Here is a 57,671-nt window from a genome sequence, read left to right as displayed (position 1 = left end):
CTTCAGAAATATACGTCTCACCGGTCCCTATTACGCGAAGGTGGTCACCGCCAACAAATCCTTTCCCTACTCTTTCCGGATTGGGATGCGAATATCTAATTCCCTGCATATCGGCAACAACAATAAACTCTATATTGTCTACCGATTCTAATAATGCGTTAATATAAGGCTCAATTGTGTTGGTTGGTTCCTTCTTCATCAATGCTTCCCTAATATGAGGAGTTCGGGCCACTATTTGGGCGATATTCATGATATTTGTCTCTACCTTGTTTTGAACGTTCTTTGTAATCCAATTAGTAATGAAAAGTAGAATAATGGATATGGAAATGAAAACAACTATTACAAGTAGTATAGTAATCTTAGTTTGCAACGAAAATATATACTTTTTCACGTTTTCTCCTTCTTCTTTATATTCCGTGAAACTTTAATATCGCTTGATCTTATTACGTATTTTGAATCCTTCGAAAGCTACAATGTATATATTTATTATACCAATGATATATCTTTTTACAATACTAAAAAACTTATAAACACTATTTTGCTACAAGAAATTTGTACAGGTTATTTTTAAAAGAATAAAGGACGCTCTTTTTTTATGAGTGTCCTTTAGATTTTTTATGGATATATAACTTTATTTGTAAGCGCGGAGTTATTTGTATGCTACATAAATAGTCTCAATAATGCTGTTGCCAAAATAAGAATAAAGGCACCGCCAACACGTGAAGAAATTTGTGCAAAAGGCATTAATTCCATGCGTTTTGCGGCTGATAGCACAGCTACATCTCCTGTCCCTCCCATATTCGCCATACATAATCCTGCAGTAATGGCTGATTCGATTGGATAGAATCCCAATAGAGCACCAACAAATCCGGACCCTACAATTGCACCAATGACAGTACAAGCAACTAACAATAGGTATTGAGGTGTTAGTGAAGCAATCACTTGCGGAAGGTCTGTATACGCTACACCGATTCCTACAAGCAAGGTTGGTGTCAGATTAATCATTACAAACCGGAACCATTGGAATGCTCCTAATTCATATTTTCTAGGAATAATACCTATCGCCTTAAATACAGCCACACTTATAATCATAAGCGCATATGAATGTATTGGTATAAATTTCTCTAATATTCGACCCCAACTAAAAAATGTAACGGCTACTAATAATCCTATGCCCATTAGTTTATAATCCACCGGATTGCTTTCCTCTTTTTTACCTTCCTCTTGCCCATCCAGTTTAGCCTCTTTATTCTTTAATAACTGACCGTTACCAGAAAAGAACGGTCTATTCTTACCGAATTTATCTAGCAGCCCTGCTGCAACAATTGATAGTGCATTTCCCAATGCAAGTGCCGGGATCATTACAGACAGCATCTCAGTAGCATCTTTATTTAACGCTTCACTAAATATTTTGGATAACGGCACTGCACCGGCTCCCATACCACCGCCCATAATAGGGATGCCAATGTATAATATTGCCTCTTTTGCACCGAATCCTATCAAGGCGCCAATCAAGCCAACCAGAGCCATTGCAGTGATCACCCCGCCTAATATTGCAGGTAAATATCTGATTGCCGCTTTAATTAACAATTTTCTATTCATTCCTAAAATACTACCGCAGATAAGCGCTGCAATATAAAAATCTAAAAATCCTTCACCCTTCATAAAATTTATCATAATCTCCCCGGATTTTTCCGGTAAAATACCATATGTTACAAGCGCAGCCGCACCAAAAATAATAACAATAGGGCCACCACCCAAATAGTCTTTAATAATAGGCGTCCGATTCCCTATTTCATTAAATACAGCACCGATTACCATCATAAGCGGAAAAGCACCAATCATCCCTTTCGGAAGTACTCCCATATAAGTTGCTGCCAAAACAATCACGCTGATTAGTGCAAATATCGGTAAAGAGATCTCCATAATCTTATACCCCGGTTTTTCTTGCAGTACATTATTTTCCAATACAACATTACTCATTCTTTTTCCTCCTCTTTATAATCTATACACCAGTTTACAAGTTTATTAAGCAACATCATCTAAGCCCAGGAAGGTATTAACAGCATTTTTAACAGCAAAATAAATTTTGTGGTTTTCGAGTCGTTTGACGAAACTCTCAAAAATTAATTCCTGCGTTAGTTGGTCGATAACAGCGTGTTTTACTACTTGGGGACTTTGGAATTTATATTCATGGAACCGCGAATGAAAAAATGGTAATACCTGCATAAAAGCAAAGGCAATAGCAAGCAAATTCACATACCGTTCTATCGCTTTTTGGTTCCGTACCATATAGTTACCAAAAGACCAAAAGAATTTATGCTGATAAAATATGACCTCAATGTTCCAACGAATGCTGTAGCAAAAATACGGTAAGTGTTGATAGTGCTGAAGTTCATAATCAATGCCTTCCACTTTATGTTCCTTGAAGATATTAATATCGTTGGCTGCTATTGTGCTTATTAAAACTCTTACAGAGTCAAAACACTCTATGTCTTTGACAGTAACCGTAATAATAACAGGTAGTCTTTCAAATAAATTGGTAAGCACCTTTTTATTTGAAACATAGTATTCACCCAATTTTTCATAGCTTAAGTTTTTGATATCTATTTTATCGCCATAGGCTCTAGGTCTTCCCCTTTTACCTGTAGGGGCTGGGGGAAGGTCGTAAAGTACTGTGTCGCAACGAACCGCTGCAATAAGTTCCAGGTTATCGTACTTTTTAACTGTCTCTATAATGATACCTTTACTGTACCAACTATCACATAAAAGAATAACTTGGTATTCAGTTAGTAGTGGCATTACGGTATCAATCATTGAGGACGCTATTTCAAGCTTAGTTTTAAGCTTGTCATAAAGCCGATACCCTACAGGGATACTTAAATACTTTGTTCCACCGTTCCAAAACAGCGGTATATTAATAGCTAGTGATACAAAGCAGTGACCATTTAGATAATTACTGCCATTCTTGCTGGTATGGTCAAAGAGTTTGGAATAACAGTCAAATTTATTCCCGAACTTTTCTTGTAGCGTATCATCAGTACTTAAAAATATAGTAACGTATGGCTTTAAATCATCCGGTATCAAGGATAGCGCAATCTTCACTGTAATGACCAACAAAAGGTCACAGGAAAAATTGGCATAGGATAAAAAATAATAAAAACAATTGAGGGCCTTGCTGCAATACTTCTTGATAAAATTATCATATAAAAACTTAATGCTGCGAACTTCTTCATTACAAATAATTGCTGTAATAAGCCAACTAAACACTAAAAAGCTTCGCTTCTTAAAAGCCGGACGATAGTGCATTAAATATTGATTCAATGTTTGTTTAACTGAATTATTGGCAATACTAATCATGAGTGGGTCAGGTACCTCCTACATTTATTATTTTTCATGATTAGTATTTGTAGGATTAAGGTATCTGACTTTGTTATTTTTAGGCATTTACCAACCTAACTGGCAATTTACTATTTCAAAACTTGTAAAGTGGTGTAATCTATATAATCGGAACAGAAATTATTTAGCAACGCCGGTTTCTACAGCCGCTTTTGCAACAGCTTCGGCTACCTTTTCAGCCACCTCTTTATTAAGAGCATTCGGAATAACATAGTCTTCGCACAATTCATCTACACTTACCATTGATGCTATCGCATAAGCAGCTGCAATCTTCATCTCATCATTGATATTTGCAGCTCTGGCATCTAACGCACCTCTAAAGATTCCGGGAAAAGCAAGTACGTTATTTACTTGGTTGGGAAAATCTGAACGTCCGGTTCCTACAACTCTTGCTCCTGCCGCTTTAGCATCTTCAGGATATATTTCCGGAATGGGATTGGACATCGCAAAGATGATTGCATCCTCATTCATTGATTGCACCATTTCTTTTGTAACAACATTAGGAGCTGAGACGCCTATAAACACATCGGTTTTGACCATTACCTCCGCCAAGCTGCCCTTTTTATACTCCCGGTTGGTTACCTTAGCAATACTTTCTTTTTCAGGATTCAAACCGTCTCTGCCTTCATAAATCGCACCTTTTGTATCACATAGCACTACATTCTTCAGACCCATCTTCATCAACAGCTTGGTGATTGCTATGCCGGCTGCCCCTGAACCATTGACCACAACCGATATATCTTCGATTTTTTTATTCACTATTTTAAGTCCGTTAATCATCCCTGCAAGTGTTACCACTGCAGTACCATGCTGATCATCATGAAAAACAGGGATATCAAGTTCTTTTTTTAGTCTTCTTTCAATTTCAAAACAACGTGGTGCTGAAATGTCCTCTAAATTAATTCCCCCAAAGGTAGGTGCGATGTTCTTTACTGTCCGGATGATTTCCTCCGTATCTTTAGTATTAAGACAAACAGGAAATGCGTCTACATTTGCAAAGGCCTTAAATAAAATCGCTTTCCCTTCCATGACCGGCATACTGGCTTCCGGTCCGATATCTCCAAGCCCCAAAACAGCCGTACCATCCGATACCACTGCAACCAGATTCCCTTTTGCCGTATACTTGTACGCATTTTCTATATTCTTGTTAATCTCCTTGCATGGTTCAGCCACCCCCGGCGTATAAGCAATACTCAGGTCGTCTTTATTCTCCAGACTTACTTTGGATATGACTTCAATCTTACCGCGTTTTTCCTGATGCATGATTAATGCTTGTTCGGAATAATTCATGGTTATCAGCCTCCATCTATTAAATTTGATAAAATTATATTGCATCTGCAATAAATAGAAAACATTTAAAAATTATTCTAAATGTTTAATAATTAAAAGTATTTTTGACATTTTTATATCAATCTAAGATGCCATTGACAATTTATAAACATATTTATATAATGTTTATAAATAAACAATATATTTAAGGATGTGTTTGCAAATGAATACTGCTGATTTGTTTTTGAATGCTTCGCAAGAAGAACTCAAGAATGGTTATATGGAAAAAGATGATCATTATCTCTGCCTTCTATGCGGTAAACAAGTTGAAAAAGGGATTATTTACCCTATTGAAGGTATTTTATACGAAGCCAAAAGATATATACGTATCCATATTGAGCAAGCCCATGGATCAGTGTTTGAGTTTTTGATCCATCTGGATAAAAGGTTTACAGGGTTAACCGAGCATCAAAATAATCTGCTTAATCTTTTTTACCAAGGAAAAAATGATGAAGAAATCAAGCAAGAAATGGACATTGGCAGTACCGCTACTGTCCGCAACCATCGTTTTGTATTAAAGGAAAAAGAGCGTCAAGCTAAGATCTTTTTGACCATGATGGAACTGTTAAAAGAAAAGGATAAGCACGCCTCCGCCTTTTTGAGTCTGCATAAGGCAGCAAAAACCGCTGATAACCGCTATAATGCTGATCATGAAGAGAGCGAAAAAGTATTAAAGAAATATTTTCCTAAAGGACCTCAAGGATCCTTAAAGACCCTTACTATGAAGAAAAAAAGCAGATTCATTGTCCTTAGCGAAATCGCAAATCGCTTTAAGGATGGACAAATTTATGATGAAAAGGAAGTAAATGAGGTTTTAAAATCCGTTTATGAAGAGGATTATGTTACCTTGAGAAGATATCTGATTGAATACGGTTTTTTGGAACGCACCTCGGATGGAAGCCAATATTGGTTAAAAAATGATACTACAAGAAATGAGGACAGGAAAATGGATAGAAAATCGGAGCTTAAACAATTATATAAAGAGATGAAAACAGATGCAGGTATTTACCAGATCAAAAACACTAAAAACGGCAAGATCTTAATTGAAAGTACTAAGAACCTCAAAACCATCAACGGCAGACGGATTGAGCTTGAAAGAGGAACACATAGAAATAGACTGCTTCAGCAAGAAATAAAAGAATTTGGCCCCGAAGCCTTTACTTTTGAAATATTGGAAGTATTAGAAAAGAAGGAAGATAAATTTTTTGATGTGAAGGATGGTTTGAAAAAACTGGAAGGAAAATGGATGGAAAAGCTTCAACCATATGGTGAACGCGGGTATCATTGCTTGAATACCAAAAAAGAAATTAAATCATAATCTCGGCAAAGAAGTGCGCAATCCCAAGAACAGGATTGCGCACTTCTTTATCTTATTAACCATTTCTTTCAATGCTAGGTATATATCTTTACTCTGTCATCATTAAACAGAAAGAAACTTTTATTCCTATTGTAAAATCTATGTAAAAAAGCTTAAATTTTTATTTTTTTATTTTTAGAATCTTTTTTGAGGGTATTAATATTGTAATTATTATTTTAATGATAAAAAGATTTAACAAATCTATTATAAATACAAATGAAAAAGGAAGGGGATCGTATGATGCTAAGATTTTTTAAAAAAGCTCCTTGCAGTGAGGCTACCTGTATTCTGAAATATGTGGAGGAAAAACTTGAAGGGAATGAGCTACAAGAACCAAATGTTCAATATCCGATACACATAACCTTTTTAGAATATTTCAGAAGGCTCTTTAAGAACGAAAAGAAGATGGCTGACTCCACCAAAAAGCTGATAGGTATCACGGCATCTTTAAGCGACTTTGATGTCCGAATGTCTCATATGTCTTATGAGTTGATTGATTTTGCAAAAGAAATGGCTACGCTAAGCGAATCCAACCTGGCAATCGTGCAGCAAACCACTGCCAGCATGAACCAAGTCAACGAGACCATTAGCGATACCTCCGAAGCCCTGGAACAGTTATCGGCAACATCAGAGTTTTTAGTCAAAAGCAATAACGAAAGCCTGATTCAGCTCAAAGAGATCAACGATCTGAAAGAGAATGTCATGCATGATGCGAATATCATGAGTGATCAAATCGGAAAACTTGTTGACATGGCCAGCAAGGTAAATGATATCGTAAATGGGGTGAGTGCTATCGCAGAACAAACTAACCTTCTGGCGCTCAATGCTTCCATTGAAGCCGCAAGGGCCGGAGAACACGGACGTGGCTTTGCCGTGGTAGCTGAGGAAATCCGAAAACTTGCCGATGGCACCAAACAAAGCCTTGAGGGAATGAAAACCTTCGTCACCAGTATTCAAAATGCTGCTACAGACGGAAAACATAGTATGGATAACACCATGAATTCAACTGAAACAATGAGCAAAAAAATAGATGTAGTAAATGAAACCATGCATCACAATGTGGATATGCTTCAAAAAACCATTGATAATATCCTATTAATCAATCAATCCATCAGCGGCATCAGCGTTTCTGCGAATGAAATCAATCAAGCCATGGATGCTTCAAGCCAAGATGCGGAAAAACTTACCTATATGACACAAATGATTCATCAAAATGCCTCAAGAAGTGCCGAACAGGCAAAAGAGATCTCCCATGTCGATGATGCTCTTTCGGATATTGTCAAAGATATGATGCATGCATTGCACGGCAGTACCAATGCAATAGACAATCAGGAATTATTAGAAAACCTCTCCAAAGCCAAAGTTGCACATGGGAAATGGCTTGAAAGCTTGAAGAAAATGGTGGATGAAATGAGGACATATCCATTGCAGACAAATGGATCAAAATGCGCATTTGGTCATTTTTATCATGCTATGAACGTAGTCCATCCGGCTATTGAATCGGATTGGAAGGCACTGGGCAGTATCCACGATCAACTACATACCATAGGAGATCAGGTGATGCATGCTGTGAAAAACGGCGACTCACTCAAGGCACATGAATCCTTTTCTTCTGCTGAAAAGTGTTCAAAAGCGATATTTAAATATTTGGATCAGATTGCTGCAAGTATAGATATACAAACAAAGCAAGGGGTAAATATTTTCCAGAGCAAAGATGAAAAAATCGCCAGTTGAGGATACGAAACATAGCTGTGCAGGTGGACGGATGTAGAGCACTACCTCCGCCCTTTTCTATAGATAAAAAACTTTAGAGTTGTAATATTATAATGCTACAGCAACTGATATTACAACTCTTCCACACATAACTACTCCTCGATATATGGACCATATCTTATACTTTGTGCTGCATATTATATAATGGAAAATACCGCTTTACCGGTATATCTTCATATTGAGCCGCCAAACTATAGACCAATGCCGAGGAACCGATAAAGAGTATGCCTACCTGGGGATTCATAATTGTAAAATCCAAGAATCCCTGCCCCAACACCGCTGCCTGTACTGCCGCAAGCAAAGGCACCAACTGACACCGGCATGTACTAAGCCTCTTTATTTTTGCAAACAAGTCAAACTGCATATAAGTGAAGATACCCAACCCAACTATCCCTACAGTAGCTGCCATTGTAATCCAAATATTATGCGCATGAAAATTTCTGAAATAATGGTAGATACGAGGGTCTGCATAATAAATTCCTAATAAGCCCCACCCAGTAACAGGTTTAACCTTAAACAATCTCAAACAATTGACCCAGATACTTCTCCGATCCCTCAATGATTCAAAAAAATCATGTCCTCTAGGGAAATGCTCAGGGAAGGCAAACATCAATATTGTCCCTAGCGTTAAAATGCCCATTACGATGCACATCTTTTTCTTATGCCCCATGAAATAAGCATATATGATCAATCCCAACAGCAAACCGATGACCGCTCCGCGTGAACCTGTTAACAATAAAACACCGCCAAACAATCCTCCTGCCAGTGCATATAATATCTTTAAATATCCGTTAGATCTATTAAAGAAATAATAGCATACAAAAATCATCACCACATACCAGATTGCAGCGACATTCGGATTACCAAAAGTACCTGAAATTCTATATTTTTCTCTAAAAGCTACCAAAGGATAGATCCCAAACAAATGCTTCCACCATGAAGGTTGATACTGGATGCTTGTATATCCTTCAACAACGCCTATAAGAGCTGAAATCACCGATACCAGTAAAAAAACTTTTAAAAGCTGCTCAATCTTTTGTTCATCCGTATAATGATTTTGTAAATATAAACTAAGAAGAAAATACAGCAGTACCGCGAAAGATACTGTTGCAGAAACTATACTTGTGTTTAATAGTCCTACCAGGAAAGACCACACAAACAAAAAAAACAATCCGATATTCCATGTATTATAAATAAGAAACTGGCTTCTTAGCACCATGCATAAACCAATAAAAGCAATAGGAATGAGTGCCAAATAAGGTGAAAACACAATCACAAAAGCACTCATGATCATACCATACATTCTTCTACCCCCAATCTACATTTTTTGCTGTTTATCTCTCTGTAAATATATGCCTTATATATTATTACTTATTCCTAAAAAATTGTAAAGCATTTCTTTTCAAGATAATTAGTCCCCTGAGGACAATTGGTGTAGATTGGTGTAGATTGATGTACTTTATTGTACGAAAGCTTTTTCTTTCATCTAAAAAGGAGAGCTTACGCTCTCCTTCATACCTATGGCAATCTTACATTTGTTGCCTGTGGGCCACGCTGTCCTTGTTCTATATCGAACTCAACTCTTTGACCTTCTTCGAGTGATTTATAGCCTTCTGCCATGATTGCGGAGAAATGTACAAACACATCTTCTCCACCTTCTCTTTCAATAAAGCCAAAACCTTTCTCTGCATTAAACCATTTCACTGTACCAACCATTCGGTACTGCACCTCCTCAAATGCCTTATAATATACGCATACAATTAATTTTGATGCATCTAAATCTATTATGTTGATATCAGGCCTCCGTTATTCATCTTATTTCGCAAGATTTATATATATGTGCAAAAAATCCTTATATTTTCTTAAGATTTATTTAATATTTGTTTCAGGTTTATTTAAGGTTTGAAAATTATACTAAATAATAGCAAAATTCCTTCACCTTAATATACAGCACTGGAAGATTCTGTGCCTTATTTATTAAAATTTTAAAAATATCTTTACAAAAATTTGAAAAGGGGTTGATGTACATATGAACATTTTTTTAAAACTCAAAACCAAAACAAAACTTATCATTTTTATTATCTTTATGGTGATTGGTATAAACATCGTAGGCTTTAATGGCGGATACAACATGAATAAACTATCTGATCAATTGGAAATAATGTATGACGAACATTTAGTTCCGATTCATTTGCTAGCCGATGTGGAAAATCAAACTTTAGCCATACAATCCAATTTGTTTGAACTATTAGTCACAACAGAATCTTCTCATAAAGAAAGAATTAAAGAGGATATTAGCGTTAGAGAAAATGCGGTTAATGAGGACATCACCAACTACGGCCAAAGTCTTCTTGCTGAATATGAATCGGAACAATATGCTCTTTTGAAAGAGAGTATTACGGCCGTACAAGATTTTACACATAAATTTATTAAGGCAATCGAATCCGGAGAGCCTGATGAAGCCTATGCCTTATTTCAAACAGGTGGAAATAAAGAGCTTGAAAGCTTAAAAAGTATTATTGATGAAATAACAAATCACAATATCACGAATGCCCATGAAGCTAATATTCAAAATGATGCAACCGCTGATAAAATAAGTATGATCAATATTATCATTACTTTTATTATGACCTTTATTTCTTTGATCTTCGGAATTCTTATAACAACGTCCATATCCAAACCACTTTCAAAAGTGGTAAAAGTATTAAATAAAACTGCGGAGTTTGATTTAACTTATGATTCGTCTTTGGAAAATATGCTCCAATATAAAAATGAAATAGGCATCATGGTTAGAGCCCTTACGGACATGAGAAGCTCATTAGGAAATCTTGTAAAGGGGGTTAGCAGTATCTCAAGAAACCTTGCTACCCATTCAGAAGAACTGTCCGCTTCAACAGATGAGAATACTAAGGTTATTGTCCAAGTAGTGGATTCAATTAATAAAATTGCAGATGGAAACAGCAGTCAAGCAGAAATGATCAGCGGAACAAACCAGACAATTTCCGATGTTGTCAGAACTATTTCCAATATCAACCAATCTACATTGGACAATGCAGAAAGTGCTGCAAAATCGCTGTATATGGTAGAGTTAGGTGAAAAAGCCGTAAATTTAACAATCGAAAGAATGCACGAGAACTTTGATATTACCCAGGAAGTCGGCAACTCTGTCAGCGAATTAGCGGAAATGGTTTCAAAAGTCGAAAGTATTATCAGTGTCATTACTTCCATCGCAGACCAGACCGGTCTCCTGTCATTTAATGCTGCTATTGAAGCAGCTAGAGCGGGAGAAGCAGGCGCAGGTTTCTCAGTAGTATCGGAAGAAATAAGAAAACTTGCTGAAGGCACATCGGAGGCAGCAAAGGAAATAACCGCTATTATCAAAGATACGACAGAAAAAAGCAAAAAGGCATCAAAAAATATGGCATCAACCAAACTTACTTTGGATACTCAAATTGAAGCTGCAAATAATACAAAAGATGTATTTGATAAGATTAAATTATCGGTAGCAGATATAGTAAATAAATCCAAACAAATGGCCCATATGCTTAATAAAGTAGATTTAAAATCAAAAGAAATTGTTGAAAAGACCGATAAAATGGCTGCAGTAGCCGAAGGATCGGCAGCCGCATCACAAGAAATATCTACTTCCGGCGAGGAACAGTTAGCGTCGGTTGAAATGATCGCCCATTCAGCAAATGACTTATCAAAAATGGCAGAGGAGTTAAATAACGAAGTAAGAAAATTTAAATTATAGTTATATCAAGCTTCAACGTATAAATGGAACCCTATTGAGATAGGGTTCCATTTATTATTTCATCAACCGCGTTTCTTATAATAATATTTTTATATGAGAACCACACTCCGGACATGCAGGCCGGCTAACCAACACTTTTGATGAAAAACCATTCCTCTCTATAATCAGTTCTCCGCATTGGGGACAATAAGTAGAATTATCTACATCGGCTATATTGCCTAAATACACGTAATTCAAATATTTTTCGGCAACATCCTTTGCCCTCAGCATTACATCTATTTCTGTAGGTGGGCGGTCCATCTTATATGTTGGAAAATACCTTGATAAATGCAAAGGAATATCTTTATCCAGATTCCCTAAATAAGAAGCGATCTTTTCTACTTCTTTTTCAGAATCATTAAGGCCGTTTACCAATAGTGTGGTAATTTCCATATGGCATCTCCTATATGACTGTTGAATTGTATCCAGTACGGCTTTAAAGTTTCCACTGCATATCTTTTTATAATAGTCCGGTTCAAAAGATTTCAGGTCTATGTTCATAGCATCTACATAAGGCAAAAGCTTTAATAGCGGTTCCGTCTCGATATATCCATTGGTAACAAGTACGACATTTAAATCAGTATATCCTTCTTTCAGCTTCTTTGATGTTTCATATACATACTCATACCATATGGAAGGTTCATTATAAGTAAAAGCTATACCCGTATTATTTGTTAAATTCACGCATTTTTCTATCAGTTGATCACAAGATACGTATTCACTTTCAGATCTATAATGAGCGATTGAGTAATTCTGGCAAAATCCGCAGGAAAAATTACACCCGAAACTTCCTACCGATAGTATATTTTTGGTGGGCTTAAAATGATAAAGAGGCTTTTTCTCTATAGGGTCCACTGCGATGGCTGTGATTTCTCCATAGTTTATGGTTTTAAGAACACCCTCTTTATTTGTCCTGACAGAACATAAGCCAAATTGCTCATTGGCGATAACACAGTGATGAGGACATAAAAAACACATTATTTTATCATTATATTTTTCAGCAAAAAATCCGTCATGCAACATAAAAATCACCTATACTTTCATAGTGCTATCCTGTTATCTATGTCTTATCACTTTAAATTTTTCAATGGTATATTTCCCATTAGGGGATATCCCTGCTTTTTGGAGCGCAATATTCAGTTGGTCATCTACCGTATCCACACCCTCTAAATCCGGAAGCAATAACCCTGATTTGTGTCCGCTTTTCACAATCACTCCGTATTTCTTAGGATTCAGTTCTTCCTTTGAAGCCTTTTGCGGCGCTGTGAGAACATCTACCGAAAAGTCCAAACTGCCCAATTCGCCTTCATCTACCGCAGGAAATCTAGGATCATGTTGTCCTGCCTCTACAGCATTTCTTATGATCTCTTTTGCAACATTCTCTGTGGTAGGTAAAATAGTGCCTATGCAGCCTCTCAATTGGCCTTCTTTTTTTATGGATACAAAAACGCCTGTTCTGCTCTTTGCCATCTCATCGGTTACATAAGCAGGGATCTGCATGTACTCCCCTTTTATCAAATAATGTGTTAAACTCTCACGCGCTAGCTTTACATAGGGGTCTTCGTTTTTTATTTTTTGCGTGAATCTTTTCTCCCGCTCTTGTATTAATTGAGTATAGGTATCTTGATCGCTCACTTTAGTAGAAAACCTCATTACCGCGTAACCAACTCCAAAGGTGCCTTGATAAGCGAGGAGATCACCCTTTATCTCATATCCGTTCATAGCACCCGCCATGATATAATAAGACCGTAGTCCACATTCACCGGCATTTTCCACTGTGGTGCAATCCATATTGAATATTCCTGAAACATCTCCATTTTTAAGAAGCGCAATCATTTCTTTGTCAAATTTCTCACCATAGGGACTATATTCATAGGGTCCGTCATTCGAAAGCCTGTGCGACAAATCACCACTTGCGATAAATACTGCGTTGATTTGGCTGTCATCTACAGCTTTTTTGATGCACATTCCGAATTTGTAAAGCTGTAGTTTCGGCAGCATGCCATAAGTAATATGAATTATGTTATAGTCTGAAAACTTTTTGTTAATGAAATATAGCGGCACCATGGTACCATGATCCAGTTCATATTTTATTCCGTATTTCTCTGCAGTATCTTCTGTTATTTCCGCAGTAAAGATATTTTCTTTTTCTGCATAAGCAATTATTTTTTCTGCTAACGGTATATTGATATCTACATTAAAAACCACTTGAGAAGCAGAGAATTTTCCAAAGTCTCCTTTTATGCGGTCTCCACACGATAAAGCAACCGCATCACTAAACAGCGGACCGTGTGGTGTTACTATTATAATGGTATCCGGCTGTGTCATTGCAACCTCTTCAGCTACCTGATAACACGCGTCGGAGGTCTCTTTTATTTTACCTTCTTCTCCCCGACCCACTTCAGGAATAATAATGGGCGGATGCGGCATTGTGTAAAAAGCAGATATTTTCCCCATATTATCACCTCTTCATATACTTTTTTATAATAATTTTTATTCTATCACTTTTAAATAGAATTAGATAGGCTGGAAAGTCTCTGATGATATAATATTTGTAAGACCTAATTTTCCCTTACACTTTCGTATTTATTCATTATTCATCTGGAGTTTTTAATATATCCAGCTCTTCACAAGCCTTGTAATTAATCTCCTGCTTTATATAGGAAATTAATAAAAACAACCTCATTCGAAATCAAATCTATATAGGTTTTTTGTGGCATCTACTAACTCTTTTCTTCTATATTATTGGACTTGGCAAAATCTTTTATAATATATAGATATAATTGCTGAACACTAGAATATTCATTCTGGTTAACTTTCACTTTCTCTAACATCAATTATTCTCCCTTTTTGAATTGTTACACTGCTGTAACATTAAATATTTGCTTATTTGCTCATCAAGTTCTTGACTGACTTTTAGAATATTATTGTTTACTGCTCCGTTATACTCATCACTCATAAGTTGATCCAGCTTGTTTTTCAATAAATTAATTGTAATCTTTAATTGGTCTAATTTCACGGTTGTAGAAACCATATCTTCAATAGCGTTATACTTATAGATATCTTTTTTCGTACTATTAACAAATGCACTTTTCCTTTGCATAAAATCCTCCAATATGCTATGTAGATTCTATTTCACTGTATCAGTATGTTACTCCAAACGTATAAATTGATTTATTCTGAGGAAATGTCCTTTTAAATATAATGTTATATAAGTTCCTACTACTTGTCAATAATATATAGAAGATTCTGCTACTTTTATTGTTTATGTTTCTTGAACATATATAATCTGAGTTATGGAATATTCTAAGATTTATAAGGAGTTGGATCTAAATGATTGGTGAACGCTTATATGAGTTACGGAAGGATGCAGGCTTAACACAAGAAGAATTAGCTAAAGTACTATCCTTATCAAAGTATACTATTTCTTCATATGAGAAAGAAAAAAGTACCCCAAATGATGATATAAAAATTTTAATTGCAAAGTATTTTAATGTTTCTGTAGATTATTTGCTCGGACTAATTGATGAACCTTTGCCACATAAAAATGAGAATGAAACAGTCATACGTATCCCAGCGGCACTGCCTATAGAAGCTCGAAAAGAATTAAATGAGTTTTTAGCATATTTGAAGCATAAATATGCGATATGAATACTTTGTATTTGAAAGATTTCTATTATAGACATGAATAAATTAAACTCTATGTACCTTTTAAAGAATAGATATCACATATACGGCCTTTTGTTTGTAACATAAATTTGTTTATATCATAAAAGTGTTGGCTTTTTTCATTTCATAAACTTTATATACTTCGCCTATATAATAAGAATATTTTTTCACTTAAGCCGGTTCATTATTTTATGTTTGAATATCATATCTTGTACAAGCATGATCATCCTCTCCCTTGACATCAAGACTATTGCCAGAGGAGATATTATCCAAACCTCACTCGAACACTATAAAGGCAAGCCAATTTCTTGGTAAGCGTCAAACACAGCCGGACCCTTCTGTTAAATTATGTCAGGTTTCTTCTTGCCTAGCCATTCATTAAGAGCGTTGGCGATTTCAACCCTAAACTCTTCATCCGCGGCGATTTCATATAAAGATCAATCCACATTTCAATACATCCTATGTATCGGTTCTACGTCTTTTCTTCTATAGCTTCAATTCCTGCCCCACAAATTTCAATACATCCTATGTATCGGTTCTACTAAGGATTTGAAAACTATAGGTGTAAAGTTTTTGGTATTTCAATACATCCTATGTATCGGTTCTACGCAGTTATGCCATCCGGTTCAACTGTTATTCCTGCATTTCAATACATCCTATGTATCGGTTCTACTATTAGATTGTTCAGTTAATACTGTGACAAAAGCAAATTTCAATACATCCTATGTATCGGTTCTACAGTGGACGGGAACGATCAAGTAAGAACTAAGATAATATTTCAATACATCCTATGTATCGGTTCTACTCCACAATATGAACGTTTTCAGTTTGCCCGATACGAATTTCAATACATCCTATGTATCGGTTCTACGGTGGCTTGGATGATTAGGCGTTAAATAAGGTTTTAAATTTCAATACATCCTATGTATCGGTTCTACCTGGGAATGGATCCTGAAACGTCGGGAGTATCTCATATTTCAATACATCCTATGTATCGGTTCTACTAAAATTGGACTGTGATAAAGTTTTAGAGAAAGCTAATTTCAATACATCCTATGTATCGGTTCTACCTGTTAATTTTGATAGCTCAAAGCGGCAATTAACTATATTTCAATACATCCTATGTATCGGTTCTACTTACTGTCTACCACAGTTGCCGGAAACGGAGTTTTTATTTCAATACATCCTATGTATCGGTTCTACTGAACAAATATCATCTTTATTGAATATTGATATAAGATTTCAATACATCCTATGTATCGGTTCTACCTTTTGTAACTGCAACCACTGTGGGAGCATCACCAACATTTCAATACATCCTATGTATCGGTTCTACCCAGTAACCAATTCCAGCGTACGTCAGATGCTTCAAAATTTCAATACATCCTATGTATCGGTTCTACTGGACGTATACGCCATCACAAGCAGGTAATATCTACTATTTCAATACATCCTATGTATCGGTTCTACGACTAACTAACGAAACATATCAAACTTTGGTAGACTATTTCAATACATCCTATGTATCGGTTCTACTTGGCGGTGTATGCGGTGTTATTATAGGGCTTTTGAAATTTCAATACATCCTATGTATCGGTTCTACTGAAGAATGGTCAACTGAAAAGTACCCACTAACTGTATTTCAATACATCCTATGTATCGGTTCTACGCTTAATTTTACTAAACAATCAAATATCCTTGTGCATTTCAATACATCCTATGTATCGGTTCTACTACGGTAAGCATCGTCGTTTGCTCCATCCCTAGCTATTTCAATACATCCTATGTATCGGTTCTACGTCTCCGCTAGATATATAATAGGCTATATTTTCTAATTTCAATACATCCTATGTATCGGTTCTACGATGATTCAGTAAGTGCTAAGTCTGATCAAATGCTCATATTTCAATACATCCTATGTATCGGTTCTACGGTACATTTACCAGTGGCGGCCGCTCTATTGTTGTTATTTCAATACATCCTATGTATCGGTTCTACTTATCGGGCAATATGAGCTTCTCGATGGCAAATTAAAATTTCAATACATCCTATGTATCGGTTCTACCAAGATAAAATGCCACTTTTAAACTTTCCTTATAGTATGCAAATAGCCTTACTCATAAGATTCTAGGCATTTGTTCCAAGTATTCTTAATAAACTCTGTCCTATCTTTCTAAAAAAACAGCTATTCCGCATGTCGCAATATTTTTAGTAACATACTACATCTTAATTTTAAACTTGAGGTTGGAAAAAGTCAAATGAATAGAGATTCTGATTGTTTTATATCTATCCCTAGTGTTTCTTCTTCAAAATCGGATGTACTGACTAACTTAATAATGCTGATGTAATCTTCATCTTTATGAATAATTTTATTAAGTTCCCCTTTTAACTTTATCAAATTTGCGGGAGTAATATGTCCTCGAAACACAGACTTTTGATGGTGCTTAAAATACTTTTTGCATATTTTGAATACTTTCTGAACGCGTTTTTCCCCAATATCATAGAATACAAAAGCATAATTATAGTTTTTGTGGATACTCATAAATTATCCTCCGCATCAAATGGTTTAAATGTTCTATCTTCCATGATAAATTTTATTAGTTTATATGCATCCAACCTTATTGCCTGCTTGTATGTAACTCTCCTTTTTAAAACCGGATGTTCAAATGTTTGATTGATTCGTGTTTCAAAAGCATCAATAAATATCTTCTTTCCTGCTTCATTAAGCATTGCATAATTAAGCTTTTTATCAAAATGTTTGGCAGCAGATATCCTTCTATTGTTTACGCATTCAAATATAGTCTTAAATACGATAATCGGTTTGAATACTTCGCATAAATCCAAACTTAATGAGAATCTTCTCTCTGTGGGCTCATGCAGATAAGCAATGGTTTGATTAAGATGAGTATGATAAATTTGTGATACCGTTTTGCTGTATAATAACGAATTCCCAAATGACACTAGCGCATTAATCGGATTATCCGGAGGACGCTTTACTCTCTTATTCATCATAAATTCCTCAGGCAAAATGAATTTGAAGCTTGCATAAAATCTTGCCCATATTTCACCTTCAAGTGAAAGCAATTGTTTAATATTTTTTGCTGCACCTGCCAGCCTGACAACATCATTTTTGAGCCAATCCAGATAGGGCTTAAAGTCCTTTTTTCCATGCCGGTAATAGTGATATAGTGTAAAATGAATATTCTTTGCTATACCGCAGACAATTGCATTTGCAATTTCCATCCTTCTATCTACATATGCCTGTGCTTGTGCAACAGTTAGCTTCCCACTCATGAGATAATTTTTAGGATAAAATGTGCCAATATAATTTTCATAGTATCCAAAAAAGTGTACAATAATTCCTGCTTTAGACAGCAACTCCAATAGCTTTGTGCTAAGCGTAATCTCATTAAAACAATACAGTTCTTTTGTATCCTTTATTGGCAAATCATACGCGTTAAGCTAAGCCATGTTATGGTAAACCAATAATTACATTTGCAAAAAAGAAAAAAACATGAGAACCTCAAAGTAATAGAGAAATGAAAGGTGAGGTTCCCATGTTTCAAGTTCCCATATCACTAATTATAAGCTTTATTTGCTTTTTAGGAAAGACAAAAATACTGGAAATTTCTAAGGACACAGGGTTTACGGTGCGCCGCTCTAAGCTGCTGCCAGATACTATAGTAAAAGTATTTACATTCGGCTTATGGGACACCCCTAATCCATCCTTACGTCAAACTGCTTCTAAATGCGAAAATATTCAACGCGGACTTAGTATAACACGCGAAGGACTTTTTCAACGTTTGGCTACAAGTGCTTTATTGCTAAAACAAGTATTCCAGTCAGCAGTTGAGTATTCTGCCAAGAGAGCAATAACTGTCCAGAATCTCGATGTGCTCCAAGCTTTTACTGATGTAAAAATATGTGATAGCTCTAAAGTTACTCTTCCGGACAAATTAGCAGATGTCTGGAAAGGTCTTGGTGGCAATAATGCAAAAGCTGCTCTAAAAATCCAGACTATATATAGCCTTAAGTCCAGAACTATCACAAATATGGAGTTGACAAAGGCGCCTGGTCCAGATGCCGGCTATAAAGATGAACTTCTAAAACACATTCATCATGGTGAGCTGTTAATTACTGACTTAGGATATTACAGTAAAGATTTGTTTAGGAAAATAATATCCAAAGGTGCATATTTTCTTAGCCGAATTAAATCAAATACTGTTTTTCAAATACAAAATTCTGACACTAAATCTTTTAAAGCCTTAGACCTTTTAAGTGTTTTAAAAAACAGCTCCAGTGTTGATATAGATGTATACTTTGGCACCAAGTATTCTAAATTACTACAATGTCGGCTGATTGGTGTACGTTTACCTGATGAAGTCGCTAATGAACGTAGGCGCAAAGCAAATAAAAAAGCAAAGTCACAAGGCAAAACACTGAGTGACTATGACTTAGAGTTATTAGGATGGAACCTTCTAATTACTAACGCCCCAGCACATATGCTTACTCCAAAGGCAGCCTGTGAATTGTACAGAGCTAGATGGCAGATAGAGCTTTTATTTAAGGCTTGCAAAAGCTATCTAAACCTTGGCAAAGTAGGCAACTGTGGTAAAGAGCAATTAGAGTGTCTTCTATATGGAAGGTTAATTGCCATTATACTAATTTTCACAGTCTACTCAGCACTGTATGCCCTCATGTACCAACAAAAAAACAGATGCATTAGTATGATGTCGTTTATCAAACTAATTGCGACAAAGGTGGAAAAAATATTTTCAAGCCTTTATGCAACCACTGAAGCAATATCGGAACTGCGACTGATTCTTAAAAGAGCGGCCGAACAAAGCTTACATGATAAACGTAATCGCAAAACCACGGTTGAGCGATTGCAGGAACACTATTTGCTCAATTAAATTGGTAAAAAATAGCTTAACTTAACGCGTATGATTGGCAAATATACATTTCCTTTTTCATTTTTGAATTGTATGGAAAAGTCCTTCCTGCTTAAATCCCCTTTTGAAAAGATATATCTTGCTTCTTCTTTCAATAGCACTCCCTCCTAAATAAAGCAGTATTCATAATAAGCGCATTTTTTGCATTTGTTCATTTTTGTTGCGGCAGGAGGATTGGGAGAAAAAAGGAATTTCTCAATCTCTCGGCAAAGCAATTCAAAATCATGTTTACTTTCAGCGGTTAGTTCTACAATATGTACTTTCTTATCCTGTTTATTCTTTTCTAGACATTCAAGCCGTCCTTTTCGCACAATTCCTTTGCTCTCCAATTTCAACAAATAAAACATAAGCTGTGCTTTTGCTGCTACGACATCTGCATCCGACTTTTTCATCTCAATTACATATTCAGGCGTAATTTTATCAAGCCTAACATTCTCAATCGCTGCCTCCGAAACCTCTCCCAATTTTAATTCATGCAGCACCCTCCCAATATGTACATCTTCCGAATTATCTTCCATATTCAGCTTATTGTAAAATAACCAGCACTGTCTTTTGCAGTGAAAATAATAATTCACAATCGTACCGGTAAGCACTACAAAAACCTCCCCCCAAATTCCATTGAAAAAGCTTTTCGGTCAAACTTGCCGTCGATAATAAACTGCTCCCCGTTTTCTATATAATAATACCCTGCAAATTCTTCATCATATCTAAAGGTTTTGTCTTCTATATTGTAAATGTTGTATGTGAAATATGACATTTTTTCAGCTAACCTTGAAAGCTCCACTTTCTTTTGAGCATAGCCTTTTTCCTTATCAGCACATAATTGTCTGAACCTGTACCAAATCTCCCGGCCATCTATGATTTCTTCCTCTAAAGTTATTTGATATGCAAGATATAATTGTGCTGTTCTTTCAATTAGACGAAGCTGTTTTTCTATTTTTTCAAAATCCGATATCAGTGCAGCTCTTAATAATAATGAAATATTTTTATTATTCAATAATTCTGTTTCATGAAAAACATCCCTTAAGACCAGCTCATATATTTCTCCAAATTTCTTTTGCTCCAACATCTCTGAAATCATTTGATCTGTAATAGGATAATTGGTTCGAACATCATTTCTATATACTACCTGGGGATTGTCGTAATTAAAGAAGAACGCAATACACCCTATTTTCCTACAAGAACGGTTTATCCTTCCAAGAAACTGCTCCTCACTATCCGGAATAGAAGTATCCTTAAATCCAATATCCATATCAATATCAATCCCTGCTTCAATTACCTGCGTCGCAATCACAATAATACTCTTTTGCTTTTTAATCTTTTCAATCACTTCATTCCTTTTTAGCTTATTATCATCACCGGTCAGTTCTTCTACATATTCGCACCGGCCTTTTATAATATTATAAAATTCTCTTGCCGTCCCCTTGGTTATAAATTCAACTAGAACCTTTCTATCCTTAAATTCCAATACCTTGTCCGCAAGCACATTTAGATCAATCTTCTTATTATCCAGCATGGAAAAATCAATCTTTACACGATCCTTGAATATTGGATTCAGGTAATATTTATTAACATCTTTTACAAGCTCAATGAAGCCGTTGCTTTCTTTTCCCAAAAGCCTGTCCATTTTAGGCAGTGTGGCCGACATAATGATGATCTTAATATTTAATAACCGTGCATAACGATCAAGCATCATAATCAATTGCCGCCATATGCTGTTTTTATAGCTTTGTATTTCATCTAAAATAACCACACTATTGCATAGCTTCGTAAGTGCAAAACCGTTCTCCCGATCACAACCGAATAAAGCACTGAATAAATTAACGTGAGAAGTAACCACAATGGGATAATTAAAAAACTGCCTGTTGATATAAGCCTTTTCATAGGATGGGATTGCTTCATCATCGTCCATCATTACAGGAGTAATGGAATTAATTACTGCCGTCTGCCCAGGAAAGTATTGATTTAGAATATCCGCGGTCTGCTCTACCAGGGTATTAAAAGGGAAAATATAGAAAATGTTATTGACCTCTTTACTCAGCTCTGCCAGTTTAAGCGCCAAATTGACGGACATGTTTGTCTTTCCGCTTCCGGTAGGGGCTTCAAGATAGAATACTTTCCCCTCAGCATTTTCCTCCAATCTTTTTTCCGTTTCCAAAAACATTTCACTTCGAAGCGCGTTAATTGGACAATGGGCAAAATAATCAGCATTCTGCTTATATGCTTGTATGCCTTTATAAATCTCACCTTTTCGATAGGTGCTTTGCAATTTGTCAATAGACTCTATCACACTGAGTTCCATTGGATGTCCATTGATATATTCATAGGTAGCGCAATAATCACAGGCTGTAATCAGCGCAAAAAGCAGCTTATTTAACATATAGAATGGGATTTCATTGAGTTTCAGCATTTTTCTAATTTGGCTGGGGCCTTCTTCAGTACTTATGATATCTTCCATCCATTCTTCCGATTGATCGGAATAGTAAGTCATTCCCCTAATGTCGTCTAATTGCTGTAAAAAGTCATCGGTGCTTTTCAGTGAACCATGGTGCCTTGAAATAATATACGCAAAATTGAATAGCACATATGAGAGGACTTTATTATGTTTAATTTTCGGATATAGCCTGTCAATATAAATAAAGGCAGATGCCATTGAATGCCTTGTATCCCCATCATAGCTTTTTTTGAAATAACGGTTTCCCAATACATCCCTTTGGAATCTAGGATTTATCTTACCCATATCATGCATATAGATTGCATTGACAAACAAATCATATGCAGCTTGTATATCATTAATTCCGCAATCCTTAATGGTATTTATAATGATCTTATCCATGCCTTTTTTAACGCAGTAACTCTCAAAATACTCCATACACTTTTCCATATGCTTATGAAGCAGTTCACTTGTTTTTTTCTCATGTGTATGAGCCCAATAAGGTGCTTGATCTAATATACTATCTACACAATAAAGCATATACATCCGCATCGCTCCTTTAAATCTAAAGGGTATTCCAAAGCTCTCTTTTGAAATACCCCTGCTTGATTAAATTTGAAATATTGAACCAAGATGTCAATAAAACGCCAGTATAAGATCATTATACCGGAAGGTATCTTGAACAGATTGCTGCAGCAGACAGTTTGTATATATAAAACGTTCCAGGAGATAGAAATTAAACTGATCTTCCAGCGCATACGGAGCATATTCGGTAAAAATATAAGGTCTTCCATTATAGGCTTGCGTGTCATCAATCAAGTCTAAGCTGCCGGGAAACAAAGAATCCACATGGTCTGCTTGCACCGGTTCCAATGCTATCATTTCAGCATCCGTAATGACTGCAGGATGGTCATTCTTTCCAAGATAAGGAATGTACACACATTTGCCATGTAGAATATAATCACAAAGCTTATCCCATAAGTCTTGACCGATTCCTCCATTATAGATGTAAATGGTCCAGCAGGGACTCTCCAGCCACTGTTCAAATACTTGCAGATTTCCTCCCTCTTCATCGGAAGCATATCCCGTACTATTGTTAAAATACTGGATCTTTTTTGTGAAATATCCCCTATAAGCATTGGGAACTACCGATACCTTTAAATTGCACAAACTGGAATAGAACTCCGGCTTTTCTTTTTTATCGGTTGCCTGATCCTTATAATATCCGCTCAATCCCGTCACCGCACCTAACAATCCTAATAATGCTACCTTATGAATATTGTTATATGTAAAGTAAACCTTCGTATTGACATCGGGCTTTTTAAAAAAAGCACTCTTTCCGGCAAGCGTAAATTTTAGAGCTTCCATTTTCATCGTCACCACCATCAATACAATGGATAGGTCTTACATATAAGTTCTGCAAGCCCCACTTCTGTATCCATGGAGTTATAATATACTTCTATTTCTTCAATATCTGCCATTTTACCGGATAAAAGCTGTGACAGCTTTGTAAGATCGATATAGTTTTTCCCATCTTTTTTGCTGAATTCAATGTAAATATCCAAATTAGCTAGGTACAGCAAGCTATTCTCTTTCACTTTAATAAAAATTGCAAACTCGTTTTCGCATCCGGATTTGCTGTTTGTATTATAAGCCGTTGCCGCAATGAGGCATCCCGCTTTGAATTTTTCATAGGCTTCTACCGTATATCCTTCAAAATCTTCAATCCCCAAACTTAAAAAATCGTCATAATTATTTGGATTTACCGAGAATGAATAGAAATAATGGGCTTCATCCGCAACGATTTTTGTGCCTAAGCTGGAAGCGTCCGCATCCTCTTTAGATGAATTTCTAAAGGGAGACAAGATATCCTGTGTCTCTACATTCGTATCCTCATACTTATTCATCCCCTGGCCTACCTGTACTGCTCCGGTAATACTGATATTCTGCCCTTGTTCGGCAAAAGTGGCCCCGAAATTTAATACATCTATTGCAGAAAATAAGTTTTTCAGCACTTCGACGGATGGTGTGCTTTTATCCAGTTTAGCACCAAATACTTTTGTATATTGTTCATTCAAATCGTTAGGCTGAAGTTTATTCTTCTCTATCTTATAACTCTTGATATATACTACTTTTTCACCTTGTGCCTGCCACATTCGTTTGATGGGATATTTAAACGCCTTGTCGCTGCCAAAGATATCTCCATTGGATATGGTCTTAGGCCTCCCGGTAAAATCAGCATTCCAATTGGACATTACGCTCTTAATTCCCACTACACCATATACTCTATTGTTCATTTTCACGGTCGTTCTCCCCCTTTACGTACATTACATTTTTTGCAGCCAAACCTGCTAAAAACATGTCAAAATCTATTTTTTTATGATCTTCAATATCATATCCCATCACCATGCTAAGAAGATTGTTAAACCGCTTACCCCGCAAGTTAAATGCATGGCTATATTTATGATAAACACCTTTTATTTCATATTTGAACCTTTTTGCTTTTCCGGCATTAAGAAAAGGGTCTACCATATCATGCTTCAATTCTTTTGCTTCGCTTTGCAGCAGTATATACCGCACAAGCTGCCCCGCAGCAAAATAAAATTCGCTGTCATCTGCGCAAGCTGCAACATCATCATTGTCAGCTTTATATGCAAGTTGTTCAAACATTTGCCGAACTCTGTCACCCATATCCTTTTTACCTCCTATGTCAAAATATTTTAGTAAAGCTAACCGGATATTCATGGCACAACCGGTGTTATGAAAAAATACCGTTTCCTTTTCATTTATCTTTTCTTTTACCAGTTCTAATGTTATTCGGTCTGCACAATGACGTATTCCCTGGTCATCACCTTTAATAAAGAAGTCTTCCATGGCTTTGCGTGAAAGCAGCAGCAGGTTCATTAATCTATGGGAAATCCTTTTTATATCCTTGGGATTGGTTTTATAATATCTCTTTAGTTTAAAGCTATAGAGATACTTGTCCACCATCTGCTCCATTCCAGATCTTATTGAGGTGGCCCGGGCATCATAATACTCCAGCATAAGATAATTATTAGGCTCGAATCTATTGATCTCACCGGTAATCCCAGGTAGGAAGTCATAGTCATCAATTATCGTATCCGTTCCTTTTTCTATGTGCACATAATGCATATTGCGTCTCTTGGTAATTTTATCTTCCAGCGCGATTAGATTTTCATCCACCAAAGGGATATATCCTTCGCTTAAAGATTTGCCTTCTTCATTCTTTTGATTTGACAGCCATTCAAATAGCTTTTTTGCTTCCATTGCATCTTCAAGACTAATACGGAACGGTACCTTAAAGTTGGTCGTTTTATGCTCTAGGAAAGGCTTTTTTGTATTAAGTCCCATATTCGCTGCCGACAAACCATATATGGTATCGCCAAACGGGATATTAAAATCATTTTTATTGAAAATGTACGGATAATAGTAACGTATGTATTCACGCTGGTAAGCTTCCATATCTTCTTCAAAAAACAACTTTATATAGTCATCATCCTTTAATTCAAGTTCAATCACTTTTCTCATAATTTCCGGCAATTTTTGAATTATTATATCCCTGTTATGGATAATTGCTTCTTCATTTACCGGACTTAATCCGGCTTTTTCTGAAAAATTCAGCACATCCTTACTGTTCAGCTTTCGTATAAGCTTGTCGTAAAAAACAGGGACATGATTGATAAATTCATCTTTCAGCTTGCCCTGCGCCAATAATGATTTCGTTTTAAAAAACAAGGTAAAAAAGTTATTGTTATGCATAACTTTTTTTGGCACATCAAATGCTTTATTAGTATCGATAATACAGCTAAAATGATCGGCCTTTTTAAACCAGTTATATAGTTCACCTTGAGGAGACTCCCGTTTTTGCACGGTTAGCATACATTCACTGCCGTCCTTGTTCAACCGGATATACAGACCGCTTTTTAGCGTATACTGGTCAATCACAAGCTGATTGCTGCGCGGATTATCTTTAAAGTATTCCAATAAGTCATAAATCAATCAATCCACCTCCTTATTTGGCACGGCAATACCCTAGCCCTATTGAGTTTTTCTCTAATAAACCGCTACCCATAATTGTATATGCAATTTTCTGCGAAATTTCGTCCGGTTTAATGATAAGATTTAATTTGCATCCCAATAATGATGTATTTTTATAGCGAATTCTGATGGGTTTATCATTTGTTTGCTCAATCACTTCAATAAAATTTTCTGCAGGTTCCGGTAACTCCCCATAGAAACTCCTATGTTTCTTGACAGCGTTTGCGTGAATCCTCTCCATCAATACACCTATACCGTCTTCCCTCGTCCAACTCTTGCCATTAATGGTTGCAACTGCAGGTGTTAAAGTATGGATTTCTGTAATAGGACGGTAAGGCTGCTGTCGGATTTCTGCTGCGACAGCTTTTATTGAACCTTGCTGAAGCGCCATAACCTGACGTTTCATCTTTAAGATAAAATTAACATCAAGTCCTCTAAGATTAAATGCATACATTCGGCCCTTTTTATAGACTTTATCGGCCTCTATAGGATATAGACCGCATAATACATAGTACTTATACCCTTGCTGCTCATGCAACTCTCTAAGTGAATCATCCCCCAACATAGCACTAGATATAAATCTGGATAATATTTCATAGCTTTTATCCATCGGTATATCCTCATTGAGTAAAACAGTGATAATTATTTCATGATAAGTCATTTCCCCACCTCCTTTTATCATTTATCATAGTTAGTATTATATCATACTGCATCGTATATTTATATAATACTATTTTAAGAAAAATTTGTCAATCTATATTGTTTTTTACCATATGACTAAAATAATACAATTTGATTTTATGAATCTAATATTATATAATCTAATCATTAACCTATAACGCTTAGCGTATTGAAATTTTATAATAGTTTAGTACTATATTCATTGGCGCAACCTATACATTTAATGTATAAAACAAATTTTATGATATTATAGCTAATAGCTATTACTCACGTTACAAATAATATATTCTCTGGAAATGTTATGAAATCCTCCAAAAAATATCAAAAATTCATCGCAATAACCGACACATTAAGTCGATTATTGTCGACACACAAATATCCACAGCTATAATATTGATTGCTTTTTTCTAACATCTCCTCATACACTATGCTTAAATCTCATAGGATACTTGAAGCCTAGACATAATTATGATAAGCTTAAGGCAATATATGTAAAGAAGGAATAGTTATGTTTGTGGATAATGAAAAATTAAAGGAATTGTGTTTGAATCATAACATATTAATGGTGCTGTTATTCGGCTCACATGCAAACGGAAAGTGTACTGATGACAGTGATGTTGATCTGGGGCTTTTGATGGAAGATGATCAATATCAGCATTCCTCCTTATTATCAGATATAATAACTATCTTCCCAGATTATGAAATAGATATTACTATATTGAATCACAGCGACCCGGTGTTAAGATATGAAGTTATTTCCAACTATAAGATATTATATTGTTTTGAACCAATAATTTTCTTGAATTTCTATATTAAAACTATTAAAGAATATAATGATATCCAAAAGTTTTTACAATATGAAAAAGTTTATCTAAATAACTTCATTGGAGGTAAACGACATGGAGTACAACAATGTCATCCGCCGGAAATTGATTAGTTTAACAGAATATATTGCTGAATTGGAACCTTTTAAAGATTACACCTATGAAAAATACTTGGGCAACTACTTTATCAAACGTACAGGTGAAAGATTAATACAGCTTATTGTTGAAAATATGGTTGATATTAATTCTGTTATCATCTCAGAAAAAAATCATACACCTCCAAAAGATTATTACTCTTCATTTGAAATATTGGCAAAGTTAAACTTAATTCCTGAAGATTTTGCAACACGATTAGCGCCATGTGCCGGTCTAAGAAATCGGCTAGTCCATGAATATGACAAAATTCAAGATGAAGTTGTATTTGACAGTATCCGAGAATTATTAAAAATGGTAATTGAATATATAGAGTATGTGAATAAGTATATAAAATAAGTCAAGTGCCTGACACCCAAAGTCCTACCATATTTTTTTGCCAAAGAATTTATTTTTTATAATCCATAAATTATAGAAATAGAAAAGTTTTTCATTTTCATTGACTAAATAATAAGAAAAGAGATATAATAAGAGAAGAAACGGTACAAGGTTAATATGGTGATTAACTTTGAGAATAAGTAGTTGTGGGAGACTACTTATTCTTTTTGTTTTTAAAGATTATTTTCACTCTATACTCACTATTTTTTAACAGCCAGTATATAAGTGAGGATATCGGTATTGCAAAACAAAAGGTAATAACAATACTTATCTTTAGTTCACCCATACCATCCCCCCTCTCATGCCCCTGTGACCGTTCCTTCCCATATCTGAGAGGGGAGAGTGTTACCTTGTGGACAATGCTATTCTACCATACTTTAGCAATATATTCCACAAAAAGTCCTTGAGTATGCCGATTCTTACAATCTATTAAATAAGCCGTGTACATAATCAATTATATTTCAAATCCGCATTGTTAAGATTGAAATCGCAGATCAATTAGCTATTTACAAAATGTTTCAATTCCATCTTGTTGACACTCCCACAGCTAAAGCAATGGGATTCTTGACTTTCCTTCATTACTACTGCATCCTCGGACAACTGCTTTCTATTCCAGGCAACATAGATTAACACAGAAGTCTCTTTATGCTTCAGTTTCCTATCCAATATTTTTCATTGCCTTTTGATAATCAGCGATAAGTTCATCCAGTTCCCGGCTGACACGCAAGATTTCTTGTGTGACCAGGTGATGATGCGCTTTAGTAATCAAAAGGTGCAAACGCTGCCTCACCTGATCAATAGACTTTTTCATTGCTTCCAACTCTCCGAAGGCACTCGAAGATGGACCATCCCCTACCGAGTGACAATCCAAATTCAAAACTGCCTCCGTCGGTTCCTCTTTCTTTCCAACATGGTTACACATATATATTTTCCTCTCAAAAATGAATTTGAGAGGAAAATTAAAAAAGCGCACGCGCAGAAAATATACTTCTATCCTACACGTGTGCTTTTATGTTATTGAAAATAAAAGTCAAATGCTGTATAATAACATAAGATCGCATGACAGCCGCGTATCATCGGATACACTTGTATCTGGCGATACGTCTACTGTTGGTGTAGGCAGGGGTTTTGCCTGCATTAGTTTCTGAGTGTTGGCCCACTCAGAAACCATGGCGACTTTTTTAATTTTCCTCGCAATAATTATATACTATTTAAGGGAAATAATGCAAGTTATTTGGATTAATTTTGTATTATTGTGTAGGATTTTATCTGATGGTAGCTTTTTTATTGGCAGATTTCTTTGATAAGCAAGTGTTTTACTTCGGTACTTCGGGATACTGATTTTTCATCCCGTACTAAAAGACAAGGAGCTACTATTCATGGTAACAATATAATACGCTTATTCATATTATGTAAATATGTGCATACACTTACAGCGTTTGCGCATCTATACATCATTCGTATTGTTTCGTATTGTATGGAAGTTATTGATTGCATTTTGATTTGTAATGTAATGATTCACTCCGCTCATTATAAACTTATTTAGGAAATGAGAGAAAAAACAGATGGATAATTTTAAAATAGAAATAAGAGCTGTAGAAAAATTGAAATTGGCTCAGGCGGTAAGGGATCAAAAAAAAGAAGAATGCCTGATTCTAGCCGAAGCATTATTGGATGATGAAATCAAGATTGGTGAATTATTAAAAAACATCCCTACTGCCCAAGGAACCAGAAGCGATTTAACTTCGGTGCACCGGTGGACCGAAGTTGGAAATGCCTCGAATCATACCTGTGAAAATCTATCCCTACCTCAGAAAACCAAATCACAGATTGTGAAAAAGTTTAACTTTACTATTGCTTCTTTATTTCTCTTCACAAAATTATTTCCGGGGGTAGTGCCACATTTTCTGCATTTTAAATCATACGCCGAATTAATTTCTCTACATACTTTGCATGAATAATCTTCATTCATCTTTTCATACCATTTCTCAAGCTCAGAACAGAGATTGTCAAGGGGGTAAATGATATTTAGATAAAAAACTTTGTCTATCCCATAATTATATTGAGGGCATAAGCGGTTTACTGCTTACGCCCTCTTGATTGCCATACAGCAAAGACAGGAAAAATTGTCAAGGGCGGCGTAGCCGTTCATCTTGACCCTTGACGGTTTTTCGTGGATTTGCTATGTTGTTGTGATTACTGCGACAATAATTTCTCCCACAAATAAATTATCTTTCTTTTAATTTATGTCAGGAGTTTGGGCAATTTTTTATCAATATCAAAATCTTTCTTGCAAATCTGGTCTAATTATGATAGACTGCAATCAGTCTAATGAGTTTAGATTGGAGAGAATGCTATGATTAAGGATATAACGCTTACTGCCGCAGAAGAAAAACTCGCGGCTTTGATTTGGCGGGCCGCGCCGCTGGCCTCGCCGGATTTGGTCGCGCTTGCGGAACGTGAAATGGATTGGAAAAAATCAACGACTTACACGGTGCTGAAGAAGCTCTGCGACAAGGGCGTATTCAAAAACGAAAACGCGAATGTATCGGTTGTGCTTACCCGCGATGAACAAATTGCCCGTCAAAGCCGCCGCTATGTGGAAGATACTTTCGGAGGGTCGCTGCCCAAGTTTATCACTTCATTTTTCGGCGGCAGGAAACTGACGCCGGAACAAGCGGCAGAATTAAAATGTCTTATAGAAGAACACGAGGGGGGCGGCAATCATGGATAAACTCTTCCTTACAATCCTGAACATGAGCCTGACCGGGGCGTTTGTTATCGCGGCGATATGCCTTGTGCGGTTGCCTTTGAAAAAAGCCCCTAAAATAATCTCTTACTGCCTGTGGGCAGTAGCGGGATTCAGGCTTGTGTTCCCATTTTCAATCGAAAGCGTTTTTAGTCTGATACCCTTCAAGGCGCAGACGATACCGCCGGATATAGCCATGCAATCAATACCGCGCATTGATAGCGGCATACTTTTTGTAAATAACGCTGTCAGCAGTATTCTTCCCGCCGCCACGCCGACCGCAAGCGTAAATCCGTTACAGATATGGACAACAATCGGCGCGCTTATTTGGCTTATCGGCTTTGCCGTAATGCTTATTTACGGCGTGGTGTCTTTTGTTATCCTCAAACGAAAGATGAGGGAAGCGGCTTACATCGAAGCAAATATCTACGAAGCGGGAAATATTAAATCACCTTTTGTGTTGGGCGTTTTCAAACCGAAAATCTATCTGCCCATTGGCTTATCAGGGCAGGAAAGAAGCTATATTCTTCTGCACGAGCAGACACATATCCGGCGGCGTGACCACATCGTAAAATTCGCGGCATATTTCATTTTGTGCCTGCACTGGTTTAATCCGCTGGCATGGGTGGCGTTTCTGCTGATGGGTGTGGATATGGAATTGTCCTGCGATGAGCGTGTATTAAAAGAAATAGGCGGGTAGAGTAGGGGAATGAAATTTCATTCCCCCCTTCATCAAACCGTGCATGCGATTCTCCCGCACACGGCTTTCCGATATTCTTCTTCCTTCAGCATTCATTAAACTGCAAGTCTTTGTAATCCATTATTGTAAATAATCTTTCGAACCTTTGAAATCCTAGCATATCGCCTTTTATTCTGTGTCTTGTAGTTATGCCACAAGGTAAATTTCTTGATAATATACCAATCCATTTTGTTCAGTTGCTTGCCTGCGTTCTTCAATGCATAATAGTTTCTCATTCCTACTATCTTAGGATTAAGAATTTCAATCATCTTGTGTACGTCCAGCAACAACGTTGACCTGCTGGCAAATACACCTTTGAGATTATCCCTCATCTTCTGCATAGCTTTGTTTGACGGAAATTGATGTGTTTCACTGAATTTCTGACCACTTGCTGTTTCAGATAATTTTCTTCTATGGTGAAATCCTAGAAAATCAAATCCTTCCTTTCCATCCCACATACTAACCAGCTTCGTTTTATCAGGATGCAGTTCTAGCTCCAACTTTCCCATTATGGATTTTACTGCTTGCAAGGCATGCTCTGCTTCTTTCTTGGTTCTACATACTATTACAAAATCATCACAATATCTAACGAGTTTGCCAAGGTGTTTGTAATGCCAGTCCCATTTACAGTCAAAGTAATGCAAGTAGATGTTTGCCAAAAGTGGTGAAATGACACCCCCTTGAGGACTTCCGAGTTCACTCTCAGCTACTTCTCCCTTTTCCATTACTCCTGCTTTCAGCCATTTCCATATCAATTTAAGTACCCTTCGGTCGGATATCCTTTGCTTTACCATCAGCATTAATTTTTCATGATTGATGTTATTAAAGTATCCCTTTATATCTGCATCAACTACCCACCAACCCTTTTTAGCAGTATCCTTCCGAATTCTGTCCAAGGCTTGGTGTGCATTCCTTTTAGGTCTGAACCCGTAGGAACATTCAAGAAAGTCTGCTTCGAATAATGGCTCCATTATCAACTTTACCGCCATTTGAATAACTCTATCCTTGATGATAGGTATGCCTAATGGTCTCCGTTCCCCATTCCCTTTCGGAATGTAGGTTCTTCTGACTGGCTTAGGGTGGTATCTTCCTTCCATCAACTCCTGCTGTGTCTCCACCAAGAATTTATCAATTCCGGATGCTTCTACATCTGTAATAGATATGTGATCAATCCCACCTGCCCCACCGTTTGCTTTCACTCGTTTCCATGCTTCCAATAGTATATCCTTGCGATACACTTTGTCATAGAGGGCATGAAACCTCCGCTTGCTGTTTGATTTGGCTGCAAGGTATAGCTTCCTTTGAAGTTGTCGAACTTTTTCTTTGGTGTTGTTAGCCTTTTGGGCATTCACTCGCTCTTACCTCCTTTGGATAGCTTGAATAAAGTAGAGTTCCTTCCCTATCTGTAGTTTTGTTGTCTACAGAATTATTGGTACTATGAACTCCTCCGACTCCCTCTTTGCAAGTATACAATTTCACTTCATCAGCTTATATGCAACTTCTTTACAATCTCAATTGTGCAAAGTAGGGTCTCTCCAGTTCCAAACCACACTTTCAATACATACCGTTTCCTCTACACCGAGGGATTCTTCAATGGTGCTTTCCAAGCTCTTCCCATCTTCCATGGTCTTCGCCCAATTTTGCAAGGCTCGACTTCCCTTTTGAACTCTGTAACCCAGAGACCTTTTTGACGATGCGGCAGAATTCACTTTATGTTACGGTCTGCATTTTTGCTCGCCCTACTGTTTAGGCAGGTACTTTATCCTCCCGCTCAGCACCCCACATTACTGTGTCGCACCGGGATTAGCTACCGGGCTTCTTGGCAATTACCCGTACCGGACTTACACCGGTGAGTGTGGTCCAGCTTCGCTGGACGCACCGAAATTAAAAAGGACTATTCGCTGTCGCTGTTATCTTTAGCGACGGAACGGCGTATCATCGGCGGCAGTCCTCTTGCCTTTGGCGAGGGCGGCGTGAAAGGGAGAATAAAAAACGTGCTGAACTTCAAAAAAACGTCGCGGGTGATTATCGTGGCTGCGGTGGCGTTAGTTGCTGTGTTGAGCATTGGATTTGCGGTGAATCGGATTGTCAATGCGCCGCTCATTGAAATGAAAATGGTTTATGAAGAAAATCCGGCTTTCTTTCTCAAAGATATGAAGCTAATTTGGGACGATACCATCTATCATGTATCACCGATGAACAACACCGGACGAGGAAAGGAAATCGGTTACGCCACAGATGAGTACAGCACTTGGCGCATTTATGAATTAAATGGGTACGGCCACGACTATTTACTGGCGGTCGAGAGTGAGGATGTATGGCGGGTGATGAGCATCCATCCGCCCGAGAAGCCTTTACAACAGTATGTTCTTGAAAACGCGACCGAAAAACAAAGGGCAGTGCGTATGCTATCCGTGACGCTGTATGGCGACGGCACCGCCAGGCTTGCGACGCCGCTAATCAGCAGTTATATGCTGCCGAATTGCACTTACGCCTTTGCAGACGATGAATTGTTGATTTACTCGAATATTGAAACGGAAGAATTAGAAAATGCTTTTGGTGTCAAAAACGGTGAAGTTATAGCGAGATTTACGGTTGCTGATGATAATACATTGGTATTCCAGTCGGCAACTGTGCCGCTGTTCGCGGCCGAAGGAGCGCGGTATGTGTCTGCGCCGAATACCGATTCATACGAGCCGCGCAAATGGTTTAATTACTACTTTCACGAGCAAATGCCTTGGGCGCGCAGCTTGGAATTAGAATTGCCGGAGTACCCGGACACCGTGTTTCAATGGACCCCATACGAAGTGAAAGCCATCGATGCAGACGGCGAAAAAACACTCTTTAGCGGGATGCCTGTTTGGAATGTCTATCTTGCGGATATTACCGGCGACGGGCTGCCCGAATTATGCGCGACGGTAAGCTTTGGTTCCGGTATCATCGATGAGCGCATAACTGTCTTCGATTATGCGACGGGAAATACCTATGACCTAAACGACCGTATGTATTATGATTACGCGCTCTATCTTGATAACGGACGGCTAATGGTAAAACAGACAAAGTACCCCGACCCTCAAAGTGACACGCTTGCGACAGGAGAATTGGCTATTGTGGGCGGCGAGCTGACCGCCATCGGCATTGACCGAACAAGACCGGAGACTGATTCGGGAAATGACTGAGCAGTATTACCTCTTCATATCCTGCGCCCTGCCCGGCTGCTGCTCCCCAATCATGGACTTAAACTTTTCATCAAGCCTCGCCATGTCCATAATCTGATTTTGTTGCAGGAAATTCAACATTTTTGAGGCGGCTTTCAGATTGCCGATAGCTTGATAGCGGTCTGATTTTCCTGTCTGCTCCCGCCTTGAAAGTATGTTTGAAATAATGTCGGCAAGGGTGGGCGGCCCGGCGTCCTCCATTTCCTCTTTCAGCCAGTTTTGCAGTTTGGAGATACGCGCCTTTAACTGCCGCAAACGCTGATTTGTAAACTCGATTTCGCGGTTCATATTGCCGCGCTCGGTAAGCCGCCGCCGCAACTGCGGACTTGCCTTTACCACGGCTGATTATTTTAATACTGCAAAATATATTTGTGGGATGGTATGATTTGGGCAGTTAAGTTAAGAAACCGTAGGCGATGGGCGATTAAATTGGAGGTGAGAAAGTGACATATATTCTTTGCGGGCTTTGTATTATTCTCGGTGTTGCTTTGATTAGAAAGCCAGATTTATTTTGGGGAATTGAGCATTTTCTTTCTGTAAAAGATGGTGAACCGACCAGTTGTGAGGTTAAACGCCCATTGAGTTAAATCCATTATCAAGCCAATAACGACAATAATTCATGCGGAAAAGAAAATTTCTTTTCGAGTCATGTTCCGGAAAAAAAACATGCCGCCAACTATAAGTGTCACAATAAATATGGCTCCATATACTATAAGCACTCGTGTATTATCTGATGTAATTGTCCCATCTGGAAGCGTAACAATAGTAAATCGACCTATCAGAAAAACTACCGCATTAAAAGCAATCACACCTGCAACGATACAAAATAGCGGTACTTTCCAAAATATTTTCTTCCTTATCTTCATAGCTTTTCCATACCTCCACCAACAAATTTCGATTTATCGCTCTCTCGGATTATATATAAATAATCTGCCCTTCGAACTGGAGTTTATTGGCTTTCTGCCAAGTAGTTTTGGTAAAGTTTTGGTAAAGTTCCGCTGAACTTGCAAGAACGCGGCCGAAATCCAGCGCCCATATGAACTCATCCATGTTGCAATATATTGCATTTATATTTTGGGGATTTTATTCACGGCTTCAATAGATGTAACCCCTTTATCACTGTCATAAGAAATATGTTTCGTATAAATCTGATATATTTCATCAGATGTTGCAACGACAGTACCATCCGTAAACATGAATGCAAATTGTGTCATCTTATCATTGATCATAAGCGTACTAACTATGTCCATAGACGGGAAAGTTGCATTTTGAAAGTATGTTAGCCGCTGTATATTATCATCGTTGTTCCACTCGATACTTGCGAACATATCTTCTCTACCTGTTTTTTCATAGGATAAAATATAAAATTTCCCATAAAATCCTTCATCATCAGTAAAGAGATAATTGCTTCTTTCTCCGTTTATTACAACTTTTGTTTCACCGGTTACAACTCCGCTTTCATATATATGGGCAGAAATTTCTTGATTTATGTTTTTATTAAATGGCAATTTAGAAAGTATCCAAAACCCAATAATGAAAATTACAAGCACTTTAAGGATCGTTTTGTAGTTTTGTTTCATTCATTGTCACCTCATCTAATATAAATACCGGGTATTGGAAAAACAATAATTCAATGTCACATTATTAGCGTTTTTGAGACGCATTTCAAGAAAGATATGTAACTATCATTATTTGCGATACCTAATTTATATTATATTCATACAAAGATACAGTTCTATTCTCTATACTTGAAGGAGATTCTCCCATATATTTAGCACCAAGTTTATCATAGAATCCCCTTGCATTTGGGTCACTGAAAATATTCAAACAACTAATTCCTTTTTCTTTACAAACAGCTGAAGCATAGTGCATTAACTTTTTGCCTATGCCAATCCCAATGTATTGTGGGTTAATAAATATGATTAAAGTGCTGCATACTGTTGACTATTTTACTGTAATTGGGTTATAATAATCATATAAGGGAAAGAAACAGAACAAGGTGTTTGGTTAGACACTAAAGGAACGAGTAGTTAACTTCTGGACAAAGTTAACTACTTTTTTTTGCTTTTAAAGCAAATTTTAATATCATAATCCCCATGTTTTATAAGCCAAAAAAGCAGACTCAAAAAACACGTTGAAGTTGTCAAGACTACTAATATTTTTATCTTTAGTTCAACAACCAACAGCCTCACCCCTTTCTCTCTGTAATCACCCTGTAACTGTTTCCTTTCCATATATCAGAGAGAAATATGTGGCTGCACCTTGCGGGTACTTATATTATACCATAATTTAGGTATATTTACTATTTAAAAACACGTTTTAATTTTTATTTATCAACTCGCTGTTGCCATTTTTTCTGTGTAATTCACGATACAATGTTGACTTAGATATCCTAAAAGTTTTACAAAGCTCTTGTATAGAATATTGCTTTGTACTATGTAATTCAAGTGCCATCTTTGCTTTCTTTTCGGATAACTTTCTTGGTCTACCGCCTAGTCTACCTCTTGCCCGGGCTGCTGTCAATCCTGCTTTTGTTCTTTCTCTAATAATTTCTCTTTCAAATTCCGCTAGACTGCCGAATATATGAAAAACAAGTCGGCCTCCGCTTGTTGTAGTATCAATATTTTCCTGTAGGCTCTTAAATCCAATCTCACGACTAGTTAAATCAGAAACAGTTTCAATCAAATGTTTCAATGACCTTCCTAATCTATCAAGCTTCCATACTATAAGAACATCACCTTTGCGTAGATACTCCAAACATTCTTCTAAACCTTTTCTTGCAGCCTTAGACCCACTCACTACGTCAGAGAACACTTTCTCGCAACCATCCCTTTGGAGAGCATTAATTTGCAAATCCAGTTTCTGATCATCTGTACTAACCCTTGCATATCCTACTTTCATATGTATCACCCCAATGGCAAATAATTATGAATAAAGATTCTCATAAACTCAAATATTTGTCAATTTCGAGAAGCTTGATACGGGAACGAGTATTGAAACTGAACCATGCAGCTATTTATATGACAGGGTTACAGAAAATGAGATAAGAAATATAGAGTCTCAAAAACGGATAATTTTGATAACTGGTTTGTTACCTAGAAGCATTTCAGATAAACAATAATAAAAGCTCCTGAAAAATAGGAGCCTGATTTACTGATTAATAATACCATGTTTTTTTAAGTTACCGTTGTTAGGTTATTAAAATAGTCTATTAATTTCTTGATTAAAATACAATCGAAATTCAATAGATAGTGATAATTTGTGCCAAGCAAATTTGCTGAATCATATGTTTTTCAAATAGCAATCAAAGCAGTATACTTCTCCACCTTCATCATCACTGGAAACTTGCTCAAGGTCTTTACCGCACATAGTACATTTTACAATGACAGGATGCTCTTGTTCACCATCACAGATATAATGCTCACAAGTCAGGTCACACCCATCGTCTTCGCAGTCCGAGCAGCTGTCGGATGGAAAACCAAATTCACATTCATATTGCTCAACCATGCCATTCTCATCTATGATCCCCTTAAGATTCTTACAATTGTTGCAAATACATTCACCCATCAAATTCCACTCCTTTTTCACTATAGTAGGCATCCGATGCATCGAATGCCTACTCATGTTAATCACTATTTATTCTGTTAGTGTATACTGACGCTACATTTTCACTCAAATATCTAAAATAGAAATATACCTACCCTGTAGATATTATATCATAATATACCTAGCTTATCCATATTTTATGTGCTTTATCTTCAGTCCGTGTTACCTTGAACAGTAAAAGAACTCCCCAGGGCTAGTAGCCAAAAGAAGTCCTTATAACAACAATATTTTATTCCTATATTATTCTTCGCCGCATATTATTTTATCGCATATTTCAGTGTTTTTGCCTGGAGTTCCTTCAAAAGCATTTATATACATTTGCTTTATTTCACAGATTAACGGGTATCTTGGATTCGTTCCTGTACATTGGTCATCAAAAGCTGATTCACACATTTCATCAAGGGTTTCATAGAATTTTTCTTTAGAAACACCGGCCTCACCGATAGTCTTGGGTATATTCACTTTGTTTTTCAAATCATTGATTGCTTTAATTAAGAGCTCAATCTTTTCATCTTCACTGCTTCCGCCTAGGTGTAGATAGTCAGCAATTTCAGCATATCGCCATTTTGCATTCGGATATTTGTATTGGGGAAATGCAGTTTGTTTTCTTGGATCATCTACCGCATTGAATCTTATTACTTCATTCAGTAAAAGTCCATTGGCAACCCCATGCGGTACATGGTGCATTGCACCTAGCTTATGTGCCATCGAGTGACATATTCCCAGGAATGCGTTGGCAAAAGCCATACCGGCTACGGTTGAAGCATGCGCCATTTTCTCTCTTGCTTTAATATTGTTAGGTCCGTCATTATATGCCTGCGGCAGGTATTTGAAGATTAACCTTATAGCCTCTAAAGCCAATCCATTTGTGTATTCTGACGCAAGAACCGATACATAAGCTTCAATCGCATGGCTTAGAGCATCTATACCTGAAGCGGAAGTAAGGCTTTTCGGCATATGAATCATTAGTTCTGCATCAATAATAGCCATGTTGGGTGTTAATTCATAGTCAGCTAACGGATATTTAAGCCCGGTTTTTTCGTCTGTGATTACTGCAAATGGTGTAACTTCCGATCCCGTACCTGCCGAGGTTGGAATAGAAATCATCATCGCTTTTACTCCCATTTCAGGGAAAGTATAAACTCTCTTTCGAATGTCCATAAATCTCATAGCAAGATCCTCAAATTTTACTTCGGGATGCTCATATAACACCCACATAACCTTTGCGGCATCCATAGGTGAGCCTCCACCAACTGCGATAATCACATCAGGTTTAAAGCTTTGCATTTCGAGAGCGCCTTTTTTAGCCGCTGCAAGGGTTGGGTCCGGTTCAACATCAGTGAAAATCTTATAACCCACTTCAATTTCATCCAAAATATTAGTAACCTTGTTCATAAACCCTAATTGGAAAAGAACTTTGTCAGTTACGATAAATGCCTTCTTCTTACCCAAACTCTTTAATTCCTTTAATGCTACCCCAAGACTGCCGTATTTAAAGTAAATCTTTGGCGGTACTCTAAACCAAAGCATGTTTTCTCTCCTCTCAGCAACATTCTTTATATTCAATAAGTTTTTAACTCCGACATTGTCCGATACGGAGTTTCCGCCCCATGTTCCGCAGCCCAAAGTTAAAGAAGGCGCCAGTTTGAAATTATATATATCACCTATAGCACCATGTGATGAAGGCATATTGATAATCGTTCTTCCGGTTTTCATGACATCGCCAAACCGATGAATTCTATCTCTCGATTTAATCTGATCAGTATACAGTACAGAAGTATGACCAAACCCGCCAAGCTCAATAAGCCTGATTGCCTTTTCAAGAGCCTCTTCAAAGGTGCTTATCCTATACATAGCAAGAATTGGAGACAGTTTTTCATGAGAAAACGGCTCTTCTAATTCTATTGATTCAACTTCTCCTATAAGAACTTTGGCAGTTTTCGGTACGTCAATTCCTACCATTTGAGCTATTTTGCAAGCACTCTGTCCAACAATTTTAGCATTTAGTGCACCATTTACCAGTATCATATTTCTGACTTTGTCTATTTCATCTTCTTTAAGAATATAAGCGCCTCTTTCTTGAAATTCACGCTTCACCTCATCATAAATTTGGTCCATAACAATTACAGATTGCTCAGAAGCGCAGATCACGCCATTATCAAAAGTTTTTGATAGAAGGACGGAATTCACTGCCATCTTTATATCGGCTGTCTCATCGATAATTACAGGAGTGTTACCCGGTCCTACACCTATTGCAGGCCTGCCTGAAGAATAAGCCGCGCGTACCATTCCCGGTCCGCCGGTCGCAAGAATCATATCTGACTCCTTCATGACAAGCTGTGAAAGCTCAACGGATGGTTCATCTATCCAACCTATTATTCCTTTAGGTGCACCGGCTGCTACTGCTGCATCCAAAACTATTCTAGCTGCAGCAATGGTTGATTTTTTCGCTCTCGGGTGTGGAGAAAATATAATACCATTTCTTGTTTTTAAGGCTATCAATGATTTGAATATTGCAGTAGAAGTCGGATTAGTTGTCGGAATTATAGCAGCAATTACACCCACCGGTTCTGCGACTTTAGCAATTCCAAAAGATTCATCCCTTTCGATTACTCCACAGGTTTTCTCATCTTTGTATTTGTTATAAATGTATTCTGAAGCGAAGTGATTTTTTATCACCTTGTCTTCAACAATACCCATTCCGGTTTCTTCAACAGTCATTTTAGCAAGTTCGATTCTTGCATTATTTGCTGCCATCGCTGCCTTCCTAAAAATTTCATCTACCTGTTCCTGTGTATAAGCAGCGAATATCTTTTGAGCAGCTCTGATTTCTCCAATTTTTGACATTAGATCATTAGCATTTGCTACTGTCATTCTTTATCCATCTCCTCAATTTATTACATTTATTAGAAACTCCGCATATTTATCAGTCATATATAAATACGGGAGCCTTTGGTGATACATTTGTATTATTTCTCTATTCCGTCGTTTTATTTACTCTTTGGCAACTAATATAATATGTTACGCAAAATTAATCATGTGATTATCATAACAATTCTTTTAGCATAACATTAAAGGCATGAAAATATTTTCATGCCTTTTTATATCAGCTATTAAAATCTTCTATTAATTGTGCCAGTTCCTCATCGGAATCAATAAAAATCCCGTTTTGTATTTTTTCTCTGTCATCCTGTCTCAGCTGCTTAAGATTAATATTATCAATAAGTCTGACAAAGCTTTCTTTACCTTCCGGCGCATTTTGATAAAATAATCCTACTTCTCCTTGATATTCTTTGACAATATAATGGTTAGGACATTTTCCGTCATTGCTCTTGGTAAATATGACCTGCTGCGCACTAAAGTTCTCCATCGACCAATCGCTGTACTTAATCTTCAAATCTGCTTCCGTAATACCTACTTCATCCTCCGTCACTGTATTTTCAGTCAAAATATCATGGCCGCAGCCCTCATAATGAACCCGAAACAGTAACTTTGTATCGGCAGATGTTTTCAGTTCAGCTGAATCGGTATTAACCGGTTTAGCCATATCATTGCTTTGATCTGCTAAACCTTCGCCGCCTTCATGGTCAGGATTATCTATATTTTCTTTGCGTGTCTCAATCTTTTGGTCTATATTGTTTTGGTCAATGGTTAAAGGCTGTGTCGAAATACCCGGGTCATTCCCTTGTTGATTGTTGCCGCTATTCATATAGTAACCGAAACTAAAAGCTCCTATTAAAATCATAAAGCAACAGAATGTCACTAACCTGTAGGACCTTCTTCTTGCCATAATAATACCTCCACTCACATATTTTGTAAGTATTATTCACAAAAATTACAAACAATATACATTTAATACATCTACAAAACTATATTTTCCATTTTTTTGGATACAATCTACTATACAGTGATTTTTTTGTAATATTTTCTTAACTTCTTTTGAATATTTTTATGTTATAATATGATAGACATACTTATGTATACATTTATGGCTAGGAGGTTATATATGTCAGAAAAAAATACGTCTCCTAAAAAGAGACAAAAAACATCTAAAGAAAAAAAAGGAATGTTCAAAACATTATCTATATTTTTCAAAATACTGCTGGTGGTTGGCCTTTTTGCAGGTGTTGCAGCAGTAGGTATTATCGGGGGTACTTTATACGGATATATTGATACTACAAAAGAAGTAGGGATTGATGACTTTAAATTGAATTTTACATCTTTCGTATACTACATAGATCCGGAAACCAATGAACCTGTAGAACTTGAACGATTATACGGCGAAGAAAACAGGATATGGGTCGGAATCAACGATATGCCGGAAAATTTAAAAAATGCTTTTATTGCCATCGAAGATGAGCGATTCAAAACGCATTTCGGGGTAGACATCAAAAGAACATTAAAAGCAACTTTTAACTATATCATCAAAAGTAATTCCTCTGAAGGCGGCAGTACCATTACGCAGCAGTTGATTAAAAATCTTTCCGGAGATGATGATGTATCCCCAAAAAGAAAAATTCAAGAAATGTGGAGAGCATACAATCTGGAAAAAAAATATTCCAAAGATCAGATATTGGAGTTGTACCTAAATACCATTTACCTTAGTCAGGGCTGCAATGGTGTTCAAGCGGCGGCAAATACCTACTTCGGAAAGGATGTAAGCGGACTTTCGCTCGCTGAAGCTGCTTCTATTGCCGGTATTACTCAGTTCCCCACACGGTATGACCCTTTTTTGAATCCTGAAAATAATAAGAAAAAACAGGAACTGGTACTGAAAAAAATGAAAGAACTTGGTGATATCAGTGAAAGCGAATATCAGCAGGCTATCAATGAAGAACTGAATTTTAAAAAAGGTGCCAAGCAGGAACTTACAAGCAAACAATCTTACTTTGTAGACCAGGTTATTAATGATGTATTAAATGATTTGCAAAAGGAAAAAGGATACTCCAAAGTTATTGCATCAAAAATGCTGTACACCGGTGGTCTAAAAATATATGCTACCATTGATCCTAAAGTACAGAGCGCAATGGACACAGTATTTAAAGATCCAGACCTCATCCCAAAATTTAATACGGAAATTCAACCGGAAGCTTCTATGTTAGTGCTAGATCCTTATACCGGACAGGTAAAAGGAATGGTAGGCGGCAGAGGTGAGAAAACGGCTAAACGCACATTGAACAGGGCAACGCAAACAGTACGTCAACCCGGTTCATCAATCAAACCTATCGGCGTATATGCTCCCGGATTGGAATACGGTATTATCACTCCAGGTACTGTATTTGATGACGTGCCTACTACTTTTAACCCCGGTACACCGAGCCAATGGACACCTAAGAATTATTATACCAACCCTCCTTATTGGGGGCTTTCAACCGTTAGAAGAGGTGTTGAGTGGTCAATGAATATTATTGCCGCCAAAGTGCTTGAAAAGGTAGGCATTGATAATTCCTTCAACTTTTTGACCCAAAATCTCGGTGTTACTTCTTTGGTAGAAAGAGAAAAAAGGGCGGACGGCAAGGTTTATACGGATAAACTTCTAAATTCCCTTTCTCTCGGCGGACTGACCGATGGTATATCGGTCTTGGAAATGACTGCGGCATACGCTCCTTTTGTCAATAAAGGATTATATACAAAACCGTATACGTACACCAAGGTTGTGGACCATGAGGGTAAGGTAATATTGGAAAAGAAAAAAGAATCCCAAATCGCTATGAGTGAACAGACTGCTTTCCTAATGACAAAAATGCTTGAAGGTGTTATTACAAGCGGTACCGCTACCTACGCAAAAATGCCCAATAAAATGCCTGCTGCCGGAAAGACCGGTACAACCAGTGATGATAAGGACCGGTGGTTTGTGGGATATACACCTTATTATGTAGCAGCTACCTGGTTTGGATACGATGATCCTGCGGTCATTCGAGTTCCGGGTGCTCTAGGCGGTAGGAATCCCGCTACTGTACTATGGCATGCGGTTATGAATGAAATTAATAAAGACTTGGAAGTAAAAGACTTTGTTATGCCTGCCGGTATTGTACAGGCACAGGTATGCATCGACAGTGGTCAAAGACCAACTGAGCTATGTTATAAAGATCCGCGAGGCGTAAGAGTTCGTACCGAATATTTCAAAAAAGGTACTGAGCCTAAAGAATCATGTACCGTACATGTGTTGGAAAAAGTAGATAAATCAAATAATATGCTTGCCAATGAGTACTGCCCACCTGAACTTGTAGAAGAACGCGTATTTATTGTGAGACCGAAACCGTATGTTCCTGTTCCGGATAGAAACGGTAATGTGATACTGCCAGGCGATGCAAAATATGAACTACCTGCAGGCGAGTATTGCAGCGAACATGGACCGACTACAACGCTCCCATCAACCGGCAATATAAATCCGTATGCACCGCCCGGATATGATAATAACTATAATAATAATAACAACAACAACACCAATAGCACTAATGATAACCGGAAAAATGGTAACCGAAACAATCAGCAAAGTGATGACAACATATTAAACGATATGGACTTAGATCTTAATAATTTGAACGACTAACACAGAAGAGCTGCCATTGGCAGCTCTTCTCTATTTTGCTATATACTTGATATAGTTAGTTGTTTATTATTCTTTTCAAATATTGACCTGTATAAGATTGATCACACTTTACTACCTGTTCGGGTGTTCCTTGGCATACTATGGTTCCTCCCCTGTCTCCACCCTCAGGCCCAAGATCAATAATATAATCAGCTGTTTTGATGACATCCAGATTATGCTCAATGACAACCACACTATTCCCGGTATCCACCAGTCTCTGCAAAACACCAATTAATTTATGAACATCGGCGATATGAAGTCCGGTGGTAGGCTCGTCCAAAATGTAAATGGTTTTTCCGGTACTTCTTTTGCTAAGCTCTGTCGCCAGCTTCACTCGCTGTGCTTCTCCTCCGGATAGCGTAGTGGATGATTGTCCGATCTTGACATATCCTAATCCCACATCATATAAAGTTTGAAGCTTTCTTTGGATTCTAGGTATATTCTGAAAGAATTCCAAGCCTTCTTCTACCGTCATATCCAGTACTTCAAAAATACTTTTTCCTTTGTACTTTACTTCCAGGGTTTCCCTGTTATATCTTTTCCCTTTGCATACTTCGCATGGAACATATACATCAGGTAAGAAGTGCATTTCTATCTTGATGATACCGTCACCGGTACATGCCTCACAACGACCGCCTTTTACATTGAAGCTAAACCTTCCCGGCTTGTATCCTCTCATTTTCGCTTCATTGGTTGCGGAAAATACGTCACGTATATCGGTAAATACACCGGTATATGTTGCCGGATTGGATCTTGGTGTTCTGCCAATGGGTGACTGATCAATATTGATGATCTTATCCAGATGTTCCAATCCCTTGATTTCCTTATGATGTCCCGGCTTCAATTTAGCTCTATTCAATTCACTTGCAAGCTTTTTATATAAGATTTCGTTGATTAATGAACTTTTTCCTGAGCCCGAAACCCCCGTAATACATGTAAATACTCCTAATGGCACTTTCGCATCGATGTTTTTTAAATTATTTTCTTTCGCGCCTATTACTTTCAGCCATTTCCCGTTAGGCTTTCGCCTTGCATCGGGTATCTCTATCGCTTTTTTACCGCTTAGATAAAGACCTGTTTCTGAATGCTCACACTGCTTTATCTCTTCTACCGTACCGGCGGCAACAACATGCCCTCCATGTATACCTGCTCCCGGTCCGATATCAATAATATGGTCGGCAGCATACATAGTATCTTCATCATGTTCAACCACAATAAGGGTATTTCCTAAATCTCTAAGATTCTTTAAAGTTTTCAGTAATTTATCATTATCCCGCTGGTGCAGACCGATACTTGGCTCATCAAGAATATATAAGACCCCCATTAGACTGGATCCTATCTGGGTCGCAAGACGTATACGCTGCGCTTCACCTCCCGATAATGTTCCTGTAGACCTGGATAATGTAAGATACTCCAATCCCACATCTACCAGAAAGCCTAACCGTGCGTTAATTTCTTTCAATATCTGATGCGCAATCAATTGTTCTTTTTCGGTTAATGTAAGATGATTAAAGAATTTTCTGGCCTCAACAATAGATATTTGGGTCGTATCATTAATATTTTTGCCATTCACCGTTACACCCAGTATTTCTTTCTTTAATCTTGCGCCACTGCAATCGGGACAAGGATTCGTGCTCATCAAGCTTTCCAACTCACTGCGCATCCAATCCGATTGCGTTTCTTTATGCCGCCTCTCAAGATTATTAATCACACCTTCAAAAGGCGCATGGAATGAACCTTTCCCATAGCCCCGTTCATAATCCACTTTAATTTTTTCTCCATTGTTACCATATAAAATGATATCAACGATGTTATCCGGCAGATCCTTCACCGGAGTATCTAAACTAAATCCATAATGTTTGGAAAGCGCTTCGAAAAACATACGTGACATGCTTTCTTCATTGCTGGTATTCCATCCGCCCGCATTGATAGCTCCTTCGGATATGGATTTGCTTTTATCGGGAATGATAAGGTCCGCATCAATTTTCATCAGCGTACCCAAACCGCTACAGCTCGGACATGCACCAAACGGGCTGTTAAATGAAAACATTCTCGGTGAAAGTTCTTCCATACTGATGCCGCAATCGTTACAAGCATAATTTTGGCTGAAAACAATTTCTCCCCCGTCAATGACATCAATAATCACAATACCGCCCGTCAAATGAAGTGCTGTTTCCAATGAATCTGCAAGCCTTTTCCTGATCTCCTCTTTAACAATTAACCGGTCGATAACGATTTCTATATTATGCTTCTTATTCTTTTCCAGTTTGATCTCTTCGGTTAGTTCCATGACTTGCCCATCTACTCTTATTCTTACATATCCGTTCTTTTTTGCATCTTCAAACACCTTCTGATGCTCGCCTTTCCGTGACCTCACCACCGGCGCCAATATCTGAATCCTTGTTTTTTCCTCAAGCGCCAGTATATGATCTACGATCTGGTCAATGGTCTGCTGCTTGATTTCTTTCCCGCATTTAGGACAATGCGGGATACCAATTCGTGCAAAAAGCAATCTTAAATAATCATATATCTCCGTTACCGTACCTACTGTTGAACGGGGGTTTTTACTGGTGGTTTTCTGGTCAATAGAAATGGCCGGAGAAAGACCCTCTATATAGTCAACATCCGGCTTTTCCATCTGTCCAAGAAATTGTCTTGCATAAGCAGACAATGACTCCACATACCTTCTTTGTCCTTCCGCGTAAATAGTATCGAAAGCAAGTGAAGATTTCCCAGACCCGCTTAGACCCGTTAACACAACGAACTGATCTCTTGGTATTTCAATATCAATATTTTTAAGGTTATGCTCTCTTGCACCTTTTATTAATATACTATTTCTAGACATCTTTATCTTCTCCTATGTTATTGTTGGTTCTATGAACTAAATTCATTCTTTTGCTTTTAATTCATTTATCTTATCTCTCAGTGCAGCCGCTCTTTCAAACTGAAGGTCCGCTGCAGCAAGTTTCATATCCTCAGTCAATCTTGCAATCATCTCCTGGATCTCATTGCCGTCAACCTGCCTCATCGATCTATCCACACCATATTTTTCACTTTCTTCAGCAACTTTAGTCGCTTCGATGACTTGTCTTACTCCCTTGACAATGGTCTTAGGGGTAATGCCATGCTGCTTGTTGAAATCCATTTGAATTTTTCTTCTACGATTTGTCTCACTGATTGCTTTTACCATTGAATCGGTATACTTATCGGCATACATAATAACTTTCCCTTTTACATTTCTGGCAGCTCTGCCAATGGTCTGAATCAGTGAAGTTTCGGAACGCAAGAATCCTTCTTTATCCGCGTCAAGAATCGCGACAAGGGATACCTCCGGCAAATCCAGCCCTTCTCTTAAAAGGTTGATCCCTACTAATACATCAAATACACCTAGACGCAGGTCACGAATGATTTCCATTCTTTCGATGGTTGCAATATCCGAATGCAAATATTTTACTTTTATATTCATTTCTTTAAGATAGTCAGTCAAGTCTTCTGCCATCTTTTTAGTAAGGGTGGTTACTAAGACCCTTTCTTTCTGTTCGATTCTTGCATGAATCTCACTTAACAAGTCATCGATCTGACCTTTAATCGGTTTTACAACCACTTCAGGGTCAATCAGCCCGGTCGGGCGGATAATTTGTTCCACAATATTGTGGGAATGCTGTCTCTCATAATTACTAGGGGTCGCACTAACAAATAGCGTCTGATTAAGCCTGCCTTCAAACTCTTCAAAATTCAATGGTCTGTTATCATAAGCCGACGGCAACCTAAAACCGTATTCCACAAGCGAATCTTTTCTGGAACGATCTCCCGCATACATTCCTCTTACCTGTGGAATGGTTACATGAGATTCATCAATAACCAGTAGAAAATCTTTAGGAAAATAGTCTATCAATGTAAACGGAGAGCTTCCCGGTTCTCTGCCGCTGATATGTCTTGAGTAGTTCTCTATGCCTTGACAGAAACCTACTTCTCTCATCATTTCTATATCGTAATTTGTTCTTTGTTCAAGCCTCTGCGCTTCCACCAGCTTGTCCTGCTTCTTTAGTTCCGTAAGCCGTCCTTCCAGCTCTATTTCAATGGCTTTAATCGCCCGTTCCATTTTATCATGGGTGGTAACATAGTGAGAAGCCGGGAAAATCGCGCAATGGTTTCTTATTCCTATGATTTCTCCCGTCAAAACATCTATTTCTGTAATCCGTTCTATTTCATCACCGAAGAACTCAATCCGCAGTGCCTTTTCACTGGAGTTGGCAGGAAATACTTCAACCACGTCTCCCCGAACCCTGAATTTACCGCGGACAAAGTTGATATCATTCCTTTCATACTGGATTTCCACCAACTTTTTAAGTACCTCATCCCGTTCCTTAGTCATGCCCGGCCGCAGCGATACAACAAGATTTTTATAATCAATCGGATCACCAAGACCGTAGATACAGGATACACTTGCTACGATGATGACATCTCTTTTTTCAAAGAGTGCTGCTGTCGCAGAATGTCGAAGCTTATCTATTTCATCATTGATAGAAGCATCTTTTTCAATATAGGTATCGGTCTGGGGAATATACGCTTCCGGTTGATAATAATCATAATAACTGACAAAATACTCAACCGCGTTATTAGGAAAAAATTCTTTAAACTCACTGCACAACTGGGCTGCCAGCGTCTTATTATGTGCCAGTACCAACGTTGGCTTTTGTACCTGCTGAATCACATTCGCAACAGTAAACGTCTTACCCGACCCAGTAACCCCCAGCAAAGTCTGTCCTTTATATCCCTTTATAATTCCCTCACTTAATTTTTCAATTGCCTTTGGTTGATCACCTTGAGGCTTATAGTCAGAAACTACTTCAAATCTATCCATATCGTCACCTCACATATCCAAAGTAATTATATCATATGTTAAAAAAAAAGCAAACATATGTTTTTATAAAATAAACAAAGCAAAAAAGTAAAAAAAATAAACATTATGCGCTTTTGCATAATGTCTTATATAAATTATTCTATTGATGCAAGTAATCAGTCATTTTTATTTCACTGGGATGGATTTTATTGACCATACAAAGATCGCATCCCGGACAGAAAATTACTTTTCCGTAAAACACATTTTTTATAGTTTCCATCAACTCTCTGTTTTTGATTTGTCCTGCCATATGAATGTGTATTTTATTTGGTGCCAACGTGATGAGTGAACTCACCAGTAAATCATCATAATTGATTTCACCATCAGCCACTTCATTTATAAAATCTTGTATACATTCGTTTGTTATTTCTTTTCTATTATTATCCATAAGTACATACTTATTATCATAACTAGCCAACACATGAACTACATCAAATTTTGGCTCCTGGATTTCAACAAAATATTTTAGGAGTCGGATAAATTCTTTGTATTCTTTTTCCATAAGATAATCATCAACCGCTTTATCCACTACATCTTCAAGCTCTTTTATATAGTCCTTTAACCGGAATGTTACAAATCCATCTAATATAATTTCATTTGAAGTCTCCAAATACTCCAATAATTTTTTTACTACAATATTCTTTCTTCTTAACATAAATAAATTACTGAATATATTTTTTTCTTCCATCCCCAGTACACTTTTCAAAGCCGTTTTCAGTATTTCTCTGCGTTCACATGTATTGAAATAACAGTAGTTTGAGCTGATTATCCTGCTAATAAACTTCTGTTCATATTTTTCTATGATGTATTGAGACAAAGTATTTGCAAGATGAACTTTTATATTATTCAGCATATCATCAGAGTGTATCTCTAGTTCTATGAAGTTAACATCATCTGTTTTCTTTTCCTTAAGTTCTATATTTATATTTTTTTCTTTCCAGTTATCTAGTTCATCTGTTATCATATCTTTTACATCATCTATATCATCAGTCATTCCTATATATAAACAGTCCATCGAATTCACATCCCTTCAAGTGTATTATATGACTAAGTAGAATGTTGTATGCAGTAATATGCCTTGCCTATTAAATCCAATAAATAACGATACCATTTTAACCATGTTTATATTTTATAGGTATAATAGACCCAATATCTATTAACTCTTCGTCACCTAAACTCAAAATCTCAACATTATATTTACTGCAAAAATCGACGATATCAGTGAAGTCAGGATGCTTATTCAAGCTTCCGGCTGCTGCTAATTGATTTCGGGCGATAAGTCCTGTAGCTCCGCCAACAAATCCATAATTAAGACCCGGAAGCAAAATATAGCCCGGTCGAATTAGCAGCACGTCAAGATTATAGGTATCGGCAGCATTTGCAATCCCTCGATCAGAAGTAATGATCGCATGCTCGTTAACAATACATACCGAGCATTTAGCATATCCCTGTTTTACATTAATCATTCGCACATTTTTCTGTTCCAGGTAATCTCTAACTACCGGGTCTGTGTATGTTATATTATGAAATGCCACATTATTTATTCTTGCTACATTATATGCAATACTCTCAGGGTAGTTACTTTTTATATAAGTTTTACCTCTGATTAATTTTATTTTCAACGGCATCAATAATGGCTTAAAAAGATCATATACATCCGGTGCTGCAACCACAATATCATCACCAATCGGATGTATAAGCATATCCGGATGACAGCGCACAGATGGATAAAGTGATGCCAATGCAGGTGTCAAAATAGTGTCTATACCTAATTCATGTAAAGATGATATGATGCTAGACGATACTCTTCCATCAACGATGACATGACTTACCCTTTTTTCAGGCAAAAACGGTGTCTTGAGAAACTGTTCCATAAAAACCCCCGGGGAATTCAATTAATAATTAATAATTATAAAACAAATCATTCAAAGCATAAATATCAAACCAAAATAAAGCTTCATCAAAGATAAGCGCAGTAATATTTCCCTCCCGATTCTTGCCTCTTTCTATGTGTAAAAATGGATCACTGAAAAAGTCCGATTTAGCACGCAGAAGGAGTGAAGCATGGGGACGGACCTACTGCTGCGCTTGCTTTTTAGGGAAGCTGTAGGCCCGTCCCCATGCTTTGCGACTGACCAATCAAGCACTTCTCCAGTGATTTCGACCAGTCTCCATGCTTCACTCCTTCTATGTGCTTAATCTGACTTTCCCACCTCCTATTATATTGTCCATTGTACATTGTCCATTGTCCATTTTTTATTCGTACCTCAGCGCTTCTATCGGTTCTAGGTTCGCGGCTTTCTTTGCCGGATACACCCCAAAAACCAATCCTATAAAAGCGGAAAAAAGCATCGTAGTAGAGATTGTATAGACTGAAATGTTAAAAGGCAATCCTGAAAAACGGCATATCATCCATGAAAGCGTTATTCCGGAAGCTACTCCCATGATCCCTCCGATCACAGTAAGATTAACAGCTTCAATCAAAAATTGAATAAGTATATTTCTTCTTGTAGCACCTAACGCTTTACGTATACCTATCTCTCTTGTTCTTTCTTTCACTGAAACAAGCATAATATTCATGATACCAATACCTCCTACAATAAGAGATACTGCAGCAATCGCACCTATAATAAAAGTAAGTATATTGGTTACATTATTTACTTGTTCTTTCTGTCTCATCATGTTTTCAGCATAATATTTATCCTCATTATTATGTATTCGCTCTAAAAATTTTACCACCTTTACTCCTATTTCATCAAGGTTTTCACTTTTATCAATCTTAATGGAAATATGATCCACATTGTCGCTATCATAAATATTTTGCAGTGTTGTAATAGGCAGATAAACAAATGTTGGAATTTGTTCTCCGAAGAGTTCTTCAAACATTTCATTGGAACTCTTCACAATGCCAATGACGGTCACATTGTATGTATTTTTTTTTGAAGTTAATTTCAGCGTGCGCCCCACCGCATTTTCCCTGTGAAATAGCTTGCTGGACAATACATTGTCAATCACAACTACTTTTCTCTGGGAACGTGTATCGGCTTCATTGACCAATCTGCCATGCAGTAACTGCAAAGAATAAATATTTCTAAATTCCTTATCTATGCCCCACAAATATGCTTCCCTGTATCTGTTGTTGTGCTTTACTACACCAAGGCCGTTAAATACAGGTGTTACGCTTCTTATCTGAGGAATACGTTTTCTTATCATATCAGCATCTGCGATTTTAAGCAAATCCTTGCTCTGTAAATCACCGGCTTTTGTCTTAATATTGACACCGCTAATCCCTAGTTTTTCTAATTCTCCCAGAATAGCAGCTTGTCCTCCTTTGCCAATGGAGACAATGATAATGACAGAAGATATTCCTATCACTATCCCTAGAATAGTCAGCAATGTTCTAAGTTTATTAGATACAGTACTGCTAAACGACATTCTAAAGTACTCTACTGCCTTCATTTTATCACCTTTTTCTAACAGCTGCTATACGAACTTTTGCACCATCTTCCATTTCTTTTGACGGATTCAGTATTACTTTTTCCCCTTCTTTTAACCCTGATACTACCTCAATCTCCAGCTCCAACTCTGCTCCTGTCACTATTTTTCTCTTATATGCCCTGTTATTTCTTATGACAAATACAATATCATTATTGTTCTCATCCTGGATAATGCTTTCGTAAGGCAATATGAGTGTATTATCTTTTGTATCAGTAATGATTTTTACTTGCGCAGAAAACCCCGGCTTCAACAAATGATCTTCATCTAAAATATCGATAATAATTTCGATGACTGTTGAGGTACTTTGTCCCGAAGATACCTCCTTCGCAACGGGTGATACTTTTTCTACTATTCCACTGTAGCTGCTGCCTTCAAAAGCTTCGCCGGTAATTTCTACTCTTTGTCCCTCTCTGATTCTAGAAACATAATACTCTTCAATATCAACTTGGATCTGCAAGTTATTCATATCAGAAACTGTGATTACCGGCTGTGTAGTACTTGCCACGGTGCCTTTATTCACATTTAACGCAGTCACGATGCCTGTAATAGGACTTATGACCTTATCAGGCTGCTGCTTTAGCTTCTTTTCCAATTCTTGCACTTTTAAGTCGGCAATCTCTACTTTTTTCTGATATACGGCAATAGCATCTTCACTTGAAAATACCGGCACCGCATTTTTATCACTATATAAGGCTTTTTTATCATCCTCCAGCCCAAAGCTTGAATAATTATCTTTCATGGTCTTTGCGAAATTAAGCTTTTCCATCTCCAAGTTTGCTTTCGCCTGTTCTAATTCCAACTCCAAGCTTTGCATGTCCAGTTCCATCAACGGATGATCTTTTTTTACCTTATCTCCTTCTTTTACATAAATATTTTGGACTTTCAACGGTATATCAACATATATTTCCGCCTTATTAACTTCCTCAATCTTTCCATTGCTTGAAATACTCGATATAATGCCTGTTTTTTCCAGCGGATATACATTTACGTCCTTCACTGCTTTGATATTTACATAATTAACCAATAATATGGTGATAACTATGAACATTGAAGCAAATAAAGTAAAAAAGATTTTTTTCAATACAACCACTCCCTCAAACCATATTATCTGTAAAAGCAAAAAAAATAATCTTAAAAAGCAATAAACTCTTTAAGATTATCTATAATTGAAACTTTATTCATAACGAAGCGCTTCGATCGGGTCCAGTTTAGCGGCTTTATATGCCGGATATACACCAAAAATAATACCGATGATGGTGGTGACCATAAATGCCAAACCTATATTGAAAATAGAGAACACCGGCGGCCATTTCGCAGCCTGACTAATCGCATATGCAATTCCGACTCCGGTAAGCATTCCCAGAACCCCTCCCATAAGAGAGATAATCACTGCCTCAATTAAAAACTGAATGAGTATATCCTCCCTGTTTGCTCCAAGAGATTTTCGGATACCAATCTCTCTGGTTCTTTCGGTAACCGATACAAGCATGATATTCATAATTCCGATCCCGCCCACAAATAATGAAATACCTGCTATTACAGCAATAATCAGTGTAAAAGTATTGGAAAACTGATTGAATTGATTGATTGCCTGGGTTAAATTCTCAACAATATATTTATCTGTGTTATGATGCCTTCTATGTAGAAGCGATACTATTTTTTTTCCCATTTCATCAATATTATTTCTATTGGCTACTTTGACACTTAAAGCATATAAATAATTGTTGTAGTACATTCTATTAACCGTTGTAATAGGCATGTACACAGTACTTCGGCTTCCTTCCATCAATGCGGACCCCAGTGTTGAATCCAATGCCTTTATAACACCGCAAATGGTTACGCTGGTATTACGGTTTCCGATCACAATATTAAACTGCTTTCCAACCACATCAACAGTATTAAAGAGCTTCTTAGCCAGTTTCTCATCAATGACAATGATTTCCCGGTTGCCTTTATAATCGCTTTCTGAAATAAATCTTCCTTTTACTATTTCAAGATTCTCAATTAGGATATGGTCAGGCGATACACCATTGATCATCAGTTCTTCTTTTTTTGAATCAAGCTTGGCCGTAGATGAGTAATTGATAATGGGTGAAACCCCTACAATTTCATCACCGAATTGCTTAATAGCATCTATATCATCATAAGTAATAAAATCTCTGGAAGTAATCTTGTCCTGCTCTCTCCAATTCAATTGAATAATAATACGGTTCGTTCCAAATTTCTCCAGACTTTTGTTAATCTCCACTTGTCCTCCCTGCATTACTGAAACCACCGCTACTACTGATGCAATACCGATAATAATCCCTAACATCGTAAGAATAGAGCGCATCTTATTCTGCCAAATACAACTTGTCGCTACTCTTATGCATTCCAAAAAGTTCAATATTCCTCTTCCTCTCTTTAAACTACATCATGCGGTCATGCAAATTGGATAATTGATGGATAACATCGGTTGCTTCAACCGGCTTCTCAACTGCTTCATCCTTCACCAGCAGTCCATCACGGAAAGCGATAATCCTTTTGGTGTGCATCGCTATATCCGGCTCATGAGTAACTAGAATAATGGTAGCTCCCTCTTTGTTTAGCTGTTGAAATATAGCCATGATTTCTTCACCCGATTGACTGTCAAGATTCCCGGTAGGTTCATCGGCAAGGATAATAGAGGGAGTATTCACCAACGCTCTTGCAATGGCCACCCGTTGTTTTTGCCCACCCGATAACTCATTTGGTTTATGATGCATCCTGCCGTCAAGTCCTACCTTACCAAGGGCGATTTCCGCTCTTTTCCTTCTCTCTTTTGCGGTAATACCACTGTACATCATCGGAAGTTCTACATTATGCAGCGCCGACATTCTAGGCAGTAAATTAAAAGACTGAAATACAAAACCGATTTTTGCATTTCTTATCTTTGCCAATGCCTTGTCATTAAGCGTTGAAACATCCACATCATCTAATATATATGACCCTAATGTGCATCGGTCCAGGCATCCCAAGATATTCATCAATGTAGATTTTCCTGACCCTGAAGGTCCCATCACCGCTACAAATTCATTATTCTCTATAATAAGGTCAATACCTTTCAACGCCTGCACCTCAATACTTCCATTCTTATACGTCTTTGTAAGATTAATTGTTTTTATCATTTCAAACACCTTTTTTGTTGCCAGATTGATTGATCTCTTTTACAGCGGTGCCATCGCTGATTTTATCTGTCGGATTAACAATCAGCTTATCTCCTTCTTTGATACCCTCTTCAACTTGCACAAACAGATCGGCTTCTACACCGGTTTTTATCTCTATCTTTTTGGCAATACCTTCGTCAATTACATATACAAATTTTTTACCGTCTTCACCATTCTGTATCGCCTCATAAGGAATGACGATTGCCTCTTTCTCTTGCCGGGTGATAATTTTGGCATCTATGGAAAATCCGGTCTTAATATCATCACTTGGATTTAATATTTCTAAAATCACTTCCACCGCCGTCTCCTCCGCATTTCCTAACCGTACTTTTGCAGCCGTAGACGCAATGCTTCTCACCTTTGCCTTGTGCTCTTTGGTA

General features: G+C 37.3%; 51 protein-coding genes and 1 CRISPR repeat array (2 of these 52 running past the window's edge). Of the genes, 13 read left to right on the top strand and 38 right to left on the bottom strand.

Annotated features, from left to right (window positions below; all coding sequences use genetic code 11):
* From dcuS to QKW49_RS00775, 4 genes are all read right to left on the bottom strand, one after another.
* On the bottom strand, positions 1-391 hold the start of the coding sequence (dcuS, locus tag QKW49_RS00790) for a DcuS/MalK family sensor histidine kinase (RefSeq protein ID WP_282865694.1). Its footprint begins 1,235 nt before the window's first position; 391 of the gene's 1,626 nt are visible here — the first part of the coding sequence; it begins with the start codon at positions 389-391; its stop codon lies off the left edge, out of view.
* 269 nt (positions 392-660) lie between these two features.
* A complete protein-coding gene (locus QKW49_RS00785) occupies positions 661-1,983 on the bottom strand; it encodes a 2-hydroxycarboxylate transporter family protein (RefSeq protein ID WP_282865693.1) in 1,323 nt (440 codons plus the stop codon).
* 45 nt (positions 1,984-2,028) lie between these two features.
* Positions 2,029-3,360: a transposase gene (locus QKW49_RS00780; protein WP_282865071.1), complete on the bottom strand. Its 1,332-nt coding sequence runs from the start codon at positions 3,358-3,360 to the stop codon at positions 2,029-2,031.
* Positions 3,361-3,519: 159 nt separating this feature from the next.
* Positions 3,520-4,689, bottom strand: a complete 1,170-nt coding sequence (locus tag QKW49_RS00775) for a malic enzyme-like NAD(P)-binding protein (RefSeq protein WP_282865691.1) — start codon at positions 4,687-4,689, stop codon at positions 3,520-3,522.
* A gap of 202 nt (positions 4,690-4,891) precedes the next feature.
* Between QKW49_RS00775 and QKW49_RS00770 the strand changes: the two genes are divergently transcribed.
* On the top strand, positions 4,892-6,046 hold the full coding sequence (locus QKW49_RS00770; protein ID WP_282865690.1) for a DUF2087 domain-containing protein: 1,155 nt from the start codon (positions 4,892-4,894) through the stop codon (positions 6,044-6,046).
* A 276-nt stretch (positions 6,047-6,322) separates the two neighbouring features.
* The gene (locus QKW49_RS00765) at positions 6,323-7,819 is read left to right on the top strand and encodes a methyl-accepting chemotaxis protein (RefSeq protein WP_282865688.1); all 1,497 of its coding nucleotides are present in this window, start codon (positions 6,323-6,325) and stop codon (positions 7,817-7,819) included.
* Between the two features lie 157 nt (positions 7,820-7,976).
* On the opposite strand, the gene QKW49_RS00760 is transcribed toward QKW49_RS00765, so the two are convergent.
* A complete protein-coding gene (locus QKW49_RS00760) occupies positions 7,977-9,161 on the bottom strand; it encodes an O-antigen ligase family protein (RefSeq protein WP_282865687.1) in 1,185 nt (394 codons plus the stop codon).
* Positions 9,162-9,376: 215 nt separating this feature from the next.
* Positions 9,377-9,574, bottom strand: coding sequence for a cold-shock protein (locus QKW49_RS00755; RefSeq protein ID WP_282865685.1), 198 nt, complete (start codon positions 9,572-9,574; stop codon positions 9,377-9,379).
* A 313-nt stretch (positions 9,575-9,887) separates the two neighbouring features.
* Between QKW49_RS00755 and QKW49_RS00750 the strand changes: the two genes are divergently transcribed.
* Positions 9,888-11,612 (top strand): methyl-accepting chemotaxis protein, encoded by a 1,725-nt coding sequence (locus tag QKW49_RS00750; RefSeq protein WP_282865684.1) that lies wholly within the window; start codon positions 9,888-9,890, stop codon positions 11,610-11,612.
* A gap of 75 nt (positions 11,613-11,687) precedes the next feature.
* On the opposite strand, the gene amrS is transcribed toward QKW49_RS00750, so the two are convergent.
* The 3 genes from amrS to QKW49_RS00735 form a co-directional block, all read right to left on the bottom strand.
* Entirely contained in the window at positions 11,688-12,674 is a 987-nt protein-coding gene (amrS, locus tag QKW49_RS00745; protein WP_282865683.1) for an AmmeMemoRadiSam system radical SAM enzyme, read from the bottom strand.
* Positions 12,675-12,707: 33 nt separating this feature from the next.
* Positions 12,708-14,108, bottom strand: a complete 1,401-nt coding sequence (amrA, locus tag QKW49_RS00740; RefSeq protein ID WP_282865682.1) for an AmmeMemoRadiSam system protein A — start codon at positions 14,106-14,108, stop codon at positions 12,708-12,710.
* A 376-nt stretch (positions 14,109-14,484) separates the two neighbouring features.
* Complete coding sequence (locus QKW49_RS00735) at positions 14,485-14,754, bottom strand: hypothetical protein (RefSeq protein WP_282865681.1); 270 nt, start codon at positions 14,752-14,754, stop codon at positions 14,485-14,487.
* A 230-nt stretch (positions 14,755-14,984) separates the two neighbouring features.
* Between QKW49_RS00735 and QKW49_RS00730 the strand changes: the two genes are divergently transcribed.
* Entirely contained in the window at positions 14,985-15,302 is a 318-nt protein-coding gene (locus QKW49_RS00730; RefSeq protein WP_282865680.1) for a helix-turn-helix transcriptional regulator, read from the top strand.
* Positions 15,303-15,766: 464 nt separating this feature from the next.
* A CRISPR array of direct repeats spans positions 15,767-17,385; the repeat unit is 30 nt; unit sequence ATTTCAATACATCCTATGTATCGGTTCTAC.
* Positions 17,386-17,574: 189 nt separating this feature from the next.
* Here QKW49_RS00730 and cas2 read toward each other — a convergent pair.
* On the bottom strand, positions 17,575-17,862 hold the full coding sequence (gene cas2 / locus QKW49_RS00725; protein ID WP_282865679.1) for a CRISPR-associated endonuclease Cas2: 288 nt from the start codon (positions 17,860-17,862) through the stop codon (positions 17,575-17,577).
* On the bottom strand, positions 17,859-18,767 hold the full coding sequence (gene cas1b / locus QKW49_RS00720; RefSeq protein ID WP_282865678.1) for a type I-B CRISPR-associated endonuclease Cas1b: 909 nt from the start codon (positions 18,765-18,767) through the stop codon (positions 17,859-17,861). The genes cas2 and cas1b overlap by 4 nt, the downstream gene beginning before the upstream one ends.
* A 110-nt stretch (positions 18,768-18,877) precedes the next feature.
* Here cas1b and QKW49_RS00715 point away from each other — a divergent pair, with 110 nt between their 5' ends.
* Positions 18,878-20,233, top strand: a complete 1,356-nt coding sequence (locus QKW49_RS00715) for an IS4 family transposase (protein WP_282863409.1) — start codon at positions 18,878-18,880, stop codon at positions 20,231-20,233.
* Here the strand turns inward: QKW49_RS00715 and QKW49_RS00710 are convergent.
* From QKW49_RS00710 to QKW49_RS00680, 7 genes are all read right to left on the bottom strand, one after another.
* Entirely contained in the window at positions 20,230-20,367 is a 138-nt protein-coding gene (locus QKW49_RS00710) for a hypothetical protein (protein ID WP_282865677.1), read from the bottom strand. The genes QKW49_RS00715 and QKW49_RS00710 overlap by 4 nt on opposite strands.
* A 12-nt stretch (positions 20,368-20,379) precedes the next feature.
* Positions 20,380-20,865 carry a CRISPR-associated protein Cas4 gene (locus QKW49_RS00705; RefSeq protein ID WP_282865676.1) on the bottom strand — a complete coding sequence of 162 codons (486 nt, stop codon included), beginning with the start codon at positions 20,863-20,865 and terminating at the stop codon, positions 20,380-20,382.
* Positions 20,865-23,252, bottom strand: a complete 2,388-nt coding sequence (gene cas3, locus QKW49_RS00700; protein ID WP_282865675.1) for a CRISPR-associated helicase Cas3' — start codon at positions 23,250-23,252, stop codon at positions 20,865-20,867. The genes QKW49_RS00705 and cas3 overlap by 1 nt, the downstream gene beginning before the upstream one ends.
* 90 nt (positions 23,253-23,342) lie before the next feature.
* On the bottom strand, positions 23,343-24,080 hold the full coding sequence (cas5b, locus tag QKW49_RS00695) for a type I-B CRISPR-associated protein Cas5b (RefSeq protein WP_282865674.1): 738 nt from the start codon (positions 24,078-24,080) through the stop codon (positions 23,343-23,345).
* A gap of 11 nt (positions 24,081-24,091) precedes the next feature.
* Positions 24,092-25,003: a type I CRISPR-associated protein Cas7 gene (locus QKW49_RS00690; protein WP_282868024.1), complete on the bottom strand. Its 912-nt coding sequence runs from the start codon at positions 25,001-25,003 to the stop codon at positions 24,092-24,094.
* Positions 24,993-26,726, bottom strand: coding sequence for a hypothetical protein (locus tag QKW49_RS00685; protein ID WP_282865673.1), 1,734 nt, complete (start codon positions 26,724-26,726; stop codon positions 24,993-24,995). Before QKW49_RS00685 ends, QKW49_RS00690 begins: the two co-directional genes overlap by 11 nt.
* A gap of 13 nt (positions 26,727-26,739) precedes the next feature.
* Positions 26,740-27,426, bottom strand: a complete 687-nt coding sequence (locus tag QKW49_RS00680) for a CRISPR-associated endoribonuclease Cas6 (protein ID WP_282865672.1) — start codon at positions 27,424-27,426, stop codon at positions 26,740-26,742.
* A gap of 528 nt (positions 27,427-27,954) precedes the next feature.
* Here QKW49_RS00680 and QKW49_RS00675 point away from each other — a divergent pair.
* Together QKW49_RS00675 and QKW49_RS00670 are read left to right on the top strand one after the other, a co-directional pair.
* Positions 27,955-28,383 carry a nucleotidyltransferase domain-containing protein gene (locus tag QKW49_RS00675; RefSeq protein WP_282865671.1) on the top strand — a complete coding sequence of 143 codons (429 nt, stop codon included), beginning with the start codon at positions 27,955-27,957 and terminating at the stop codon, positions 28,381-28,383.
* Complete coding sequence (locus QKW49_RS00670; RefSeq protein WP_282865670.1) at positions 28,346-28,762, top strand: DUF86 domain-containing protein; 417 nt, start codon at positions 28,346-28,348, stop codon at positions 28,760-28,762. The genes QKW49_RS00675 and QKW49_RS00670 overlap by 38 nt, the downstream gene beginning before the upstream one ends.
* Positions 28,763-29,459: 697 nt before the next feature.
* Here the strand turns inward: QKW49_RS00670 and QKW49_RS00665 are convergent.
* Positions 29,460-29,723, bottom strand: a complete 264-nt coding sequence (locus QKW49_RS00665) for an aspartyl-phosphate phosphatase Spo0E family protein (protein ID WP_282865669.1) — start codon at positions 29,721-29,723, stop codon at positions 29,460-29,462.
* 643 nt (positions 29,724-30,366) lie between these two features.
* Between QKW49_RS00665 and QKW49_RS00660 the strand changes: the two genes are divergently transcribed.
* From QKW49_RS00660 to QKW49_RS00650, 3 genes are all read left to right on the top strand, one after another.
* Entirely contained in the window at positions 30,367-30,762 is a 396-nt protein-coding gene (locus QKW49_RS00660; RefSeq protein WP_282865668.1) for a hypothetical protein, read from the top strand.
* Between the two features lie 398 nt (positions 30,763-31,160).
* A complete protein-coding gene (locus tag QKW49_RS00655; RefSeq protein ID WP_282868023.1) occupies positions 31,161-31,535 on the top strand; it encodes a BlaI/MecI/CopY family transcriptional regulator in 375 nt (124 codons plus the stop codon).
* On the top strand, positions 31,528-32,250 hold the full coding sequence (locus QKW49_RS00650) for a M56 family metallopeptidase (RefSeq protein ID WP_282865667.1): 723 nt from the start codon (positions 31,528-31,530) through the stop codon (positions 32,248-32,250). Before QKW49_RS00655 ends, QKW49_RS00650 begins: the two co-directional genes overlap by 8 nt.
* Before the next feature lie 95 nt (positions 32,251-32,345).
* Here the strand turns inward: QKW49_RS00650 and ltrA are convergent, their stop codons facing one another.
* Both ltrA and QKW49_RS00640 read right to left on the bottom strand, forming a co-directional pair.
* A complete protein-coding gene (gene ltrA / locus QKW49_RS00645; protein WP_282865666.1) occupies positions 32,346-33,641 on the bottom strand; it encodes a group II intron reverse transcriptase/maturase in 1,296 nt (431 codons plus the stop codon).
* Positions 33,642-33,800: 159 nt separating this feature from the next.
* Positions 33,801-33,935: a hypothetical protein gene (locus tag QKW49_RS00640; protein ID WP_282865665.1), complete on the bottom strand. Its 135-nt coding sequence runs from the start codon at positions 33,933-33,935 to the stop codon at positions 33,801-33,803.
* A 207-nt stretch (positions 33,936-34,142) separates the two neighbouring features.
* On the opposite strand from QKW49_RS00640, the gene QKW49_RS00635 reads away from it, so the two are divergent.
* Positions 34,143-35,468 (top strand): hypothetical protein, encoded by a 1,326-nt coding sequence (locus tag QKW49_RS00635; RefSeq protein WP_282865664.1) that lies wholly within the window; start codon positions 34,143-34,145, stop codon positions 35,466-35,468.
* A 6-nt stretch (positions 35,469-35,474) separates the two neighbouring features.
* Here QKW49_RS00635 and QKW49_RS00630 read toward each other — a convergent pair whose 3' ends face one another.
* Complete coding sequence (locus QKW49_RS00630) at positions 35,475-35,795, bottom strand: hypothetical protein (RefSeq protein WP_282865663.1); 321 nt, start codon at positions 35,793-35,795, stop codon at positions 35,475-35,477.
* A gap of 155 nt (positions 35,796-35,950) precedes the next feature.
* Here QKW49_RS00630 and QKW49_RS00625 point away from each other — a divergent pair, with 155 nt between their 5' ends.
* The gene (locus tag QKW49_RS00625) at positions 35,951-36,094 is read left to right on the top strand and encodes a hypothetical protein (RefSeq protein WP_282865662.1); all 144 of its coding nucleotides are present in this window, start codon (positions 35,951-35,953) and stop codon (positions 36,092-36,094) included.
* Positions 36,095-36,124: 30 nt separating this feature from the next.
* On the opposite strand, the gene QKW49_RS00620 is transcribed toward QKW49_RS00625, so the two are convergent.
* From QKW49_RS00620 to QKW49_RS00590, 7 genes are all read right to left on the bottom strand, one after another.
* Positions 36,125-36,373 (bottom strand): hypothetical protein, encoded by a 249-nt coding sequence (locus tag QKW49_RS00620; RefSeq protein WP_282865661.1) that lies wholly within the window; start codon positions 36,371-36,373, stop codon positions 36,125-36,127.
* Positions 36,374-36,574: 201 nt separating this feature from the next.
* Positions 36,575-37,087 carry a hypothetical protein gene (locus QKW49_RS00615; protein ID WP_282865660.1) on the bottom strand — a complete coding sequence of 171 codons (513 nt, stop codon included), beginning with the start codon at positions 37,085-37,087 and terminating at the stop codon, positions 36,575-36,577.
* A gap of 121 nt (positions 37,088-37,208) precedes the next feature.
* On the bottom strand, positions 37,209-37,421 hold the full coding sequence (locus QKW49_RS00610; RefSeq protein WP_282868022.1) for a GNAT family N-acetyltransferase: 213 nt from the start codon (positions 37,419-37,421) through the stop codon (positions 37,209-37,211).
* 405 nt (positions 37,422-37,826) lie between these two features.
* Positions 37,827-38,408, bottom strand: a complete 582-nt coding sequence (locus tag QKW49_RS00605) for a recombinase family protein (protein WP_282865659.1) — start codon at positions 38,406-38,408, stop codon at positions 37,827-37,829.
* Between the two features lie 381 nt (positions 38,409-38,789).
* Complete coding sequence (locus QKW49_RS00600; protein WP_282865658.1) at positions 38,790-39,074, bottom strand: hypothetical protein; 285 nt, start codon at positions 39,072-39,074, stop codon at positions 38,790-38,792.
* Between the two features lie 279 nt (positions 39,075-39,353).
* Positions 39,354-41,987, bottom strand: coding sequence for a bifunctional acetaldehyde-CoA/alcohol dehydrogenase (adhE, locus tag QKW49_RS00595; protein ID WP_282865657.1), 2,634 nt, complete (start codon positions 41,985-41,987; stop codon positions 39,354-39,356).
* A 232-nt stretch (positions 41,988-42,219) separates the two neighbouring features.
* Positions 42,220-42,903: a BofC C-terminal domain-containing protein gene (locus QKW49_RS00590; protein WP_282865656.1), complete on the bottom strand. Its 684-nt coding sequence runs from the start codon at positions 42,901-42,903 to the stop codon at positions 42,220-42,222.
* A gap of 216 nt (positions 42,904-43,119) precedes the next feature.
* Here QKW49_RS00590 and QKW49_RS00585 point away from each other — a divergent pair, with 216 nt between their 5' ends.
* A complete protein-coding gene (locus QKW49_RS00585) occupies positions 43,120-45,666 on the top strand; it encodes a PBP1A family penicillin-binding protein (RefSeq protein WP_282865655.1) in 2,547 nt (848 codons plus the stop codon).
* A gap of 55 nt (positions 45,667-45,721) precedes the next feature.
* Here the strand turns inward: QKW49_RS00585 and uvrA are convergent, their stop codons facing one another.
* The 9 genes from uvrA to QKW49_RS00540 all read right to left on the bottom strand — a co-directional run.
* Complete coding sequence (gene uvrA, locus QKW49_RS00580) at positions 45,722-48,550, bottom strand: excinuclease ABC subunit UvrA (RefSeq protein ID WP_282865654.1); 2,829 nt, start codon at positions 48,548-48,550, stop codon at positions 45,722-45,724.
* Positions 48,551-48,592: 42 nt separating this feature from the next.
* Positions 48,593-50,569, bottom strand: a complete 1,977-nt coding sequence (gene uvrB, locus QKW49_RS00575; RefSeq protein ID WP_282865653.1) for an excinuclease ABC subunit UvrB — start codon at positions 50,567-50,569, stop codon at positions 48,593-48,595.
* Between the two features lie 139 nt (positions 50,570-50,708).
* Positions 50,709-51,623 (bottom strand): putative sporulation protein YtxC, encoded by a 915-nt coding sequence (gene ytxC, locus QKW49_RS00570; protein WP_282865652.1) that lies wholly within the window; start codon positions 51,621-51,623, stop codon positions 50,709-50,711.
* 97 nt (positions 51,624-51,720) lie between these two features.
* Entirely contained in the window at positions 51,721-52,482 is a 762-nt protein-coding gene (locus QKW49_RS00565) for a DUF6873 family GME fold protein (RefSeq protein WP_282865651.1), read from the bottom strand.
* A 382-nt stretch (positions 52,483-52,864) separates the two neighbouring features.
* Positions 52,865-54,067, bottom strand: coding sequence for an ABC transporter permease (locus QKW49_RS00560; RefSeq protein WP_282865650.1), 1,203 nt, complete (start codon positions 54,065-54,067; stop codon positions 52,865-52,867).
* 4 nt (positions 54,068-54,071) lie between these two features.
* On the bottom strand, positions 54,072-55,187 hold the full coding sequence (locus QKW49_RS00555) for an efflux RND transporter periplasmic adaptor subunit (RefSeq protein ID WP_282865649.1): 1,116 nt from the start codon (positions 55,185-55,187) through the stop codon (positions 54,072-54,074).
* A 93-nt stretch (positions 55,188-55,280) separates the two neighbouring features.
* Positions 55,281-56,492 carry an ABC transporter permease gene (locus QKW49_RS00550; RefSeq protein WP_282865648.1) on the bottom strand — a complete coding sequence of 404 codons (1,212 nt, stop codon included), beginning with the start codon at positions 56,490-56,492 and terminating at the stop codon, positions 55,281-55,283.
* 22 nt (positions 56,493-56,514) lie between these two features.
* Positions 56,515-57,252, bottom strand: coding sequence for an ABC transporter ATP-binding protein (locus QKW49_RS00545; RefSeq protein ID WP_282865647.1), 738 nt, complete (start codon positions 57,250-57,252; stop codon positions 56,515-56,517).
* 1 nt (position 57,253) lies between these two features.
* A protein-coding gene (locus tag QKW49_RS00540; RefSeq protein ID WP_282865646.1) for an efflux RND transporter periplasmic adaptor subunit crosses the window boundary here: on the bottom strand, positions 57,254-57,671 show its end. It continues 881 nt past the right edge of the window; only the last 418 of its 1,299 coding nucleotides appear in the window; its start codon lies off the right edge, out of view; its stop codon occupies positions 57,254-57,256.

It is taken from the genome of Petroclostridium sp. X23 (assembly GCF_030013905.1).
Classification (GTDB): Bacteria; Bacillota; Clostridia; order SK-Y3; family SK-Y3; genus X23.
Note: the sequence above shows the minus strand (reverse complement) of the source record. Positions and strands in the feature narration are given on the sequence as shown.

Excerpts from the sequence above, each read along its gene's own strand:
- QKW49_RS00785 (WP_282865693.1), bottom strand. The coding sequence starts at position 1,983 with ATGAGTAATGTTGTATTGGAAAATAATGTACTGCAAGAAAAACCGGGG.
- QKW49_RS00780 (WP_282865071.1), bottom strand. The coding sequence starts at position 3,360 with ATGATTAGTATTGCCAATAATTCAGTTAAACAAACATTGAATCAATAT.
- QKW49_RS00775 (WP_282865691.1), bottom strand. The coding sequence starts at position 4,689 with ATGAATTATTCCGAACAAGCATTAATCATGCATCAGGAAAAACGCGGT.
- QKW49_RS00770 (WP_282865690.1), top strand. The coding sequence starts at position 4,892 with ATGAATACTGCTGATTTGTTTTTGAATGCTTCGCAAGAAGAACTCAAG.
- QKW49_RS00765 (WP_282865688.1), top strand. The coding sequence starts at position 6,323 with ATGATGCTAAGATTTTTTAAAAAAGCTCCTTGCAGTGAGGCTACCTGT.
- QKW49_RS00760 (WP_282865687.1), bottom strand. The coding sequence starts at position 9,161 with ATGTATGGTATGATCATGAGTGCTTTTGTGATTGTGTTTTCACCTTAT.
- QKW49_RS00755 (WP_282865685.1), bottom strand. The coding sequence starts at position 9,574 with ATGGTTGGTACAGTGAAATGGTTTAATGCAGAGAAAGGTTTTGGCTTT.
- QKW49_RS00750 (WP_282865684.1), top strand. The coding sequence starts at position 9,888 with ATGAACATTTTTTTAAAACTCAAAACCAAAACAAAACTTATCATTTTT.
- amrS (WP_282865683.1), bottom strand. The coding sequence starts at position 12,674 with ATGTTGCATGACGGATTTTTTGCTGAAAAATATAATGATAAAATAATG.
- amrA (WP_282865682.1), bottom strand. The coding sequence starts at position 14,108 with ATGGGGAAAATATCTGCTTTTTACACAATGCCGCATCCGCCCATTATT.
- QKW49_RS00735 (WP_282865681.1), bottom strand. The coding sequence starts at position 14,754 with ATGCAAAGGAAAAGTGCATTTGTTAATAGTACGAAAAAAGATATCTAT.
- QKW49_RS00730 (WP_282865680.1), top strand. The coding sequence starts at position 14,985 with ATGATTGGTGAACGCTTATATGAGTTACGGAAGGATGCAGGCTTAACA.
- cas2 (WP_282865679.1), bottom strand. The coding sequence starts at position 17,862 with ATGAGTATCCACAAAAACTATAATTATGCTTTTGTATTCTATGATATT.
- QKW49_RS00715 (WP_282863409.1), top strand. The coding sequence starts at position 18,878 with ATGTTTCAAGTTCCCATATCACTAATTATAAGCTTTATTTGCTTTTTA.
- cas3 (WP_282865675.1), bottom strand. The coding sequence starts at position 23,252 with ATGTATATGCTTTATTGTGTAGATAGTATATTAGATCAAGCACCTTAT.
- cas5b (WP_282865674.1), bottom strand. The coding sequence starts at position 24,080 with ATGAAAATGGAAGCTCTAAAATTTACGCTTGCCGGAAAGAGTGCTTTT.
- QKW49_RS00690 (WP_282868024.1), bottom strand. The coding sequence starts at position 25,003 with ATGAACAATAGAGTATATGGTGTAGTGGGAATTAAGAGCGTAATGTCC.
- QKW49_RS00680 (WP_282865672.1), bottom strand. The coding sequence starts at position 27,426 with ATGACTTATCATGAAATAATTATCACTGTTTTACTCAATGAGGATATA.
- QKW49_RS00675 (WP_282865671.1), top strand. The coding sequence starts at position 27,955 with ATGTTTGTGGATAATGAAAAATTAAAGGAATTGTGTTTGAATCATAAC.
- QKW49_RS00670 (WP_282865670.1), top strand. The coding sequence starts at position 28,346 with ATGGAGTACAACAATGTCATCCGCCGGAAATTGATTAGTTTAACAGAA.
- QKW49_RS00665 (WP_282865669.1), bottom strand. The coding sequence starts at position 29,723 with ATGTGTAACCATGTTGGAAAGAAAGAGGAACCGACGGAGGCAGTTTTG.
- QKW49_RS00660 (WP_282865668.1), top strand. The coding sequence starts at position 30,367 with ATGGATAATTTTAAAATAGAAATAAGAGCTGTAGAAAAATTGAAATTG.
- QKW49_RS00650 (WP_282865667.1), top strand. The coding sequence starts at position 31,528 with ATGGATAAACTCTTCCTTACAATCCTGAACATGAGCCTGACCGGGGCG.
- QKW49_RS00630 (WP_282865663.1), bottom strand. The coding sequence starts at position 35,795 with ATGAACCGCGAAATCGAGTTTACAAATCAGCGTTTGCGGCAGTTAAAG.
- QKW49_RS00620 (WP_282865661.1), bottom strand. The coding sequence starts at position 36,373 with ATGAAGATAAGGAAGAAAATATTTTGGAAAGTACCGCTATTTTGTATC.
- QKW49_RS00615 (WP_282865660.1), bottom strand. The coding sequence starts at position 37,087 with ATGAAACAAAACTACAAAACGATCCTTAAAGTGCTTGTAATTTTCATT.
- QKW49_RS00605 (WP_282865659.1), bottom strand. The coding sequence starts at position 38,408 with ATGAAAGTAGGATATGCAAGGGTTAGTACAGATGATCAGAAACTGGAT.
- QKW49_RS00600 (WP_282865658.1), bottom strand. The coding sequence starts at position 39,074 with ATGGGTGAATGTATTTGCAACAATTGTAAGAATCTTAAGGGGATCATA.
- adhE (WP_282865657.1), bottom strand. The coding sequence starts at position 41,987 with ATGACAGTAGCAAATGCTAATGATCTAATGTCAAAAATTGGAGAAATC.
- QKW49_RS00590 (WP_282865656.1), bottom strand. The coding sequence starts at position 42,903 with ATGGCAAGAAGAAGGTCCTACAGGTTAGTGACATTCTGTTGCTTTATG.
- QKW49_RS00585 (WP_282865655.1), top strand. The coding sequence starts at position 43,120 with ATGTCAGAAAAAAATACGTCTCCTAAAAAGAGACAAAAAACATCTAAA.
- uvrA (WP_282865654.1), bottom strand. The coding sequence starts at position 48,550 with ATGTCTAGAAATAGTATATTAATAAAAGGTGCAAGAGAGCATAACCTT.
- uvrB (WP_282865653.1), bottom strand. The coding sequence starts at position 50,569 with ATGGATAGATTTGAAGTAGTTTCTGACTATAAGCCTCAAGGTGATCAA.
- ytxC (WP_282865652.1), bottom strand. The coding sequence starts at position 51,623 with ATGGACTGTTTATATATAGGAATGACTGATGATATAGATGATGTAAAA.
- QKW49_RS00565 (WP_282865651.1), bottom strand. The coding sequence starts at position 52,482 with ATGGAACAGTTTCTCAAGACACCGTTTTTGCCTGAAAAAAGGGTAAGT.
- QKW49_RS00560 (WP_282865650.1), bottom strand. The coding sequence starts at position 54,067 with ATGAAGGCAGTAGAGTACTTTAGAATGTCGTTTAGCAGTACTGTATCT.
- QKW49_RS00545 (WP_282865647.1), bottom strand. The coding sequence starts at position 57,252 with ATGATAAAAACAATTAATCTTACAAAGACGTATAAGAATGGAAGTATT.